Raw genomic sequence first — 55,259 nt, 5'->3', positions numbered from 1 at the left:
GGGCGTTCCAACGATTGGAGGTTCCCATGAACACGTTTGCCAGAACATTCGCCGCCGCCCTGATGGTCGTCAGCGCTGCCGGGATCGCGGCCCCGGCCATGGCCGCCGGACCGGCGGAGACCGAAACCCTGAAAATCGACCGGGCGGCGCTGGCCGATCCGGCCTATGCCGGGGCGGTGATCGAGAAGATCGAGCGCACGGCGCAGAAAGTCTGCCGCCAGGAGAACGCCCACGGCGCGATGAGCGACCGCGGGCTGCGCATCTGCATGGCCGACACGGTCGAGCGCACGGTCGCCGAAATCGGGTCGCCGGCGCTGGCGCGGGCCCTAGAGGGCCGTCCGGCCCCGATGCGTCTTGCCAGTCATGCGGCGGACGGCGCACGATAAGCGCCACCTTCCAGCGAGCGGCCCATGAGCGAGACCGACATTCTTGAAATCCTGCTGCGCGGGGCGGCGATGGGCATGACATTGCTGATCGCCGTCGCGTTCTTCAGGCTGTGCGGCCGGTCGCAGGCGGCGCGTTTCGGCGCGCTGTTCGCGTTGTCGGCGGCGGTCTATATCCCGCTCGCCTCGCCGCTGATCGCGGACAGTCTGGGGCTGGCCGCGCTTCCGCTGGGCTATTTCGCCAATCTGGAAGTGGTTTTCTTCTGGTGGTTCGCGCTGGCGCTGTTCTGCGACGATTTCCGCTGGAAGAGCTGGCGGCTGGCGCCCTTTGTCCTGGTCGCGGCCTTCCTGGCGCTGGAGAGGATGGCGGGCCTGCCGCCGGACATGCGCGTCGCCGCCGGGCTGGGCTGCCGCACGATCGCGCTGATCCTGATGATTCATGTCCTGATTATCGCGCTGAAGGACTGGGGCGATGATCTGGTCGAGCCGCGTCGCAAGTTCCGGGTACTGGCCAGCACCGTGATCGCCCTTGTTTCAGGCGTCACCGTGACGCTTGAGATGTGGGTGGTGTTCGCGCCCAAGCCGGACGGGCTGCACATGCTGCAGGCCGTGGCGTTCTTCGTGACGGCGGCCGGGGTTGGCGGATGGCTGCTGCTGGCGCGCCGCCATTTATTGCCCATGGAGAGCCGCCGGCCCGCCGTGGTCAGCGTGCAGACCGGCGCGCGCCCGGGCGTGGCGCCCGAGGACCGGGCGCTGCTGGACCGGCTGATCGCCTTCATGGAGGCGGGCGGGTTTGCCGAGAGCGGGCTGACGGTGCGCAATTTGGCCGAACGGCTGAACACGCAGGAACATCGCCTGCGCGCGGTGATCAATCAGGGGCTGGGTTACCGCAATTTCGCGGCCTTCCTGAACCGCTACCGCGTGGATGCCGCGAAAGCGGCGCTGTCCGACCCGGGACAGGCGCGGCGGCAGGTGCTGCAGATCGCGCTGGATCTGGGTTATGGCTCCATCGCGCCGTTCAACCGCGCCTTCCGCGACGCCACCGGGGAAACCCCGACCGGCTATCGCAAGGCGGCGCTGGCGGACGGCATGCCGTCAGAATCCAGCCGGCCGGAGCAGGCGGGGCCGGCCCACTAGCCTAATCCAGCGCCCTTGCGTGCCACTCCAGATGATCGTCGATGAAGGTCGAGATGAAGTAGTAGGAGTGGTCGTAGCCCGGTTGGCGGCGCAGGCTGAGGCTCTGGCCGGTTTCGCGGGCCGCGGCCTCGAAGATTTCCGGTTTCAGGTGTTCTTCCAGGAATTCGTCGTCCTCGCCCTGATCGATCAGGATGTGGGCGTCTGACGTGCGGCCGGACTGGATCAGGGCCGTGGCGTCCCATTCCGCCCACGCTTTCTCGTCGCCGCCCAGATAGCCGCCCAGCGCCTTCTGGCCCCAGGGAACCTGGCTGGGCGCGACGATGGGAGAGAAGGCGCTGCAGGTGCGGAACAGGTCGGGTTGGCGGAAATGATGGACCAGCGCGCCGTGCCCGCCCATGGAGTGGCCGAAAATGCCGGCGCGCATCTTGTCGACGGGGAAGTTGGAGAAGATGAAGTCCGGCAGTTCCTCGGCGATATAGGTCCCCATCTTGTAGTGCTTGGCCCAGGGGTCCTCTGTCGCGTCGAGATAGAAGCCCGCGCCCTTTCCGAAATCATAAGTGTCCTGGTCGGCGACATCGTCGCCGCGCGGAGAGGTGTCGGGCGCGACGATGACCATGCCGAGATCAGCGGCCTTGCCCTGCGCGCCGGCCTTGGTGATGAAATTCTGCTCCGTGCAGGTCAGGCCGGAAAGCCAGAACAGGACCGGGAACGGGCCGTCGCCGGGCGGTGTATAGACGCCAAACCGCATGGGACAGGAGAGGGCGTCGGACTGATGCTCGAACACGGCCTGCTCGCCGCCGAAGCATTTGTTCTCGCTGATCGTCTCCATGTCGTCTCCTGTGTGGATTGGTGGTCTGCTCGAAGGTCAGTCTAACGGCTGCGGCGGATGGCCTGAACCACCCGCTCCATGCCGTCGAGGAAGGAGGAACGGTCGCGCGGGGAAAAGGGTTTCCCGCCGCCGCCCATCTGTCCCGCCTCGCGCAGGGAGGCCATGAGGTCCCGCGTGGCCAACGCGGCGCCGATATTGTCCGGCGTGAACGCCTCGCCCCGGTGATTGATGGCCCGCGCCCCCGCCTCCAGACAGCGATGGGCCAGCGGGATGTCGCCTGTGACGCAGAGATCGCCCGGCGCGATGCGTTCCGCGATCCAGTCATCGGCGGCGTCAGCGCCTTCGGGCACGATCACCAGCTCCACAAGCGGATGATCCATGCGCCGCAGGCCGCCATCGCACACCATCAGGACCGGCGCGCCGTGGCGCTTGGCCACGCGCACCGTCTCGTCCTTCACCGGGCAGGCGTCGGCGTCGACATAGATTTTCAAGCGCGCAATCCCGTCATTGAACGACCGGCAGTTCGATCCATGAGGCGTGTTCGGCGCCGTGATGAACCGTGTTGGCCGCGCGCGCGCCTTCGCTCTCATTATAATTGTCGCCGCCGGTATTCAGGTTGCGGACGAATTTCGGGAAGTTGGAGGAGGTGACCTCCACCCGGATACGGTGGCCCGGCTGGAATTCCACGCTGGTCGTCATGGGGGTGAGGTCCAGGGTGTAGATCTCGCCGTCCTGCATCATGACTTCGGTATCGTAGCCCTCGCGGTAGCGGGCGCGCATGATGGTGTCGTCGATGATCCAGGCCGTGCCGTCGGGCGCCACATCGACCAGCTTGACCGCGAAATCGGTATCCGGCGCGTCGGAGGAGACCGCCAGCACCGCGTCCACGAAGCCGGTGACCTGCATCGGTTCGGTCAGCGGTTCGCTGGTATAGACCAGCACGTCCTCGCGCGCCTCGACCGGGCGCTGGTCGAAGGCGCCGGGGGTCACGATGCCGCCATTGCAGCAGTCTCCGCCGCCAATCGTGAGGACCGGAATCATCGGGTCATAGATGAAGCTGTCGGAGCCGTTGCCGGCGGGCGCTTCCCGCATCAGCGTGCCGTCGCCATAGAGGCTGTTCGCGCCCTCGTCGCTTTGCAGATAGAGGCGGACGGGTTCCGCCTCTTGTGGCGGCCAGACCTCCGCGCTCTGCCATTCATTCAGGCCCATCGTGTAGTAGCGGACATGCGGGGTGTCGGCGGCGAAGGCGGCCTTGTCGCCCTTCAGCCACTTGCCGAACCAGGCGAAGATTTCCTCGGTCGTGTCGAAGCTGGTGTCGCCCACATTGCGCGCGCCGACGACCGTATCGGGGCCAAGATCAAAGAACTGGCAATGCGGGGTGGGGGCGATGACGGCGTACTGGTTGTCACGCGCCTCCGCGTCGGAGGCGTTTTCGCGGACATGATTGAACAGCGCCATGTTCGGGCCGATGGAGACATCGTACCAGCTATTGAACCACAGGGCGGGGACGCCCCAGCCCTCGTTGTCGTGATAGAGGCCGCCCTCGAACCAGCCCTGATCGTCCGGCTTGCGCTGGATGAATGCGTCGAAGGTGGCCGGCGGCTCCCCCAGGCCCGACAGCATGTCGGACACGGGCAGGTGCGAGATGCGGCTTTTCCAGTCGACTTCCGGCTTGGAGGCGGCGAGGTCGTTATATTCGCCGATGCGGGCGCGCGTGGCCGGGTCGAGACCGGAGGGGAGCTGGGCGCGCAGCGGATTGTCGACATTATAGAGCCAGACGAAGAACAGGCTGCGGGGCACGCCGCCCGTGTACCAGTTGCCCTGTTCCTGAAACTCGCCGACGCGGCCGATCCCGGCGCCGGAGGCCATGGGGATCATGGCGGCGTGGGCCGGATGGTCCTGCGCGGCCAGCGCCAGCTGCCACTCGGCCGATGAGGAACAGCCCAGCGTGCCGACCTTGCCGTTGGACCAGTCCTGATCCTCGATCCAGTCCAGCGCGTCATAGCCGTCGGTGCGCGGATAGCCGAGAATCTCGAACTCGCCTTCGGAGAAATAGCGTCCGCGCTCGTTCTGGACGACGAAGGCATAGCCGCGATTGACCGACTCCGCGGCGAAGCGCAGGCGTCCGCCGGACAGCTCGTTATAATTATACGGGGTGCGCCAGAAGACGGTGGGCAGCGGGCCTTCGGCGCCTTTCGGGCGGTAGATGTCTGTGGAGAGGCCTACGCCGTCGCGCATCGGGACGAGGACTTTCTTCTCCACGTCCGCCTCTGCGGCGAGCATCGCGCGCAGCGCGTCCTCGCTGTATTTCGAGAAATCCTCCGCATTCGCGGCGGCGCCGGCCGCGGCCAGAGCAAAGCCCGCCAGTATCAGGCTCTTGAGCATAAACTGTCTCCCCGTCTTCATGACGGGGCGGATAGTGACGCGTGCGGCGGGCCGGGTAAACGCCCGCTCCGCCGCACCCGTTCAATACGGCGTCCTAGTACTCGATGACCGAGCGGATGCTGTCGCCGTCATGCATCAAGTCGAACGCCTTGTTGATGTCGTCCAGCGGCATCTTGTGGGTGATCATGTCGTCGATATTGATGCGGCCTTCCATATACATGTCGACGATCTTCGGGACGTCCGTGCGGCCCCTGGCGCCGCCGAAAGCCGAGCCCTTCCAGACGCGGCCCGTCACCAGCTGGAACGGGCGGGTGGAGATTTCCTGGCCCGCGCCCGCGACGCCGATGATGATGGACTGGCCCCAGCCCTTGTGGGCGCATTCCAGCGCCTGACGCATGACATTCACATTGCCGATGCATTCAAAGCTGTAATCGGCGCCGCCGCCGGTCAGCTCCACGAGATGGCCGACAAGATCGCCGTCCACCTCGTTCGGATTGACGAAATCGGTCATGCCGAACTTCTCGGCGATGGCGCGCTTTTCGGGGTTCAGGTCGACGCCGACAATCTGCCGCGCGCCGATCATCTTCAGGCCCTGAATGACATTCAGGCCGATGCCGCCGAGACCGAACACGACGGCCGTGCAGTTGGGCTCCGCCTTGGCGGTGAAGACCACCGCGCCGATGCCGGTGGTGACGCCGCAGCCGATGTAACAGACCTTGTCGAAGGGCGCGTCATTGCGGATCCGTGCCAGCGAGATTTCCGGCAGGACGGTGTGATTGGCGAAGGTGGACGTGCCCATGTAATGGCGGATCGTCTCGCCCTTGTATGAGAAACGGGAGGTGCCGTCCGGCATCACGCCCTGACCCTGCGTGGAGCGCACGGCCTGACAGAGATTGGTCTTCGGGTTCAGGCAATATTCGCATTCCCGGCACTCCGCGGTGTAGAGCGGGATGACGTGATCGCCCGGTTTCAGGGAGGTCACGCCCGGGCCGACTTCCTGCACCACGCCCGCGCCCTCATGGCCGAGGATGGCCGGGAAGGCGCCTTCGGGATCGTCGCCCGACAGGGTGAAGGCGTCGGTATGGCAGACGCCCGTCGCCTTGATCTCCACCAGCACTTCGCCGGCTTTGGGGCCTTCCAGATCCACTTCGTCGATGACCAGCGGCTCTCCGGCTTTCATGGCGATTGCGGCGCGGGTTTTCATGGGCGTCTCCTCTTTGAAATGACTGTCGGTCTAATGGCGTTAAATCGGGATCTAGTGGGCGCGGCCATCAATGGCGTGCGCCTTCAGCTGTTCCAGCGTGACCACAGATAACGTGGCTTCATGGGTTGCGGCCAGCACCACGCGCGGCGCTTTTCCAGCCTCATAGGCGTCTTTCCAGCGCGCCGCGCACAGGCACCAGCGGTCGCCGTCCTTCAGGCCGGGAAATTCGAATTCCGGACGCGGCGTGGACAGGTCATTCCCCTGCGCTTTCGAGAATTCCAGAAAATCATCGGTCAGTTCGGCGCAGACCGTGTGAACGCCCCGGTCCATAGGGCCGGTATTGCAACAGCCGTCGCGGAAGAAACCGGTGAGAGGATCGTGGCTGCAATCGTCCAGCGGGCCGCCCAGAACATTGCGGGCCTTGGTCTGTTGACGGTCCATCAGTTCAGAACGTCCTGCAATTCCTTGTGCTTTTCGATCGTCGCCTTGGCGAACGGGCAGAGCGGAATGATCTTCACGCCTTCCTTGCGCGCGTCCTCGACCCCGCGGCGGACCAGTTTTTCGCCCACGCCCATGCCGCGCATCGCGGTGGGGACGCCGGTGTGGTCAATGATGATGCGGCTGGTCCCGGCCCGGGAATAGGTCATTTCCGCCGTCTCGGCGATGCCCTCAACGCGGGCCACGTAGCGGCCCTTGGACTCGCCGTCCTCGCGCGTGATGGTTACGGCGGTGTCGCTGCTCACGCCAGAATCTCCCTGTGTTCTGGATGGTCCTCGAACCAGCGGGCGGCGTAGGAGCAGACCGGATCGACTTTCCAGCCCTCCGCGCGGGCGTCCCGGACGGCGCGCGCCACAAGGCGGTCCGCCAGGCCCTGGCCGCGCAGCTCCGGCGGCGTATAGGTGTGATCGATGACCATGACGTTCTCTTTCAGCCTGTAGGTCAGTTCGGCCTCGGCGCCTTCGACCTGCAGGCCGTAGCGGCCGCTTGCGCCGCTGCGGTCATGGCGGATGGAATCATCGGGCGTGTCGAGCATCACGGATTTCCGCTCCAGACTGATGAGGGGATTTCATAACAGTTTCGCGGCGCGCCGTCGCGTGCGCTCTTTGGGTGACAGTGCGGCATTCTTGCGCATGCGCGGTCTGGTTGCGTTTGACTTTTCGCGGCGCGGCCTATCATAGGTTAATCGAATTCATTCGGTGGCCTGCGGTTCCGCGGGCGGCGGCATACAAGAAACATGATTGATCTGAAGAACAAGACGGTGCTGATCACCGGCGCGTCCCGCGGCGTGGGCGCGGCGGCGGCGGAATCCTGCATGAAGGCCGGCGCGCGCGTGCTGATGCATTACGGACGCGACCGCAAGGCGGCGGAGGCCGTGGCGGAGAAGATCGGGGCGAAGAAAAGCGACCTGATCGAGGCGGATCTGAACGTGCCGGAACACCCGGCGGCGGTCTGGGCCGCGGCGCTGGACCGGGCGCACCGCATCGACGTGCTGGTCAATAATGCCGGCATCTTTCAGGCGACGCCGGTTGACGGGTCGGACCTGGAATGGGTCGAGGGCTGGCGGCGGACGCTGCAGGTGAATCTGCTGGCGCCGGCGCATCTGTGCCGGGCGGCCTGCGCGCATTTCTCCGGTCAGGGCGGGGGCATTATCATCAATGTCGCCAGCCGCGCCGGGCAGCGGGGCGACGATATCGACCATTCCGCCTATGCCGCGTCCAAGGGCGGCCTTCTGGCCCTGACCAAGACGATCGCGCGGGGCAGCGGCCACAAGAACGTGCTGGCCTACGGCATCGCACCGGGCTGGATCGAGACCCGCATGGGGCCGCAGGACATCGAGGCGCGCGCCAACGCGATCAAGGACATCCCGCTGGGCCGCGTGGCGAGCCCGGAAGAGATTGGCGATTTGATCGCCTATCTCTCCACCGGAACCGTCCCCTCCATGACGGGGGCGACGATTGACGTGAACGGGGCGTCCTACGTCCGCTAGTCAGGCCTAGCCGAACTTCGAGAAATCCGGTTCGCGGCGTTCGAAGAACGCGCCGGCGGCTTCCTTGAACTCGTCCGAGCCGAGGCGTTCATTGAACAGCTTGCCTTCGCGTTGCATGCGCGCGGCCAGATCCTCCGCCGGGGCGCGCAGCAGCGTCTTGGCGTCGGCGACCGCGCCGGGGGCGAGTTTCGCCAGCTTGCGGCAGCGGGCCGTCGCCTGCTCGATCAGCTCCTCATCGGCGAAGACCCGGGCGACCAGGCCTGCGCGCTCGGCTTCCTCGGCTGACAGTTTTTCGCCCAGCAGCAGCATCTCGGCCGCCTTGGCGCGGCCCATGACGGCCGGCATGGTGATGGAGGAGGCGAATTCCGGCGCCAGCGCCAGCTTCACGAACGGTGTGGAGAAGGTCGCCATGCGGGAGGCGTAGACCAGATCGCAATGCAGCAGCATGGTCACGCCAATGCCCACCGACAGGCCGCCTACCGCGGCGACAACCGGCTTTTTCGCTTCCATCAGCGCGGTCATGAAACGCTCGACCGGGGAGGGGCCGTCCTCGGAGAAGGGCGGGTGTTCCAGAAAGTCGTTGAGATCGTTGCCGGCGGTAAAGGAATCGCCCTCTCCCGCGAACAGGACGACGCGGATTTCGGGGTCGTTCTGCGCGCCGTTCAGGGCGTTGGCGGCGGCGTCATACATCTCGCGCGTCAGGGCGTTCTTCTTGTCGGCGCGGGAAAAGGCGATGGTGCGCACGCCTTCGGCGTCAGAAATTTTCACATATTCGGTCATTAGAGTTTCCCTTCGTAATCGCCGCGCGCAAGGCCGGTCAGGAAACGATAGACCGTTTCCATCTCTGCGTCCGTGAAGTCGTGCGCGATGGCGTCGTTAAATATCTTCAGTTCGTCGGCGACCGCGCCGGACAGGCCCCGCCCCTTTTCGGTCAAGTAGACGCGGCTGGCGCGGGCGTCGTCCTTCTCCGCCCCGCGGCGGACCAGGCCCGATTTCGCCATGCGGTCCACCAGCCCGGTGGCCGCCGGTGCGCCGAGGCCGATCCCGACCGCCAGATCGCCGATGCGGCAGCCGTCATGCCGGTTGAGAAAGAACAGCGCGCCGCCTTGCGAGACCGTCAGTCCGATGGAGGATTTCAGGTGATTATTGGCGTCGCGGAAGACGCGCGTATGGGCGCGTTCGAGAAGCAGGAAAAGGCGGCGGTCAACGGCGCGGGCGATAGCCATGGCACGGGATCTAGCATGTTATATTTTGTATGTGAATAATAATTGGCGGTTTTAGCGGTAACGCCACACCCGGGTGCGCCTGATATCCTGATCCTCTAGGCCCTCCGACCGCCGGGCTTCGTATTGGGCCAGTTGTTCGACGCGCTGGCGCGGCAGCCGGGCGCGGCCCGGGTCGCCGATGAAAACCTGACAACCTTGCGCGGCGCAATCGGATAACCAGCCGCCAATCGCCCCGGCCGTGTCGTCATAGAAAATATCGCCCGCCAGAATGACATCCCATTCGCAGGGCGCGCCCACAAGGTCGCCCAGACGCCCTTCAATGTCCGCCCCGTTGAGGTCTGCATTCAGGGCGATGGCGTCGATGGCGTAAGCGTCCAGTTCACTGGCCGTCACACTCGCGCCGGCGCGAGCGGCGGCGATGCCGGTGACGCCGCAGCCCGACGCGAAATCCAGAATATTTCGTTTATGAAATAAATTGGGATGATCCAGCACGTAACGCGCCAGCGCCTGCCCGCCCGCCCATGCAAACGCCCAGAAAGGCGGCGGCAGGCCGGCGGCCTCCAGCGATTCTTCCGAATGACGCCAGATGCTGAAGCCGGGATGGGCCAGATACAGGCGAAGCTCGGGAGCCAGAGGCGGCGACTGGATGCGGGTGACCGAGCGGATGAAAGCTTGGCGGGCGGCCGGATTTGCGTGATCAATGGGGCCCAGCGCAGCCGGTTCGCCCGAGAAGGAATCGCTCATGTTCACGACCCTACGCCTGACCATAGGCGATAAACACCTTTCATCCTGGTCGCTGCGGCCGTGGCTGGTGATGAAGACGTTCGGCCTGCCGTTCGAGGAAGATTCGATCAGGCTGGACCGACCCGACACCGCTGATGAGATCGCCAGGCGATCGGAGGCCGGCAAGGTGCCGGTTCTGACGGCGGGCGACCTGACCGTCTGGGACTCCCTGGCGATCATCGAATATCTGGCCGAGGCGTTTCCCGATCAGGCGGTGTGGCCGGCGGACCCTGCGGCGCGGGCCGTGGCGCGCAGCGTTTCGGCGGAAATGCATTCCGGGTTCGGCGCGTTGCGCAGGCTCTGGCCGATGAAGTTTGCGGATCTGGATATTGGCGGGGAGATCACGCCCGATCTGGAATCGGATCTGAACCGGATTGACGCCATCTGGCGCAGTTGCCGCCGGGATCATGGCGCGGACGGCCCGTTCCTGTTCGGCGCCTTTTCAGCCGCGGACGCAATGTATGCGCCTGTCGTGTCGCGGTTCATGACCTATCGCGGCAGGATCGGCGACAAGGTTCTCGACGCCTACTGCCAGACCATCTGGGCCCTGCCCGGCATGCGGGAATGGGGCGAAGGCGCGCGGGCGGAGCGCGCCTTCTAGGCTCAGGTCGGGATGAATTTCAGGGCGACGCCGTTATTGCAGTAGCGCAGCCCCGTGGGCACGTCCGGCCAGTCATCGAAGACATGGCCCTGATGCCCCAGACAGCGCGCGCAATGATATTCGCGCCGGGGCGTCCACAGGCGAAGATCCGTCTTTTCGCCCAGTGCGCCCTCGATGAAGGTGTAGAAGCTGGGCCAGCCCGTGCCGGAATCGAATTTCCATTCGGACTTGAAAAGCTCCAGCTCACAGCCCGCGCAGACAAACACGCCTTCGCGTTTCTCGTCGTTCAGCGGGCTGGTGAAGGCGCGTTCCGTGCCTTCCTTGCGAAGCACCTTGTAGGCCAGCGGATCAAGGCGCTCTTTCCACGCATCGGCGGAAAGATCGCGCCATTCGGAGTCCTTGAAAGCGTCCTCCGGATCGGAGGCGGCTTTAGCGCAGCCGGGAATGGCGAGGCCGGAGACCAGCCCGCCAATCACCAGGTTTCGTCGTGTCGTTTTCATGGCTTGCAATATAGGGCGGACGCGGACGATGTCCGTTCACAAGGCCATCACGATCGGGTTCCGGTTTTCGTGAAGCTGCGGGGCGCGCGCCGGGCGCACTTGAAAATCGTTTGGCGAACATCAATTCACATTCTTGAAGAATGACAATCGATGGAGTCCCGGACAATGACGAAGCTGCTTGTGCTGTACTATTCCAGCTACGGCCATATCGAAACCATGGCCAAGGCCATAGCCGAGGGCGCGCAAGGCGTTGACGGCGTTCAGGTCGATATCCGCCGCGTCCCCGAAACCGCCCCGGAAGCGGTTGTGAAGAATGCCGGTTTCAAGACCGACCAGGATGCGCCGGTTATCGAAGGCCCGGATGCGCTGGGCGATTATGACGGCGTGGTGATCGGCGTGCCGACGCGATACGGGAATATGTGTTCGCAGATGCAGGCCTTCTGGGATCAGACGGGGCCGCTCTGGCAGAAGGGCGCGCTGATCGGCAAGGCGGGCGGAGCGTTCACCTCGACCGCGTCCCAGCATGGCGGGCAGGAAACAACGCTGCGCGCGGTGCAGACGATGCAGCTGCACCACGGCATGGCGGTGATCGGCGTGCCCTATAGCTGCACCGGTCTGGTCGGCGTTGACGAGGTTTCGGGCGGCACGCCCTATGGCGCTTCCACTATCGCGGACGGCGACGGCAGCCGGCAGCCCTCGGATAACGAGCTGGGCATCGCCCGCTTCCAGGGCGAGCATTTCGCGAAAATGGCGAAGAAGCTGGCGGCCTAGGCCTTGCCGGTCGCGGCGGGGTCCGGCGTGTCGGCGGCGCGCCAGAGATAAAGCGCGGCATAGCTGCGCCACGGGCTGAAGGCCTCGCCAATTTCGCCGAGCTGTTTGGGGCTGGGGGCGTCCTCCAGCCCCGCCGCTTTCCGCCAGCCCTGCCGCACGCCCAGATCGCCGGTCGGCCAGATATCGGGCCGGGCGAGCGTGAAGAGCAGGAACATCTGCGCCGTCCATTCGCCAATCCCGCGCACCGCCGTCAGGCGCTGGATCACCGCGTCGCCATCCATGCTCTCGCAAAGCCGGCGCTCAGGCACTTCGCCCGCGTCGGTTTTCCGCGCCAGATCAATCAGGGCCAGCGCCTTGTTGCGGGACAGCCCGGCGCTGCGCAGATGCTCGATATCGGCTTCGGCCAGAATGGCGGGCGGCGGCGGACCCTCGCCGCCATACAGGGCGGCGAAACGGCCATAGATCGTGGCGGCGGCCTTTCCCGAAAGCTGCTGATAGACGATGTGCCGGGACAGCGCCTCATATGGCGTGTCGGGTTTTGCCTCCAGCGTAAGAACGCCGTGCTGTTCGATCAGCGCGCCGAAAGCGGGATGGGCGCGGGCCAGGCTGTCGGCGGCGTCCTTGCTCACTGCGCGTCCTGTTCGTTCTCCACCGGGGCGCCGGTCTCGTCACGAATGTCGAAGGTTGCGCCGGAAAGCCGGGGCAGGGATTCCAGCTGCGGCTTGATGGCGTCCAGATCGCCCACCACGACAAGGATCATGTTGTCCAGTTGCAGGCGCTGGGCGGCGGTCTGGCGCATGTCTTCGGCGGAGACGTCCAGAACGCGGGGGACATAATCCTCCAGCCAGTCGCCGGGCAGATCGTGGAAATCGGTGAAGGCGATCTGGTCGATCAGGCCCCAGGGGGAGGCGTTCTTCAGCACGAAAATACCGGCCATGTAGTTGCGCGTGCGCTCGGCCTCGTCCTTCGGCGGGGCCTCTGCGCCAAGGCGCTCTATTTCCTTGAAGACCTCCCCGAGCGCGGCCCCGGTCACGTCGGTCGTGACGTCGGCGCGGAAGCGCCAGTAACCGTCCTGGTAATTGTACAGGATCTGCGAGGTGGGGGAGTAGGTATAGCCCTTGTCCTCGCGGATATTCTGGGTGATGCGGGAGGAGAAAGACCCGCCGAGCAGGGCATTGGTCACTTCCAGCGGAATGGCGTCCTCATTCTCCGGTCCGAAAACGGGCAGGCCCAGATATATGGTGGATTGCGGCGCGCTGGCGCGCGGCACCAGAATGACTTCCGGCCCCATGCGCGGATCGGGCGGGGCGACCAGCGGCGCCGGGCCTTCGCGCCAGTCTCCGAAGCTCTCGCGTATTGCCGCTTCCGCGGCGTCGCGGTCGAACCGGCCGGCGATATAGATATGGGTGCGCTCCGCGCCAAAATTCTGCTCGTAATAGGCGCGCACGTCGTCAATCTCATAGGAGCGCAATTGCGCCTCTGTCGGGAAGACGCGGCCATAGGGGTGGTCGCCGTATAGCGCGCCGAGAAAGGCGGAGGCGGCCTGCCCGCGCGGCTGGCTGAGCGCGACGGAGAGATTGCGGATGAAGTTGGCCTTCACGCGCTCCATGTCGTCTTCGGGCAGGGCGGGACGTTGGATCACGTCGCCCATCAGGGCGATGGCGTCCGGCGCGTGGCCGGAGAGGACGGCCATGTCGAACGCGGTGACGTGGGGGTCGACGCCGACCTCCAAATCGCCGCCCATTTCGGCGGCCGCGATGGCGATTTCCTCGCCCGTCCGCTCGCCCGCGCCTTCACTCATCAGCTCCGCGGCGATATCGGCCAGCCAGGTATTCTCGCCCTCATTGACATTGCCGGTGCGGATACGCGCGCTGATCGTGGCTTTTGGCGCGAGGCCGAACGGGATGAAGGTGATCTCCAGGCCGTTATCCAGCTCGACCGTGTCGATCTCCGGCAAATCGAAATTCTTCGGCTCGCCGGCTTTTGGCCGTTCGGCCAGCCAGTCGCCGTCATTGCCGCCGGTTTGCGCGCCGGCGGGCAGCGCGATGAGCAGGGCGAAAAGCGTGATGAGGCGTGCCATGATCGTCCGCTCCTATTGCTGATCCTGCGCCGCGCCCGGCTCTATCCGCAGGACGGTGCGGTTGCCGGGGCGCAGATATTCTTCGGCGGTTTCCAGCATCAGGGCCGGGGTGACATTGTCGAAGCCGCCCTCGATGCGGTTGATCCGGGCCGGGTCGTCGTCGAACAGGGCGAACGAGGCCAGCAGGTCAACCAGGCCGAAACGGGTGGGCGAGTCCACCACGCCGTAGAATTCCGAAAGCAGCTTGGTTCTGGCGCGCGCCAGTTCCGCCTCTGTCACCGGCTCGGCGCGCAGGCCTTCAACCACCCCGTCCACCGTGGTCATGATCTCTTCCGGCGTGAATTCCTCGCCATGGATCATGGCGGCGGTCCACAGCATCGGCCCGTCATAATTGAACATATTGCCCAGCAGATTGATGCCGCCCTCGACGCCGGAGGCGTAGCCCTTGTCCTTCACCAGAGCCTGATAGAGACGGCTGTCCTCGCCCTGGATCAGGATCTGGTCCAGCAATGCCATGGCGTAATATTCGTCCGTGCCGCGTTCGGGCATGTGATAGGCGAAGGCCAGCGCCGGCCGCGGCGCCAGCGGATCGGTCTTGGCGGCGGTTTTCTCTTCTTCCTGACGCGGTTCGGAGATGTCGGGCAGGGTGATGGCGTCGCCCTGCGGGATAGGACCGAAATATTTTTCGACCCATCTGGTTGCTTTTGCGGGGTCGAAATCGCCCGCGATCACCAGCACGGCATTGTTCGGGGCGTAATATCTGTCGTGGAAGTCGCGCGCATCTTCCAGCGTGGCGGCCTCCAGATCGTCCAGCGCGCCATAGAAATTATGCGCGTTATACCAGTTCTCATTGGCGTATTGCGGCATGTCGAGCCACGGAAAACCGCCATAGGGCTGGTTCAGGACGTTCACCTTGACCTCATTGGCCACGACGCCTTGCTGGTTCGCCAGCTTTTCCTGGGTGATGTCGGGGAAGGCCATGCGGTCGGCCTCGATCCACAGCACAGGTTCGAGCGCGCTGGAGGGAACCACCTCGAAATAATTGGTGAAATCGAAGCGCGTGGAGCCGTTATTTACGCCCCCCGAACCATTGATGAGCTTGTCGAACTCGCCCTTTTCGGCATGGCGCGAGCCCTGAAACATCAGATGCTCGAATAAATGCGCAAAGCCGGTGCGGTCGCGCGGCTCGATCCTGAAGCCGATGCCGTAATAGACGCCGACCGTGACGGTGGGGATGGTCGAATCCGGCACCATGACAACGCGCAGGCCGTTATCCAGCGTCTGGTAGCTGACATCAATGCGGATGCCGGATTCAGCACTATCGGCCGGCGCCGCCGTTTCCGGCGGATCCTGCGCGTCCTCGCGCCCGGAATCGTCCGGGCCGCAAGCGGCGAGAAGGGAAAAGGCGGCGATGGCCGCAAAAAATCTTATAGACACCCTGGTCATCTCAATCCCCCCACGCATTTCAAGCCCCGCCGCGATTGCAGTCCGCGCGGGCCGTTCCGTCAAGAGCGCGAAACGCTCCGTGAAGCCAGTTTCACCCGGCGGACAGAAGACGGACATTCGCAGGACATATATCGCGCGCCGGATCAGGCCAGAAGGAACAACTGTACGCTGGCATAGCCGGCGGCCAGCAGCAGGCCCGCCTCCCGGTTCGATTTGAACAGGCCCAGACAAAGCGCCCCGTCATCGGGGCGGAAGCGCGCGGCCTGCCAGCCCAGATGGGCCGCGAAGGGCAGGGCCGCCAGCGCGGCAATCCATGAAAGACCGGCCGCGTAGCCCGCCGCCGCCGCGGCGATCGCGCAGACGGCGTAGAAAGCGGAGACCCAGAGCGGCGCATGGGCGCCGAACAGGCGGGCCGTGGATTTCACCCCGATCAGCGCGTCGTCTTCCTTGTCCTGACAGGCATAGATCGTGTCATAGCCGAGCGTCCAGAACACAAGGCCCGCATAGAGGATCAGTCCGGGCGCGCCGAGCGTTCCCGATGCGGCGGCAAAGCCGACCAGCGCCGCCCAGTTGAAGGTCAGGCCCAGCCAGGCCTGCGGCCACCAGGTCAGGCGCTTCATGAATGGATAGCCCGCGACGAGCGGGATGGAGCCAAGCGCCACGATCTGCGCCGGCAGGGGGAGCAGCAAGAGGACCGCCAGCCCGGCCAGACACTGGGCCAGAAGAAAAGCCCAGGCGGCGCGCAGCGTGACCGTCCCGGCCGCCAGCGGTCGGTCGGCGGTGCGGGCGACCTGCGCGTCCAGGTCGCGGTCCACGATGTCATTATAGGTGCAGCCCGCGCCGCGCATGGCGACCGCGCCAAGGGCGATCAGCAAGGCCCAGAGAAGGTCCGCCGCGCCATAGCCCCGGCCGATCCCGGCCAGCGCGATCCCGGCCCAGCCGGGCAGGCCCAGCAGCCAGAAACCGGCGGGACGGTCATAACGCGCCAGCCGCAGATAGGGACGGATGGCGCGCGGTGCGCGGTCGACCCAGCTTTGCGGCAGGCTGTCCTGAACGCGGCGGTCTTCGGAGCGCGTGATCATGGGAACCCGGAATAAGGACAAGGCGCGGTTCCGCCAAGGCGTCCGCGGCGCCTGGAAATGAAAACGGCCCCGTCTTCATGTGAAAACGGGACCGTCATTTCAATGTTGCAGCGGGCGCGTCAGGCGGCGCTGGCGCCCGGCGTCAGCCGCTCCACGGTTGTCTTGACGATTATCATCACGGACGCGGCGGCCAGAACCACGCCATAGCTGGACAGGATCGCGGTCAGATACTGGCCGAGTTCCGGAATCGGGCCCAGCGCGCCGGCGCCGCCGGCGATCAGGAAGATGGCGGCGACCAGAACGCCCCGGCGATGTTCAAGTGAAACGAACCATCCGCCGGCGAGTCCCAGAATAACCAGGATCAGGCCTGCGTATTCGAATGTTACGAATGCAAAGATGATTGCGGCCAGAACGGCGACCGCCCAGATAATTTTAGCCAAAGACATGCTTTGCCTCCCCATTTTTTTATCGCCCGCGAATCGATTTCTTCGCGTGGCGCGCGAATACGCTAAGTCCAACATGACGAAACGATCAAGCTTTTATTAAACGCAGCGCGCGGGCCGCCGGGCCGGGGCGGGGGCGTTTCACAGATGTGGTTGACAATCATTCGCATTTGCATGAAAGATACGGCCATGATCGTTTGTCTCTGCAATCGTCTGAACGACAAGAGCGTGCGTCAGGCCATCCAGACCGGCGCGCAGAAGGCCGAGGACGTTCATGCCAGCTGCGGCGTGGAAGTCAGCTGTGGCGGCTGCCTGAACCATATCGAGGGCATGCTGCGCGAGATCGAGACGGGCGATACGCTGCGCGAGACTGTCGCGGCCTGAAGATTGGCGTCTGGCCATGATCGCCGGCGGCGATTAGCATGCCTGCATGCAAGGCGATTCCAAAGTTATCCAGTATCTCAATGACGCGCTGACGCACGAGCTCACCGCGATCAACCAGTATTTCCTTCATTCCCGCATGCTCGGGAACTGGGGCATCTCTGTCCTGGCCAAGAAGGAGTACGAAGAATCGATCGATGAGATGAAGCATGCCGACACGCTCATCGAACGGGTCCTGTTCCTGGACGGGCTTCCCAATCTTCAGCGCCTGAACAAGCTGAAAATTGGCGAGGATGTCCTGGAAATCCTGGAATGCGACCTTGAGTTGGAGAAAGAGGCGCTGATCCTCTATCGCGACGCGGTGGAGCATTGCGAGGGCGTCCGCGACTATGGCAGCCGCGATCTGTTCGCCGATATCCTGCGCTCCGAAGAAGACCATGTCGATTATCTGGAAACCCAGATCGAACTGATCGGCCGCATCGGTATCGAGCGGTACATCCTGCTGCAGTCCGAGCCGAACGAGACCTGAGGCTTGCTCTGTCCACAGCATGTGGATTAACGCTTACTGCAATCAAGTCGCTGATATAGAAGCGGTTTAACCTGTCATTAAGGTTAATATCCCCACCCTGGCCACAGGGGAGGGCAGAATGCTCGAAGGACCCGCTATGAGCCGGACAGACTCAGACAATACCCAGTTTCGCGCCGTTGGCCGGCGCCTCGCCTCGCGTTACGCGCCATCCCTGCTGGAGCAGCCGGATGCGGCGCTGGAGCCCTTGATCCGTGAGATCGAGAGCCGCGACGCGGCGAACGACCATGAACCGCCAACCGGCAAGAAGGCGGTCTAGGCGGCGCCCGGTTCTAGTCCGCCGGGGCGGGCCATGATTCCAGTTCGTCCAGCAAGCGCGCATTAAATCGCTCCGGCGCCTGGATATGAGGCGAATGAGCGAGATCGGGGAATTCGATCAGGCGGGCTTGCGGAATACGGCCCGCCGCGTCCTCGCCCAGAACCGAATAATCGCCAAGGCGTGACTTTACGGCCTCTGGCGACCAGCCCTTGCCGATGGCGGTATTATCCTTCTCTCCGATAAAGAGAAGCGTGGGAGCCGTGATGGTTTCCAGCTCGTGGATCACGGGCTGGGTGAAGACCATGTCGGTGGTTCTGGCCTGGCTCCAGGCGACGATATCGCTCTCATCGCCGCGATACATTCCGGCCAGCATATCCACCCAGCGGTCATACTCGTCCCGCCATTCTCCCGCGTAATAGGTTGATTTCTGATAGGCTTTAATGCCCTCGGCGCTGGTCTGCTTCTGGCTTTCAAACCAGGCGTCGACGCCCAGATAGGGCACGCCTTTCGCTTTCCAGTCCTCCAGCCCGATCGGATTGACCAGAACCAGACCGGCGGTCGAATCCGGGAACTGCATCGCATAACGCATGGCCAGCATGCCGCCCATGGAATGGCCCATGACGATGACCGGACCGGCATTTTCAGAGTCCAGCAGGGCATGCGTGTTCGCCGCCAGCTGGTGCAGGGAATATTGATAGGCGGCGGGCTTGGAGGATTTGCAAAAGCCGATCTGGTCAGGCGCGATGACGCGATAACCGGCTTCCAGCAGCGGCCCCATCACCCCTTCCCAGGTCGCCGCGCAGAAATTCTTGCCATGCAGCAGGACAATCGTCTGGCCGTTCGCCGTCTCGGGCGTGACGTCCAGATAGGTCATCTGCACGTCCTCTCCCTGTGAGGAGAAATCGAACGTCTGCACGGGATAGGGGTAATCGAAGCCTTCCAGCATCGGCCCGTAAGCGGGCGGCGTCTCATCCGCTGCGGCCAGGACAGGCGCGGCGGCGAACAGCAGGAGCGAGGCGAGAACGGTTTTCAGGGTCACGATCAGCCCGCCGCCACGGTCTTGCGATTGACGAATTCGCGGATGCCGTCCTGAGCCAGCTCCCGGCCATAGCCGGACTTCTTGACGCCGCCAAAGGGCAGGCGCGGGTCGGAGGCCGTCATGTCATTGATGAAGGTGGCGCCGGCCTGCAGGCGTTCGATCGCCTGTTCCTGCTCCGCCTCATCCTTCGTCCAGATGACCGAGGACAGGCCATAGCGATGGTCATTGGCCAGCGCGATGGCGCGGTCCAGATTGACCGCGCGGAAGAATAGCGCGACGGGGGCGAAAATCTCGTCGTCATAGGCGGGGGAGCCGGGGGATATCTCCTCCAGAATGCCGGGCCGGTAGAAAGCGCCGGGCCCGTCCATCACCTCCGCGCCCCATGTGCGCACGGCGCCAGCCTCGATGGAATCGAACACCTGGGCGTGGATATCCTCGCGCGCCTTTTCGGAGACGAGCGGGCCGATATCGGTGTCCCCGTCCATCGGGTCGCCGACCTTCAGCGCCTGAAGTTTCTCAAGGAACAACGCCTTGTAATCCTCATAGACATCCTCGTGAACGATGAAGCGCTTGGAGGCGATGCAGGACTGGCCGTTATTGATCGTGCGCGCCTTCACGCCGATCTCGGCGGCTTTCTCCAGATCCGCGGAAGGCATGACGATGAAGGCGTCCGAACCGCCAAGCTCCAGCACGGTTTTCTTGATTTCGGCGCCGGCGGTTCCGGCGACGGCGGAGCCCGCGGGCTCGGACCCGGTCAGGGTGGCCGCCTTGATGCGGTCATCCTTCAGGACGCGCTCGACCCGGTCAGAGCCGATCAGAAGGGTGGTGAAGGCGCCGTCCTCGAAGCCGGCCTTTTTGAAAATTTCTTCGATCGCCAGCGCGCATCCGGAAACGTTAGAGGCGTGTTTCAGCACGCCGGCATTGCCCGCCATCAGGGCCGGCGCGGCAAACCGAATGACCTGCCAGAACGGGAAATTCCACGGCATCACCGCCAGAACCGGGCCAAGCGGCAGGTGGCGCACGAAGGATTTTGACTTGTCCGCCTCGATTGCCTCGTCGGCGAGGAAGCTTTCCGCGTTGTCGGCATAGAAGCGGCACGCCCAGGCGCACTTCTCAGCCTCGGCGCGGGCCGCCGTGATGGTCTTGCCCATCTCCGACGTCATCAGCTTGGCCCAGCGGTCCTTGTCCTGCTCCAGGATATCGGCCGCCTTGCGCATCTTTTCCGCGCGGCTTGCGAAGTCCGTTCGCCTGAGACTGGCGCAATAGGACTCCGCCTGCGTCAGCGCCTTGTCGATATCGGCGTCCGATGTGGGCTCATAGGTCTGGATGGTTTCGCCGGTGGCGGGATTGACCGATTTCAGGCTCATGGCGCGGACCTCTCTGAAGGGCGGAGCGTTGACGGGGCGTTCGCCCCTGATAAGACGCCAGATATGGCCGTTGTTCCACGACTTTTCATCGACGCCGCGCTGGGAAAAGGCGCGGAAATCGCGCTGGAGAAGGATCAGGCGCATTACCTGGTCAATGTCATGCGCCGCAAGGACGGCGATCCGGTGCGCGTGTTCAACGGAAAGGACGGCGAATGGCGCGCCGAAGTCGCGCAGGCGACCAAGCGCGCAGCCACGATAAAGCTGGCGGAACAGACGCGTCCGCAACATGCGCCGCCCGATCTGTGGCTGCTGTTCGCGCCGGTGAAAAAATCCCGCACGGACTTCATTGTCGAAAAGGCGACCGAGCTGGGCGCGGCGCGCATCGCGCCGGTCTTCACGCGCTATACCAACAGCGAGCGCGTGCGCATGGACCGCATGGAGGCGCTGGCGCGGGAGGCCGCCGAACAGACCGAACGGCTGGACCTGCCCGATATCGCGGAGGCGCGGACCCTGGATCAGACGCTGGACGGCTGGGACGCGGCGCGGCCGCTGATCTATTGCGATGAGGGCGGGGAGGTTCCGCCGATGCTGAAGGCGCTGGGCGGACTGGAGACCGGCAAACTCGCCGTTCTGATCGGGCCGGAGGGCGGGTTTTCCGAGGATGAGCGGGCGCGCCTGAAATCGCTGGATTTCGTGCGGCCGGTCAGCCTTGGCCCGCGCATTCTGCGCGCCGACACCGCCGCCGCCGCGGCGCTGGCGCTGATCCAGAGCGCATGGGGCGATTGGGACTAAGTTTGCGGTTGCGCGCTTGCGAAGTCCGGGGCCGCGTCCTAACTCCCGCTATTACTCACAAGCCGTCCGAGGCCGCATGTCCGCCAATTTCGAAAACAATCGGCCTATCGAGTCGAAATCCGACCTGATCGAGGCGCTGGCCCAGGGCGGCAAGCCTCAATCCGAATGGCGCATCGGCACAGAGCACGAGAAGTTCGGCTTCCGGCTCGCCGATCATGGACCGCTTCACTATGAGAGCGACGGTCCCAGCGTGCGCAAGATGCTGGAGGGCATGGCGCGATTCGACTGGGAAATTGTCGCCGAAGACGGCAAGCCGGTGGCGCTGAAACGCAATGGCGGCTCCGTCACGCTTGAGCCGGGCGGACAGTTCGAGTTGTCCGGCGCGCCGCTGGAAACCCTGCACCAGACCTGCGCGGAGGTGAATCGCCACCTGAAAGAGGTGCGTACGGTCGCCGACGAGATCGGCGCGGGGTTTCTGGGGCTCGGCTTCTCGCCGAAATGGAGCCTGGAAGACACGCCGCTCATGCCCAAGGCCCGCTACAAGATCATGCGGGACTACATGCCCAGGGTCGGCGCGCTGGGCCATCAGATGATGTTCCGCTCCTGCACCGTGCAGGCCAATCTGGATTTCGCGGACGAGGCGGACATGGTGAAGAAGCTGCGCGTGGCGCTGGCGCTGCAGCCGATTGCCACGGCGCTGTTCGCCAACTCGCCGTTCGCGGACGGCAAGCCGAACGGGTTCCTGTCCTACCGCTCCCATATCTGGACCGATACGGACGCGGCGCGCACCGGCACGCTGCCCTTTGCCTTCGAGGACGGTTTCGGGTTCGAGCAATATGTCGACTGGGCCCTGGACGCGCCGATGTATCTGGTGGTGCGCGATGGCCGGCTGATCAACGCGGCCGGGGAAAGCTTCCGCGATTTTCTGGACGGCAAGCTGCCGCAACTGCCCGGCCAGAGGCCCAATATCGGCGACTGGGAGACCCATCTTTCCACGCTGTTCCCGGAAGTGCGGCTGAAGACGTTCCTGGAAATGCGCGGCGCGGATTCCGGGCCGTGGTGCCGCCTTTGCGCCCTGCCGGCGTTCTGGGTGGGGCTTCTTTATGATTCCGCCAGCCTCGACGCGGCGTGGGATCTGGTGAAGGACTGGACGGCGGAAGAGCGCGAAACCATGCGCATGGAAGCCGCGCGCATCGCCCTGAAAACCCCGTTCCGCGGCCGTACGCTGCAGGATATCGCAAAACAGGCGCTGGATATTTCGCGCCAGGGCCTCAGCCGCCGTGAGCGCCTCAACGCGCATGGCGAGAATGAGTCGCTGTTCCTGGACGAAATACAGGAAATCGCGGACAGCGGCGTCACCCCGGCGGAGGCGCTTCTCGACTCCTACTATAATGAGTGGGGCGAGGACGTGGACCCGGTCTTCAAGACGCTGGCCTACTAGACTAGGCTCCGGCGAAAAGCCTAGCGCGCGGTTTCCTGTATCAGATTCTGGATGTCCCGGGCCGGGGGCGCGCCGAACATGCGGCTATATTCCCGGCTGAACTGCGTCGGGCTTTCATAGCCGACTTCGAACGCCGCGTCTGACGCGCCCAGATGTTCTGTAAACATCAGGCGGCGGGCCTCATTGAGGCGCATTTTCTTCTGATACTGAAGCGGGCTCATCGCCGTTAAGGCGCGGAAGTGATTGTGAAACGCCGAACTGCTCAATCCCGCCCTGTACGCGAGATCCCCGACCCTCAGCGGTTTGTCGAAATTGTCCTTCAGCCAGTCGATGGCGCGGGCAATACGGTAGCTATGACTTTCGGCGGATATAAGCTGATAAAGGCGGGGGCCCTGTTCGCCGATCAGCAGGCGGTAGGAAATTTCCTGCATGAGGAGGGGCGCCAGCGCGGGGATGTCCTCCGGGGACTCCAGAAGATCGATCAGGCGCTCGATCGCGTTAAGCAGCGGCGGTGACACCTCGCTGACGGCGATTCCGCCACGATTGACCGGTTGTTTCTGCGGCGGGCGTTCACGCTCCAGCATCATCCGGGCGATGCCCTTCAGATCGAGCTCCAGTGTGAGGCCGAGATAGGGCGCCCCCTTTGTCGCCTCGATGATCTGCGACACTACCGGCAGGTCGACCGACGTGATCAGGAATTGAGAGGCGTCATACACATAGGCGTTGTCGCCCAGGAAAAGCCGCTTCCGCCCCTGCCCGATGAGGCAGATGCTGGGGGCGAGCATGTAACTGGTCGGTTCGGTCGGATGCGGCCAGCGATGCAGGGTCAGCCCTGGGACCGGCGTGTCCGCTTGGTTCTTGCCGGCGGTCCATTTGGCAATTCGTTTTGCGAACGCGGCGGACCCCGCTGAAGGGTTTCGCTCGCTTTTTCCTGCGCTTGGTTTATTATAAGTCATTGCTATTTATAATTAATATCCATTTTTCTATTCCCGGAATGAAGCCAAACCTAGCATTTCGTTCCTCCGCGCTACAATCCGAAATTATCCATACAAATAGAAATAGGCAAGAATTGGAAAGGATCGCGCTAACGCTCTGCGAGCCGGCTGCGATACGTTCAGAGCGTTGCCGGGGCCGCTCAACGGCCCTGGGCCCGAACGATCCATTCTCAGCGAACGGAGCTCGAAATGCGCAAGCTGAAACTCACTGGCTCTATCGCCAGCGCGCTTGTCCTGATGTCGGTGGTCAGCTCCCCGGCCGTTTCCCAGGACCTGTCTGACGGGGCTGACAATTTCTACCGCAGCCAGGAGGTCGCCATGCAGAAGGTCGCCTTTGATAATCAGTACAAGATGCAAGTTGTCGGAAATCTGTTCACGCCGGAGGATTTCGACGAGACGAAGCAATACCCGGCCATCATCGTCGGTCACCCGATGGGGGCGGTGAAAGAACAGAGCGCCAATCTCTACGCCCAGAAAATGGCGGAGATGGGCTATGTGACCCTCTCCTTTGACCTCTCCTTCTGGGGCGAGAGCGCCGGCGAACCGCGCAATGCCGTGGCTCCTGACATTTATGTCGAGGACTTCAGCGCCGCGGTCGATTTCCTTGGAACCCAAGGCTTTGTTGACCGCGAACGCATCGGCGTGATCGGAATCTGCGGCAGCGGCGGCTTTTCGATCGCCGCGGCGAAGATCGATTCACGGCTGAAAGCTATCGCCACGGTCAGCATGTACGACATGGGCGGCGCGACCCGGAATGCCCTCAACAATTCGCAGACGCTTGAACAGCGTAAGGCGGTCATCGCGGACGCGGTGGAGCAACGCTATGTCGAATATGAAGGCGGCGAAATGGAATATACGGGCGGCACGGTCCACGAATTGACCGGGGATACGCATCCGATCCAGCGTGAATTCTATGATTTCTATCGCACGCCGCGGGGCGAATACACGCCGGAAAGTTCTTCGCCGGAGCTGACGACGCACCCGACCCTGTCGAGCAACGTCAAGTTCATGAACTTCTATCCGCTCAACGACATCCAGACGATCTCCCCGCGTCCGATGATGTTCATTACCGGAGACCAGGCGCACTCCATTGAATTCAGCCAAGACGCCTACGCGCGCGCGGCGGAGCCGAAGGAACTGGTCCTCGTCCCCGGCGCCGGACATGTCGACCTCTACGACCGTGTGGAACTCATCCCCTGGGATAAGCTCGAGACGTTCTTCGAGACGAACCTCTAGCGCGCGAGCCCGAGAAAAAACAAAGCCCGCCGCCGCTGACCGAATGGACGCGGCGGCGGGATCATCAAGCAAGGAGTTCGATAGGCATGGCCACGAACAGGAACAATCCGATCATATCCGCCGGCGTTTCCCGCCGATGGAGCGGCGCCGCCGCCCGGCTGGCTGCAGCGCTCACGCTGGGCGCTTTTCTCACAGGCTGCGCGGCGGCGTCCGCCGGCACAGAAGATTCAAACGGAGACACCCCCATGAAGATCCTACGGCACGCCGATCCCGCAACCATTGAGGGACCGGCCGAGTGGTTCACCGGCAAGGCCTGGATTGAGCCGATCGTGAACGATCCCGAGGCGCCGTCCAATGTCACGGCCGCTCGTGTTACGTTTGAACCGGGCGCCCGGACCAACTGGCACAAACACCCGCTTGGCCAGCTTCTGATCGTGACAAGCGGCGTTGGCTGGACCCAGGTCGAAGGCGGACCCAAGGTCGAGTTCCAAGCCGGGGACGTCATGGATTGCCCGCGGGACAAGAAACACTGGCACGGCGCAACGCCGGATGCGGAGATGACGCACATCGCTGTTCAGGAGAAGCTGGACGGGGAAAATGTCGAGTGGCTCGAACCGGTCACTGACGAAGAATACCTAAGGTAAAGCCGCTTAGGCGCCGCGCCTCCCGGGGCGGCATAAGGGCGGATGCTGGCCTTGCCGGCCTCTGCGACAGGTAACCGGCGCTACTGCGCATGAGCCCGTTATCCGCCTTGCCACCCCTGCTTTCCGTTCTGTTAAAAACCCCGTGAGGGATGCTTGGCGCTTTTCAATCGCCGTGCTCTAGTGCGCGCCGACACAAAAACGCCATAACGGAATAAGGGGAGACGGCGTGAGCGATACCAACGCGGCTGTTGAAAGGGTATGGAACGACCATAGTTTCTTTGGTCATCCAAAAGCCCTTCTGATCCTGTTTTTCACCGAGATGTGGGAGCGCTTTTCCTATTACGGGATGCGCGCCCTGCTCATCCTGTACCTGACACAACATTTCCTGTTCTCCGATCAGCGTTCGGCGATGATCTACGGCGCGTACACCGCGCTGGTTTACGTCATGCCGGTGATCGGGGGCACGCTGGCCGACCGCTATCTGGGGTCGCGCAAAGCGGTGACATTCGGCGCAATCCTTCTGGTGCTGGGCCATTTCGGCATGGCGTTCGAAGGGACGCGGGCCGAAGAAACCGTGAACTATGCCGGCTCCGAATACGAGCTGGTGGTTGAAGGGCGCGGCGACGAAACGATGAATTTCCTGGTCTCGGAAGCCGGCCGCACGCCGGTCTCCTTCGCCGAGGAAGGCATCGTGTTCGAGGACGCGGCCCCGGCCGGCCTTCCCGGCACGATTCCCGCGGACGAATACGAGATCACGGTTCAGAAGAACAATTTCTTCCTGAGCATCTTCTACCTGTCCCTGGCGCTGATCATTTCCGGCGTCGGCTTCTTGAAAGCCAATATCTCCACCATCGTGGGCGACCTCTACCGGCCTGACGATCCGCGGCGGGATGGCGGTTTCACCATCTTCTACATGGGCATCAATCTGGGCGCGGCCTCGTCATCGCTGCTTTGCGGCTGGCTGGGCGTCGCCTATGGCTGGAAATACGGCTTCGGCCTTGCCGGCATCGGCATGCTTCTGGGCCTGCTGGTATTCCTGTGGGGTCAGAAATTCCTCGCCGGGCTGGCCGAGCCGCCCAACCGGGAAGACCTCAAGTCCAAGGTGTTCGGACCGATCAACAAGGAATGGATGGTCTATCTGGGCGGCGTCGGCATGGTGCTGGTCTCCTGGATCCTGATCATGAACGAGGCGTTCGTCGGCGACCTGCTGAACGTGTTCGGCCTGTTCATGATGGCGGTGATTATCGGCCTGTCGCTATTTGTCTTCGGGCGGCCGGAGGACGGCAAGAATCCCAAGATGGAAATCGGGCTGTTCGTGCTGGGCTTCCTGATCATGGCCGTGCCGATCCTGTGGTCGGCCGGCGTGACGCTGGGCATTGCCGAGGCGGCCCCGCAGGCGCTGATTACCTGGCCGCTGGCCATCGGGGCGATCCTGGTGGCGGGCGTCGTGGTGCTGGACGTGATGAAGATTCCGTCCGTGGACCGCGACCGGATGCTGCTGGCGCTGTTCCTGATCATGCTGCAGCTGCCCTTCTGGGCGCTGTTCGAGCAGGCGGGTTCGTCCCTGAACCTGTTCACCGACCGCGTGGTCGACCGCAGCGTGTTCGGCCTGTTCACCGTGCCTGCGCCGGTGTTCCAGTCGCTGAACGCCATCTACATCTTCACCCTGGCGCCGCTGTTCGCCTGGCTCTGGGTGGCGCTGGCCAAGCGCGGGCTGGAGCCCAACACGGTGGCCAAGTTCGGCCTCGGCATCCTGCAGCTGGGTCTGGGCTTCATCGTGCTGGTGCAGGGCATCAACATGACCGCCGCGGCGGCGCTGGTGCCGGTGATCTGGATCTTCCTGATCTACCTGCTGCACACCACGGGCGAGCTTTGCCTCTCCCCGGTGGGCCTGTCGGCGGTGACCAAGCTGTCCGTGCCGAAGGTTGTCGGCATGATGATGGGCGCGTGGTTCCTGGCCTCGGGCTTCGGCAACTATCTGGCCGGCATCATCGCCGCCAGCACGGGCGCCGAGACCGTGGGCGGCCAGATCGTCAATATGGAAGCGGCCAAGGACCAGTACGCCAGCGTCTACATGAATGTGGGCATCGTGGCGGTGGTCATCGCGGTGATCGTGCTGGTGCTGTCGCCCTTCCTGAAGCGGCTGGGGCATGGCCGGGCCGAGTCCCTGAAGCCGCATCCGACTGAAACGGAAGCGGGCGGCCCGTCGCTGGACCGCACCTCGGGCGCGCCGTAAGCCTGGTCTGAGCCGTTGAATGAGAAAGGCCGCGGAGGATGATCCTCCGCGGCCTTTTCTTTTGCGCGATCGCACAGCAGAGCGGACTAGAAGGTGCCGCGGAAGGTCAGATAGCCGGTTACGCCGTTCTGTTTCTCGCGCGTTTCATAGGCGGCGAGCTGTCCGATATCGCGCGGGCCGTCGAAGAAATCCCGGCGGCGGGCGAAATCGACATTGCCGATATTCTCCAGCGACAGGCGCACGGTGACGCCCGGAACGCGGGTGGTCTCGACAAAAACGTCCAGATCGCCGGGCCCGTTCTCGAACCGGCGCACCTCGTCGATGAAATACAGCTCGACGTCGCCGCCCTGATAATAGTCGAAGCCGTAGGAAAATTTCCGGTCGGGGAAGTCCTGCCGGAACTCGACATACCATTCCTCGTGCCGCCGGTCGGAGAAGATGCGGGTGCGGCCCGTGACCGGATCGGTGACGCTGGAATCGCCGGTTTCCGCATAGGCTTCCAGCTGCGCATTGGTCAGGCCAAGGCGGTCCAGCGGCGCGGTCGCGCTGACCCGGGCGCGCCAGTAATCGCCGTCTCCCAGATTGCCCGGCGCGTCGAAACGCTTGCCCGGTTCGCCGATGGGAATGAGATCCTGAACCTCCTCGACATACCCGAACTCGCCCAGCAGCGTGATGACGCCCTCTGTCCAGAACCGCTTTTCCCATTCGCCGCGCAGCCGCCAGGTGCGCTGCGGCTTGAGGTCCGGATTGCCGACATTGGTCTGGTCATCGCTGAGCGAGGAAGAGGTAACAAAGTCGAAGAAGTTGAGCTGCGCCACCTCGCGTTCGGCCAGCAGGCGGATCTGGCGGTCGCTGGCGTAATCCCATGTCACGGCCAGGGACGGCTTGGGATAGATGAAGTCCCGTTCGGCCTGGGCGGAGCCGGACTGGGTGATGCGCGAAACCTCCACGGTCAGGCCCGGCTCGATGGTCAGGCGGTCGCTCGGCTCCCACACCCAGGAGGCAAACGCCTCGCCGCGATATTCCTCCACCTTGGCTTCGGTCACCGGCAGGGGAATAACCACGAAGCCATTGCCTTCATCGACGGTCAGATCGACATCGGATTCGAGGAAATTATAGGCGCCCTCGACCCCGAAATCGAAGGCGCTGCGCGGCGACTGAATCCATGTGACCACGCCGCGCAGGATGGATTCGCCCTCGTCATTGGCGATGGTCTGACGCGTTCGCTTGTTGAATCCCCCGGAGTCGAAGCGGCTGGAGGTCTGTTCGGATTGAAACTCCCGCAGTTTCTGCAGGCCGATCAGCTTGAAGGAAAGCGCCTCGCCGAAATCGCGCTCCACGTCGCCGCCGAAAGAGAAATTCTCGCTGCTGTCATCGATGAACAGTTCATCGAGCCGCAGGAATTCTCCGTCCGGACCGAAGGCGCGGCCCGGTTCGGGATATTCGTACCAGCGCCAGTCCGCGTCGGCGTTGGCGCGCACGGTCCAGGCCCCCAGCTCGATCTCCGTATTCCCGGCGATCTTGTAGTTGCGGAACGTGTCGCGGCCTTCCTCTTCACGCCGCTCGATCAGGGTCCCGTCAGGCCGGAACAGGAATTCCGGACCGTTCCAGGGCGCGCGGTAGCCGTCTGACTCGAAGCTGACCGTATAGTCGGCGCGCCCGGCCTGACCGGAATAGGAGGCCTCGCCGAACGGCACGACGGGTTCGCCTTCCTGAATCCGGAAATTGGCCTCCCAGGCGCCGCTGCCGCCGGATGCGCCCTCGGCGCGCACCACATTGACCACTTCGGTCTGGCCGCGCATGTCGATGCCGCTGACCGAGCCGCGAATATGCTCGACCCGCTCCACCTGGCTGGCCGGAATGCGCTGCAGGATGGAGCCGAGCGATTCCTTGGAGCTTGGCCGTTCGCCGTCGATCAGGACATTGCCGGCTGCGCCGCCAAAGCCGCGCACCGACTCGCCTTCATCCATGCTGAAGCCCGGAACCCTCTGAACCATGTCCAGCGCGGTCAGGGCGTTGAATGTCTCGAAAAAGACCGGCTGATAGGTCAGCACCGCTTCCGGTTTGGCGGGCTGAGCCGGCGTGTCGTCATCGGCAAAAGCGGCAAAAGGAAATATTGCCGCCGCGGCGCAAGCCGCGAGTAATGTGCGTTGCATGTTTGTCTGTCCCCACAAGAAAACGCCTCCCCGAGGGACAAGGTGACAGCGGAGAGGGCGTTTGACCCGTTAAGTTCGGGACACTGTTTTCACAACCCCGTGATAAGTCTATCCCGGAGGTAAGAATGTGAAATCATTGTAATAATGACCGGCGTGGAGGCGCGACCGGGGGGCTTTTAACCCGCGCCGCCCACCGTCAGTCCGGCGATCTTCAGGGTCGGCTGGCCCACGCCCACCGGAACGCCCTGACCGCCTTTGCCGCAGACCCCGATGCCCGGGTCCATCTTCATGTCGTTGCCGATCATTGAGATCCGGGTCAGCGCCGTCGGGCCGTCGCCGATCAGGGTCGCGCCCTTCACGGGGTGAAGGATCTTGCCGTTTTTCACGCGATAGGCCTCGGTGCACTGGAAAACGAATTTGCCGTTGGTGATGTCCACTTGGCCGCCGCCGAAATTCACCGCATAGACGCCGTCCTCCAGCGAGGCGACGATGTCGTCCGGGTCGTCCTGCCCGGCCAGCATGAAAGTATTGGTCATGCGCGGCATGGGCATGTGGGCGTAGGATTCGCGGCGGCCGTTGCCGGTCGCCTCCATGCCCATCAGGCGGGCGTTCAGGCGGTCCTGCATATAGCCGACCAGAATCCCGTCCTCGATCAGCACGGTGCGGTCGGTCGGCGTGCCTTCGTCGTCAATGGTCAGGGAGCCGCGGCGTTCGGCCATCGTGCCGTCATCGACGACGGTCACGCCCGGCGCGGCGACGCGCTGTCCCATGCGCCCGGAAAAGGCGGAGCTGCCCTTGCGGTTGAAGTCGCCTTCCAGTCCGTGGCCGACGGCTTCATGCAGCAGCACGCCGGGCCAGCCCGGACCGAGGACCACATCCATTTCGCCGGCCGGGGCGTTTTCGGCTTCCAGATTGACCAGCGCCTGACGCAGCGCCTCGTCGGCGGAGCCTTTCCAGGCGTTGGGCGTGATCCATTGTTCATAAGTGGTGCGCCCGCCCGCGCCGGCCGAACCGGCTTCGCGGCGGCCGTCTTTCTCGACAACGACGGAGACGTTCAGCCGCACCAGCGGCCGGGCGTCGCGGTAAAGCTCGCCGCCGGCGCGCAGGATTTCAATGTCGCGGCGCGAGCCGGCCAGTGAGGCGGTCACCTGAACCACGCGCGGATCTTTCGCGCGGGCATAGGCGTCGATTTCCTGCAGCAGCTTGACCTTGGCCTCGAAGGACGGGGCGGCGCTGGGGTCGACATCGGTATAGAGTTTGGCGTTGGTCCGCCGGGGCGGTTCGGCCATCCCGCCGGAGCGCCCGCGCTTGGCGCTCTCGGCGGCTTCGGCGGCCCGCTTCAGGGCGGGCACGCTCATCTCTGCCGAGTGGGCGTAGCCTGTGGACTCGCCCGCAACGCAGCGCAGGCCGAAGCCGCGCGTCAGGTCATAGGCGGCGGTTTTCAGCCGGCCATCGTCGAACACGAAGCTCTCTGATACGCCCCGCTCGATAAACAGCTCCCCGTCATCGGCGCCGGTCAGCGCCGCGTCGAGGATCGGCTCGGCGGCGTTCAGATCAAGATCGTCCTGCGGGGCGTCGAAGGGCATGGGAGCTCCTGAAGGTTTGGCTTTCCCTAGAGATAGCAGTCCAAGGGCCGGTTGCGAGTCCCCGCAAACAGTGGCGCCGGGCGCGTCAGCCCGTTTCGGTGACCGTGAATCTCTCCAGCTCCCGCCTTGGCATATCCCAGTCCGGGGCGAGTTCGGAGGCCTTCTTGTAATCGAAATAGGCCTCTTTCACGCGGCCGGTCTGTTCCAGGACAACGGCGCGGTTGAAATGGACAAGATGCGGCTCTTTCACCCCGAGGCTGAGCGCCTTGTCGAAATCGGCCAGCGCGGCGTCAAAGCGTTTCTGGGTTCTGAAGACCGTGCCCCGATTGGCGTAGCCCTCTCCGATCTCCGGCCGCATCCGGATGGCGGTCTGGTAGTCGGTCAGCGCGTCGTCGATCCGTCCGCCGCCCGCCGCGACGATGCCGCGATTGATGTGGGTGGCGGCCCGGTCGCGTCGCGACATGTCCTCGTCCAGCGCCTCGGTGCAGGTGCGCCAGGCGGACCGGGAGTAGTTTTGCGCCTCGGCCGCCTTGTAGCAGGCGGCCGCCGCGGTCTGGCCGATGACCAGTTGCCCGGCGCCCGCCGCGCCGGACATTCCGGCGGCGAGAAGGAAAACGGCAAAAATTGAATACGGCCTCATGGGAGCCTCCCGTCCTCTGGAGGCGCCGCGCGGCGGACCGTCAGTAAAACCGGCGCGTCGCGCGCGCCCTGATGACCTGTATCATACCACTTTTCGCCTGATGCGGGAAACATGAAGGGGGAATCCGGGCCGCGCCCTGCGACAGGATGCGCGCAGTTAAGACGCTGACTTGCATGTCGGGGGCTTCTATATTCGCGCGCACTTGGCTAAACGACGCCGTCAATTGACTCGTATTCCGAACAGGCGCCTTGATGGGCGGCTGTCTGCAGAGTGCTCGGGGATCCTATGATCGCATCCATTCTACACGCCGCCCTCGCGGCCGCTTCGCTTCCTGTCATGGGCGCGCCCGAAGACGGGCAGGTCGGTTTCCAGCAAGCCGCCACGCCGATCATGGAAATGCTGACCGGTTTTCACCTGTGGCTGCTGGTGATCATCACCGCCATCGTGCTGGTCGTTCTCGGCCTGATGCTGTGGGCCGTCATTCGCTACAACGCGAAGGTTCGCAAGGACCCGGCGAAATTCAGCCACAACACGCTGGTCGAGGTGATCTGGACCGCCGTGCCCGTGCTGATCCTGGTCGTGATCGCGGTGCCGAGCTTCAAACTGCTCTACTATCAGGATGTCGTTCCGGAAGCCGATCTGACGGTGAAGGCCACGGGCTATCAGTGGTACTGGGAGTATTCCTACCCGGATCAGGACATCTCCGTGACCTCGCTGATGCTGCCGGAAGAAGAGGCCGAGCGCCTTGACCGTCCGTATCTGCTGGCGACCTGGGACGGAACCGATTACGCGAATGCGGGCGCGCTGGTCGTGCCGGCGGGCGCGGTTGTGCGGGTCCAGACCACGGGCGCGGACGTGATCCATTCCTGGACCGTGCCGGCCTTCGGCGTAAAAACCGACGCCATTCCGGGCCGCCTGAACGAACTCTGGTTCCGGGTCGATGAGCCGGGGATCTATTTCGGTCAGTGTTCGGAGCTTTGCGGCAAGGACCACGCCTATATGCCGATCGAGGTTCACGTGCTGCCGACGGAGCAATTCACGGCCTGGGTCAACGAACAGACGGGCGGCGACACGCAACTCGCCGCCGCGGACACGCAGTAAGGAGCGTTTTTGGACATGGCGACCGCTGAAGCGCACGCGCACGACGATCACAAGCCGGGCTTTTTCACCCGCTGGTTCCTGTCGACGAACCATAAGGACATCGGAACGCTCTACCTGATTTTCGCGATCATGGCCGGCCTGGTCGGCGGCGCGATGTCATGGCTGATCCGCATGGAGCTGCAGGCGCCGGGCATCGGCGTGCTGACCGCCTTCACCGGCGGCGACCCCGAGGCGGCCAAGCATTTCTACAACATGCTGATCACCTATCACGGCCTGATCATGATCTTCTTCATGGTCATGCCCGCCCTGATCGGCGGTTTCGGGAACTGGATGGTGCCGCTGATGATCGGCGCGCCGGACATGGCCTTCCCGCGCATGAACAATATCTCGTTCTGGCTGCTGCCGTTCGCGTTCGCGCTGGCGGTGCTGTCCATGTTCGTGCCGGGCGTGGGCGCGTTCAACGGCTTCGCCGGGGGCTGGGTGCTCTACCCGCCGCTATCGACCATCGGACATCCGGGCGCGGCGATGGACTTGCTGATCCTGTCGCTGCATATCGCGGGCATCAGCTCCATTCTGGGCGCGATCAACTTCATCACGACCATCTTCAACATGCGCGCGCCGGGCATGACGCTGCACAAGATGCCGCTGTTCGCCTGGTCCGTTCTGGTCACCGCCTTCCTGCTGCTGCTGTCCCTGCCGGTTCTGGCGGGCGCCATCACCATGCTGCTGACCGACCGTAATTTCGGGACGACCTTCTTCGACCCGTCCGGCGGCGGCGACCCGGTGATGTTCCAGCACCTGTTCTGGTTCTTCGGCCACCCGGAAGTGTACATCCTGATCCTGCCGGGCTTCGGCATCATCAGCCACATCGTCTCGACCTTCTCCCGCAAGCCGATCTTCGGCTATCTGGGCATGGCCTACGCCATGGTCGCGATCGGCCTGATCGGCTTCATCGTGTGGGCGCACCACATGTACACGGTCGGCATGAACGTGAATCTGAAGGCCTATTTCGTGGCGGCGACAATGATTATCGCCGTGCCAACGGGCATCAAGATATTCTCATGGATCGCGACAATGTGGGGCGGATCGATATCGATCCGGACGCCCATGCTGTTCGCGCTGGGCTTCATCTTCCTGTTCACCGTTGGCGGCGTGACCGGCGTGGTTCTGGCCAATGCCGGCGTCGATCAGGCCCTGCACGACACCTATTACGTGGTGGCGCACTTCCATTACGTGCTGTCGCTGGGCGCGGTCTTCGCGATCTTCGCGGGCTGGTATTACTGGTTCCCGAAAATGTTCGGCTACATGTACAACCCGCTGATCGCGCGCATCCACTTCATCCTGACGTTTGTGGGCGTGAACATCATCTTCTTCCCGCAACACTTCCTGGGCCTGGCCGGCATGCCGCGCCGCTATATCGACTACCCGGAAGCGTTCGCGTTCTGGAACCACGTCTCCTCCATGGGCAACTATCTGTCGATGGCGGGCGTGCTGGTGTTCATGATCGGCATCGTGGAGGCGTTCCTGGTGCGCCGCCCCGCGGGCGCCAATCCGTGGGGCGAGGGCGCGACCACCCTGGAATGGTCGCTGCCGTCCCCGCCGCCGTTCCACCAGTATGAGGAGCTGCCGCGCATCCGCTAGAAGCGGGGCGCGGCCTCACCTCCCGCAAAGGGAGCCGGGCTGATCGAGATGAGCGATACAAGCGCAGCCATACCGGCGGGCGTCGCCAGCTGGCGTGATTTTGTCACGCTGATGAAGCCGCGCGTCATGTCGCTGGTGGTGTTCACCGCCGCGGCCGGGATTCTGGTCGCGCCGGGATCCATTCATCCGGTGCTGGCGGTGGCCTCCATCCTGTGCATTGCGTTGGGCGCGGGCGCGTCCGGGGCGCTGAACATGGGGCTGGAAGCGGTTCAGGATTCCCGCATGAGCCGCACGCGCGGACGCCCGACGGCCACGGGCCGGATCGCGGCGGCGGACGCGCTGGCCTTTGGCGGCGCGATCGCGATGTTTTCCGTGCTGGGCCTGGCGCTGGCCGCGAATTATGTCGCGGCGGGGCTTCTGGCCTTCACCATCTTCTTCTATGCGGTGGTCTATACGCTCTGGCTCAAGCCGCATACCGACCAGAATATCGTGATCGGCGGCGCTTCCGGCGCGCTTCCGCCCGTGGTGGCGTGGGCCGCGGCGACCGGCGCCGCGCCGCTGGAAGCCTGGATTCTGTTCGCCATCATCTTCATCTGGACGCCGCCGCATTTCTGGGCGCTGGCGCTGCTGGCCAAGGACGACTACGCCGCCGCGGGCTATCCCATGATGCCCAATGTGCGGGGCGATGACGCGACCCGCCGCCAGATCTGGATCTATGCGCTGCTGACCGCGGCGGTCGGGTTTGCCCCGCTGGCGGTGGCGCTGGGGGGCTGGGTCTATCTGGCAGCCGCCTCGGTCGCCACGGTCCTGTTCGTCGTTCCGGCCTGGCGCCTGCGCCGGGAGGGCTCGCCGAAGAACGCAAAGTCACTCTTCGCGGCCTCCATCCTGTACCTGTTCCTGCTGTTCGGCGCGCTGATCGCCGAACATGGCTTCGGTCTTTACGCGCCGCTGTTCGGGGCCGCGTGATGGCCGAAGAGGAAGACCGCACCGATCCGCTGACCGGCCGCCATGATCCGCAGGATCACCGGCCGCAGGGCTATCGCGCCCTGACGCCGGAAGAGATGAAGGCGCGCAAGCGGCGCAATCTGGCCATCGCGCTGGCGCTGGCGGGATTCGCCGTGTTCGTTTTCATCGTCACGGTGATCAATCTGAAGAACGGCATACCAGACAGGCCTCTCTGACATGTTCAAACTGTCCAACAAGATGATGCTGACCGGCGGCGTGGCTGTTGCGCTGGGCATGGTTGGCGCGGCTTACGCCGCGGTCCCGCTGTACAATCTGTTCTGCGCGGTGACCGGTTATGGCGGCACCACGCAGGTTGGCGGGGGCGAGGATGTCTCGGTCATCGACCGGACGGTGAATGTGCGCTTCGACGGCTCCGTCTCCCGCGGCATTCCGCTGAAATTCGAAGCGGCGGAGACGCGCGAGGGCCTAAAAGTAGGCGAACGCGCGCTGGCCTTCTACAAGGTGACGAACCAGGCCGATTACCCGGTCGACGTGACCGCCACCTATAATGTCACGCCCTACAAGGCGGGGCCGTATTTCGTGAAGCTGGAATGTTTCTGCTTCACCGCTCAGCGTTTCGAGCCGGGCCAGACGCAGGAGCTTGCGGTTCTGTATTACGTGGACCCGGAAATGGACGACGAAGGCACGCTCGACGACGTCCGGACCATCACCCTCAGCTACACTTTCTTCGAACAGAAAACGGACGGGGAAAGCGTGGCCGCTGCGGATGCGGCGGCAAGTCCCGCTTCCGGCGGCTAGCATCGGTTGCGGCGGCGTGATTTTTGAGGGTATAGCTCGCATCGACTTCTTTCCTGCGCCGGGGGTGGCGCGGGCCGTATGATTATAACCTAGCGGGGAACGCCATGGCGGATCACGCCGTCAAGCACGACTACCATCTTGTAAATCCCAGCCCGTGGCCGCTGGTCGGCTCCATCTTCGCCTTCGTCCTGGCGATCGGGCTGGTTGTCCTGATGAAGGGCTTTGTCAGCGACGCGGCGTCGCCGCTGCATTTCTTCTTCGGCGAAGGTCAGCCCTGGCTGCTGGGACTCGGCGCGCTGGGCATCATGTATGTGATGGTCGGCTGGTGGCGCGACGTGATCAAGGAATCGCGCAGCGGCGATCACACGCCCGTGGTCCAGATCGGTCTGCGCTATGGCATGATCCTGTTCATCGCCTCCGAGGTGATGTTCTTCGTCGCCTGGTTCTGGATATTCTTCGAAGGCGCGATCTTCCACGAAGCGCGCCTGACCGAGGGCTGGGGCCAGTTCCCGCCTGAAGGCATCGAGACCTTCGACCCGTTCCATATTCCGCTGATCAATACGCTGATCCTGCTGCTGTCGGGCACCACGGTTACCTGGGCGCACCATGCGCTGCAGATCGGCAATCGCCGGGACGCCAAGCTGGCCCTAGCGCTGACCGTGGTTCTGGGTCTGTGCTTCACCTCGCTTCAATTCTACGAATACGCCACGGCGCATTTCGCCTTCTCCGGCTCGCTCTATGGCGCGGCCTTCTTCATGGCGACCGGCTTCCACGGCGCGCACGTCATTATCGGGACCATCTTCCTGCTGGTGTGTCTGATCCGCCTGATGGCGGGCCATTTCACGCCCGAGAAGCATTTCGGTTTCGAGGCGGCGGCCTGGTACTGGCACTTCGTTGACGTGGTGTGGCTGTTCCTCTTCACCTTCGTCTACGTGGTCTATGGCTGATGAGGCGGCCGCGAACCCGATCGCGGCCGGGCTGAAGGGGCGTTGCCCGCGTTGCGGGGAAGGCTTTCTGTTCAGCGGTTTCCTGAAGATCGCCAATGAGTGCGACGCCTGCGGGCTGGACTTCGGCGGGGAGGATGTGGGCGACGGTCCCGTCGCCTTCATCGTCCTGATCGTCGGCTTTGCCGTGGTCATTCCGGCGCTGATCGTCGAGGTCGCCTATGGCTGGCCGTTCTGGCTGCACATGCTGGTCTGGCTGCCCCTGACCCTGATCGGCTGTCTGGCGCTGATGCGCCCGTTCCGCGGCCTGATGTACGCGCTGCAATACAAGAACCGGGCGGAAGAGGCCCGGCTGCGCGAAGACTGACCGCCCCGCCATGATTTTCCGCCCGCAACCCGTAATGACCGCCGCCGCGCTGATCGCGCTGGCCGTTCTGATCTGGCTGGGCGTCTGGCAGCTGGAGCGGCGGGAATGGAAACAGGACCTGATCGCCGAGTATGCGGCCGTGTCCGCCGGCGAGCCGGTGACGCTGGCCACGGCGATTTGCGGCGGCGGCGAGTTCCGCCAGCGCCCGGTCCTGCCGCCCGAACTGCGCGGCGAGCAGTCCGTTCGCATGTATGGCTTTGACAGCGAAGGCAATCCCGGTTGGCGTATCCTTCAGATCGCCGACGCGCCGGGTTGCCTGACGCAGGCGCGGGCCGTTCTGGTCCAGACCGGGTTCGAACATTTTGCCACCGGCGTGATGGATAGCGTGGAGCTGCTGCGCCTGGCCGCCACGCCGGAGCCCGGCCCGTTCACGCCGGAAAACATTCCCGGCTCCAATGAATGGCATCGTTTCGACCGCGCGGCGCTGGCGGTTGAGTTCGGCCTCGCCCCGGGTGCGCTGGCCGATGTCTGGGCGCGGCAGGACGCGCCGCCGGCGTCCCTGTCCAGCACGCCTCCGTCCCGTCATCTGGGTTATGCGCTGACCTGGTTCGGCCTCGCGCTTACGCTCATAGGGGTATATTTCGCGTACCACGTGCGCGAGGGACGTTTTCGACTGAAATAGAGTGGCCCGCCTCTTGCGGAGATCGCATCGGTAAAGAATTCTTTAACGGTGTTTTCTCAATGGCGAGCTTGATGACGCTCCTGCAGGACCCTGCCGATATGTTTGGCGCACTGAAGGAAAATGACGTCTTCCTGCGGCCGCCACAGCTGTCGGATTTCGAGGAGTGGGCGGAGCTTCGCGCCGAGAATCGCGGCTTCCTGACGCCTTGGGAGCCATCCTGGCCGACCGACGACCTGACCCGTCCCGCCTATAAGCGCCGCCTGCGCCGCTATGCGCAGGACATGCGCGATGAGGCCGCCTATCCGTTCCTGATCTTCCGCTCTTCCGACGGCGCCATGGTGGGCGGGGTGAATATTTCCGGCCTCAAGCGGGGGGTGCTTCAAACCGGGACAATCGGCTACTGGATTGGCGAGAAATTCGCGCGCCGCGGCTATGCCCGCAGCGCCGTGACCGCCGTGGTGCGCTTTGCGTTCGAGACGCTGAACCTGCACCGGGTGGAGGCCGCCTGCATCCCGACCAATGAAGGCTCCCGCCGGGTGCTGGAGCGCGTGGGCTTCCGGCTGGAGGGTTATGCCCGCAACTATCTGCGCATTAACGGCGAGTGGCAGGACCATCTTCTGTTCGGCATCGTGCGCGGTGACACCGTCAATGGCGGCGGCGTGAAGGACGAGGACGCGAACCTGCCGCTGGAGGCGGAACTGCCCGCCGCCATCGAGCAGGGTCGGATAGAGCCGCACTTCCAGCCTATCGTGTCGCTGAAGACCGGCGCGCCACTGGGGTTCGAGGCGCTGGCCCGCTGGAACCACCCCAAGAAGGGGCTGCTGACCGCGGAGACGTTCATGCCGGTCGTGGAGCGCGGCGGGCTGGGGCCGATTCTGGCCAAGCGCATGATGGCGGCCTCGTGCGGGGAGCTGCGCACCTGGCGCAATCTGAAAATCTCGCCGGCGGGGCTGTACGTGGCGGTGAATATCGCCGGCTCCGACATTGGCGCGTTCGATCTGCCGGACACCATCGCCCAGCTGCGCGCCAAGGCGCATTTGCCGGGGGGGACGCTGCGCCTCGAAATCACCGAGTCTGACGCCATTCAGGATATCCGCGCCGCGCGCGACATCCTGGAGGGCGCGCGAAAAGCGGGGGCTTCCATCGCGCTCGACGATTTCGGGGCGGGGCATTCCTCGCTCACCCGCCTGTCCCATCTGCCGCTGGACGCGGTGAAGACGGATCGCGATCTGTCCATCCGCGCGGTGAAAGATCCCGCCGCCCGCGCCGTCATGCGGGCCGTGGTCAGTATCGCCGAGGATCTGGGGATCGAGGCCGTGGCCGAGGGCGTGGAGACCGAAGCGGCCTTCCGTCTGGCCGCCGAGATGGGCTTTGACGGGGCGCAGGGGCTGGGCATCGGCGATGCGCGTCCGGGCGGCGATGTGGAAGCCAAGCTGAAAGGCTGAGTCCGCGACACGCTTGCGGCTGGAAGATGGGAACGGTCTTGCCTATGTTTCCGGGCGATGACTGATTTTCAAACCGCCCCGACCGACGATCCCGCCTTTCCCATTTTCGAACCGGACACCGAAATTCCGGCGAAAAAGACTTTTGGCGTGGACGCCGACATCAAGATTCCCGCCTTCTCCAAGGCGAACGAATATGTCCCCGATTTCGATGACGCCTACCGCTTCGACCCCCAGACGACCATGTCGATCCTGGCCGGGTTCAAGCACAATCGCCGCGTCATGGTTCAGGGCTATCACGGCACCGGCAAATCGACCCATATCGAACAGGTCGCGGCGCGCCTGAACTGGCCGTTGATCCGGGTGAACCTGGACAGCCATGTCAGCCGCATCGACCTGGTGGGGAAAGACGCCATCGTCCTGAAAGAGGGCAAGCAGGTCACTGAATTCCGCGAAGGCATCCTGCCCTGGGCGATCCAGCGCCCGGTCGCGCTGGTCTTCGACGAATATGACGCCGGCCGCCCGGACGTGATGTTCGTGATCCAGCGCGTGCTGGAGGCGCAGGGCCGCCTGACCTTGCTGGACCAGAACCGCGTGATCCGCCCGCACCCGTCCTTCCGCCTGTTCGCGACCACCAACACGGTGGGCCTTGGCGACACGACGGGCCTGTATCACGGCACCCAGCAGATCAACCAGGGCCAGATGGACCGCTGGTCGCTGGTCACCACGCTGAACTATCTCGACCATGAGGAAGAGGTGGAGATCGTGCTGGCGAAATCCCCCGATTATCAGAATGACGCGGGACGGGAGGCGATCAGCCGCATGGTCTCGGTCGCCGACATGACCCGCAACGCCTTCATGAATGGCGACATCTCCACGGTGATGAGCCCGCGCACGGTGATCAACTGGGCGGAGAACAACCAGATCTTCGGCGATCTGGGCCTGTCCTTCCGCCTCACCTTCCTGAACAAGTGTGACGAGCTGGAGCGCCCGACCATCGCCGAATTCTATCAACGCGCCTTCGGCGAAGACCTGCCCGAGGCGGCGACCCGGGTGAAGGTGGCTTGAGCGACAAGGACACCCCTCAAGACCTTTTCAAGCGCGCGCTGACGCATGCGGTCCGCTCCATTTCGGGCGCGCCGGAGCTGGAAGTGCGGTTTGGCGGCGACACGGCCGGGATTGTCGCCGGGCATGTGCGCCTGCCGTCTATCCCCAAGGATATGTCGGAGGGCAATACGCGGCGCCTACGCGGCAAGGCGGATTCGCTGGCGCTGCGGCTGGCCTATCACGACTCCGATACGCACGTGGCCAACCGGCCCGAGGGCGGGCAGGCGCGATCCATCTTCGAGGCGGCCGAGCAGGCGCGCGTGGAGTCGCTGGGCGCCAACCGCCTGCCGGGCGTGGCGGACAATCTCGAGGCGGCGCTGATCGAGCGTTGCGAGCGCAAGGGCTTCCAGCGGATCGAGGACCGGCAGGACGCGCCGCTGGCCGATGCGCTGAACCTGCTGATCCGCGAGCGCCTGACCGGACGCAAGGCGCCGGAGGCCGCCGCCGGCGTCATGGATATCTGGCGCGAAGAGCTGGAAGACAAGGCGGGCGCGGCGCTGGACGCGCTGGCCGGCATCGCCGGGGATCAGGCGAAATACGGCAAGGCGGCGCGCAAGCTGATCCGCGACCTGGAGCTGGGAGAAGACCGCGGCGGCGAGGAAACCGACGAGGACGACGATTCTGCCCCCGACGAGCCGCCGGACGAGGGCGACGAGGATCAGCCCGAAGACCAGGAAGGCGATGGCGACGATGATCCCGGCGAGGACGATCCGGACGCCATGGACGACGAATCCGACGGCGGCGACCGTCAGTCGCAACTGGGCCCGGAAGATTTCGAAGAAGACCACGAACAGCCCGGCGAGGACGGCGAGGCAAAGCCGACGCCCAAGCCTGTGCGCGCCGCTGACGGGCCGGACACCGAATACAAGGTCTTCACGACCGCGCATGACGAGACCATCGCCGCCGAAGACCTCTGCGAGGATGAGGAGCTGGCGCGCCTGCGCGCCTATCTGGACCAGCATTTGCGCCCGCTCTCCCATGTCGTGGCGCGTCTGGCCAACCGGCTGCAGCGACGCCTGATGGCGCAACAGCGGCGCTCCTGGATATTCGACCTGGAAGAGGGCGTGCTGGACACCGCGCGCCTGTCGCGGGTGGTGATGGACCCGTTCGCGCCGCTTTCCTTCAAACAGGAAACGGAGACCGAATTCCGCGACACCGTGGTGACGCTGCTGCTGGATAATTCCGGCTCCATGCGCGGGCGGCCCATCATGGTGGCGGCGCTGTGCGCCGACATCCTGGCGCGGACGCTGGAGCGATGCGGGGTGAAGACGGAGATTCTGGGCTTCACCACCAAGGCCTGGAAGGGCGGCCAGAGCCGTCAGGACTGGCTGGGCGATGACCGCCCGGAGAAACCGGGCCGCCTGAACGATTTGCGACATATCATCTACAAGAGCGCCGATGCCCCCTGGCGGCGCTCGCGCGACAATCTGGGCCTGATGATGCGCGAGGGCCTGCTGAAGGAAAATATCGACGGCGAGGCCCTGCTTTGGGCGCATCGCCGCCTGATGGCCCGGCCGGAAGCGCGGCGCGTGATGATGGTGATTTCCGATGGCGCGCCGGTGGACGACTCCACCCTGTCGGTCAATTCCGGGGCCTATCTGGAAAGCCATTTGCGGCAGGTCATCGACTGGATCGAGACGCGCTCGGACGTGGAGCTGGCCGCCATCGGCATCGGCCATGACGTGACGCGCTGGTACCGGAAATCGGCGACTATCGTGGACGTGGAACAGCTGGGCGGGGCCATGATCGAACAGATGGCGTCCCTGTTTGACGAGAACGGCCCGCATCCGCGCGCCATGTCGGTTCCGCCGCACTCCCGCGCAAAAAGCGCCTGATTGCCGAACCCTTTGGCGCGGAATCGCGTTATCATCGCTCCAGACAAGCGGAGGGACCGATGGCGATACGCGAAATTTTCCTGATCACGGCCTGCGCCGCGGCGCTCAGCGCCTGCGGCGACCGGGACACGACCGAACGGGCGGACACGGCGATTGAACCGCCGGCGGAGGATTCCGCGATGCAAAGCGCACAGGAAGACACGGACGCCCCGGCGCAGTCCTCTGAAACGGCGGCGGACCAGGCCGATACGGCCCTGGCCGATGCCGCGCCCGCGCCGCAGGCGCGCCCGGCGGACGGCGCCATGAACGCGCCCACCCTGCAGGGCAGCTATTCGGAAGGGGACCTCTCGGCCGAATGGGACGCCTGGTTCGTGGATGGACAGCTGGTTCGCGTGGTCGAGCGTCAGGATCTGGGCGAATATGGCGGCTCCGAAGTCCTGATCCAGTACGGCGCGGACGGGCAGCCGGTGAAGTTTACCGAGACCGGCGAGCGCGTGATCGTCGGCGAAGGTTCGGGCGAGCCGGAAACGCTGCCCTTCGCGAAGGAGCTGTATTTCGAGAATGGCGAATATACGCGCGGCCACTCCAACCAGGACGGCCGCGAAGGCCAGCCGGAGGACCGTGAAGTGTTCGCCGCCACGCAACTGGCGCTGGATGCGCGGGAACGCGCACTCGAAAAACACAACCCGGCGGAGTAAGAGAGCGGCCACGCTCAAGCGGCCGCACGGTCTGGACACGCCTTGAATTTTTTCCGGCTCTTATGGAAGGAGCCCGCCCTGATCGGGTTCGGGCTGTTGTTCTGCTTCGGCTCCAGCGTCGGACAGACCTTCTTCATTTCGCTGTTCGTGCCGTCATGGAGCGAGACATTCGGCCTGTCGGAAGCCGGGTTCGCCAATATCTATCTGGCGATCACCCTGTTCAGCGGATTCTCGCTTCCCTTTATCGGCCGGCTCATCGACCGCACCGACCTGATGACCTATTCGGCGGCGGTCTGCGTGTTCCTCAGCCTGGGCTGTTTCCTGATCGCCGGCGCGTGGAGTCTGGCGCCGCTGGCGGCCGGCATGGCCTTCGTGCGGCTGGGCGGGCAGGGGCTTATGTCTCATGTCGCCCTGACCTCCATCGCGCGTTTCTTCCATGGCGACCGGGGCAAGGCGCTGGCGCTGTCCACGCTTGGCTTTCCGCTGGGTGAATTCATGCTGCCCGCGCTGGCGGTGTTCGCCATCGGCGCGGCGGGCTGGCGCATGACCTACTCGATTTCCGGCGCCGCCGTGGCGCTGATCATTCCGCTGGCGATCATGCTGATCATGCGGCGGGAGGATTTCAGGCGGGCCGCCTCTGACGGCGCCGCCAATGCCGATGACGGGCCGCCGCCGCGCGTCTTCCGCACCGCTTATTTCCTGCTGGTCGCGCCGCTGTTCATGGCGGGCCCGCTTCTGGTCACCGCGCTGATTTTCCATCAGGGCCTGATCGCCGAGGCCAAGGGCATGACGCTGCAGATCTTCGCCGCCGCTTTCACGGTTTTCGCCGTGGCGCAGGTGGCCGGATCGCTGATCTCCGGCCCCCTGATTGACCGCTACACCGCGCATCGCCTGTTTCCCCTTCACCTGATCCCGTTCGCGCTGGGCCCGCTGGCCCTGATCGTCAGCGCCAGCCTGCCGGCGGTGATCCTTTATATGGCGTTGGCGGGCGCCACGGCAGGACTGGGCGGCACGATCCGCAACGCCATCATCGCCGAGCTGGTGCGCCCCGAACGGCTGGGCGCGGCGCGCAGCGCCATGACCGCCTTCATGGTGGTGTCCACGGCCATCGGTCCGGCGCTGTTTGGCTGGATGATGCTGGCCGGTGTCACGATTGACGGGCTTTTATGGTTTACCATCGCGGCCCTGCTGGTGATCAGCGTGATTGGCGCGCTGGCGGAATATCCGGGCTGGGTGCGCCGGCCTGAAGCGGAGTCACGCACATAATGCTTGCAATCTTTTTTGCCCTGACCGCCGCGCTGTCGCCGCTGGCCGAAGACCCGCCGAAAGATCCGGGCATTATTCGCGTCGATACCGCGCCGGTGCACATGAACCCGGAAGATCCGTCGCAATCGACGGTCGGACGCCTGACCTATCTGGGCGGGGTGGAGCTGCATTCCCAGGATTCCCGCTTTGGCGGGTTTTCGGCGCTGGAGCTGGAGCGCGCGGACCCGGACGCACTGTCCGGTGGGCTGATCAGCGATTCAGGCATGGCGGGCGAAATCGTCATCGGTCTGGATGAACGCGGCGGTCCGCAATCGGTCATGCTGCGCGGTTATCCGTTTCTGGACGATGCGGGCGCGCCTCTGAGCAAGACGCGCGGCGATTCCGAGGGCTTGGCCTCACATGGCGGGGTTATCGCGGTGTCGTTCGAGCGCGACCACCGCATCGAATATTACCACCCCGATACAAACACCCGCGCAGAGGGGCCGAAACTGATGGGGCTCGACCCGCTGGACAGCAATCACGGGATAGAGGCGCTGGCTTTTCTTTCCGACGGCCGCCTGCTGGCCGGCGAGGAAAGCATCAACGCCATTGGCGGCTGGCATCCTGTCTGGCGGTTCGAGGACCCGGCCGAACGCTCCGGCCCGGCCTTCGAGATTGCGGCGGCGGGTGGCGGCTTCGGACTGGTGGGCATGGATGTGACGCCGGCCGGAAATCTGGTCCTGCTGGAGCGTTTCTATCTACCGGGCGTGGGAAACCGCGCGGCGGTCAGCTGGCTGGACGGCGAAACCGCGGCGGAGGCGGAGGGGCGGGTTCAGCCGATACGGCTGGCCATCATCGAACCGCCCCTGACGCTGGATAATTTCGAAGGGATCGCGGCGACCGGGCAGTCTGACGGCTCGACGGCGCTGTGGCTGATCTCGGACGATAACTTCTCCAACAGCCAGCGCACCCTGCTGATGGGATTCACGTTCGACGAAGCCGCGCTGGCCAGAGAGGCGAAGGCCGAGTAGAGCCATGGCGTCATGCGCTTCCTGAGCCCGGTTTTCTATCCTCTTGGCCTGCTGCTTCTGGCGCTGGCCGGGGCGATGTTCCTGACGGCGTGGCTGGACGTCGCCAATGCGGGCTGGCGCTGGTCGGGCTTCTTCCTGTCGTCCTTTTTCACCGCCTTCGCCGGGGCGGCGCTGGCGCTGATGTTCCGCGGGACGCGCATCCGGCTGACGCTGCGGCAGGGATTCCTGCTGACGGTTGTGGCGTGGTTCACGGCGTCGATCTTCGGCGCGCTGCCCTTCGTCTTCGGTCCGCTGAAACTGACGCTGGCGGATGCGGTATTCGAAAGCGTCTCGGGCCTGACCACGACCGGATCCACCGTGTTGTCGGGCCTCAACGACATGCCGGCTTCCATCCTGCTCTGGCGGTCTTTCCTGCAATGGCTGGGCGGGATCGGGATTATCGGCATGTCCATCGCGCTGCTGCCCTTCCTGCAGGTCGGCGGGATGCAGCTGTTCGAGATCGAACGCTCCGACGGCCCGGACAAGGTGCTGCCGCGTCCCGGCCAGATCGCGGCGGGCATTCTGGGCATCTATGTCGCCATGACGGTCGCCTGCGGCGTGCTGTACGAGTTTTTCGGCATGTCGATGTTCGAGGCCGCAAACCACGCCATGACCACCATCGCCACGGGCGGCTATGCGGTTCTGGATTCCTCGTTCGGCGGTTATGGCGGCGCGATCCAGTGGACGGCGACGGTCTTCATGGCGCTCGCCGCGCTGCCTTTCCTGCTCTATCTGCGCCTTCTGGTCGGGGGCTCGGAATCGGCGCGTCTGTTCCTGGACAGCCAGGTTCGCCTGTTCCTGATACTGATCTCCGCGCTGACCGTGATCCTGTCTTTCTGGCTGATGTTTCACGGGCACGCGGTGGAATTCTCGCTGAGGCAGGCCGCGTTCAACATCGTCTCGGTCATTACCACGACCGGCTTTGCCTCCGCCGACTACACGCTATGGGGCGCGTTCCCGGTCGGGTTGTTCTTCGTGCTGACCTTCATTGGCGGGTGCACGGGCTCGACGGCGGGCGGCATCAAGATTTTCCGGTTCGAGATATTGAGCCGCCTTGTCGCCTGGCGGTTCAAGCGCCTGACCTCGCCCAACCGCATGATCCCGGAAACCTATGGCGGCAAACGCATCGACCAGCAGCTGAAGGACGACGTCACCACTTTTTTCGCGCTGTTCGTCCTGTGTTTTCTGGGCGTGGCGCTGGCGCTGGCGATGATCGGGCTGGATTTTGCGACGGCGTTTTCCGGCGCGGCGACGGCGCTGGCCAATGTCGGCCCGGGCATTGGCGACATCATCGGCCCGGCGGGCAATTTCCAGAGCCTGCCGGACGCGGCCAAATGGACTCTGGTCTTCGCCATGCTTCTGGGGCGGCTGGAGCTGTTTCCCATCCTCGTCTTCTTGAGCCCCGCCTACTGGCGGCGTTAGGGAGAACGCATGACGTTGCGCCTGTTTACCGCCATCGAGATTCCCGAAGAGGTAGCGGACCGCCTTGTGCCGCTGCAAAAGGGCGTGGGCGGGGCGAAATGGCGGCCGCGCGAGAATTTTCACATCACGCTCAGCTTCTTCGGCGAACTGGAGGAGCCGGACGCGGCGGAGCTGGACGCCAATCTGGCCCAGATCAACCAGCCGCCGTTCGAGGTGACGCTGAAAGGCGCGGGGTATTTCGGGAACAAGGATCCGCACGCGCTGTGGATCGGCGTGGAGGAGAATGAGTCGCTGACCCGGCTGGCGGCGGCCTGCAACAAGGCGGCGCGGCAAAGCGGTCTGGCGCCGGACAAGCGCCCCTTCACGCCGCATGTGACGATGGCCTATCTGAACGGCGCGGAGATCAAGCGCGTGATCAGCTTCGTGCAGCGCCTGACGCTGTTCGAGTTGCCCAGCTTCCCCGTCGACCGGTTCGAGCTATGGTCCTCGCGCCCCGCAAAATACGGCGCGAACCATTATATTTCGGAAGCGGAGTATCCGCTGAGGGGCTAGAGCCGCTCGGTCTTGATCGGCCGGTTCAGCAATTCCTCGATAGCGCCCTCGACGCTGACCCTGTCCTCCAGAATCGCCGCCACGGCCTGACAGATCGGCATTTCAATGCCGTGTTTTTCGGCCAGCGCCACTACGGCGGGCGCGGTCGCGACCCCTTCCGTCACCGCCTTGCGGCCGGACATGATGGCGTCCAGCGGCACGCCGCGGCCCAGCGCCATGCCGCAGCTCATATTGCGGGAATTGGTGGACGAACAGGTCAGAACCAGATCGCCGAGCCCGCACAGACCGGACAGCGTTTCCGCCTTCGCGCCCATGGCCACGCCCAGCCGCGCCATTTCCGCAAAGCCGCGCGTCATCAGCGCGGCATGGGCGGACGCGCCCAGATCCTTGCCCTCCGAAATCCCGCAGGCGATGGCCAGCACGTTCTTGATCGCGCCGCCGACTTCCGCCCCGATCAGATCGTCGGCCAGGTATGGACGGAAGGCGGGGATGGAGATGGTCTCGGCCAGCTTCATGCCCAGCGCTTCGTCCGCGCAGGCCAGCGTGACGGCGGTGGGCAGGCCGCGCGCGACATCGATGGCGAAGCTGGGACCGGACAGGACCGCTGCCGGCGCGCCGGGCAGGGTTTCGGCCAGCACGTCGGTCATCAGCTTGCCGGTGTCGCGCTCGATCCCCTTGGCGCACAGCACCACCGGCGCGCCCTTGGCGATATGCGGCGCGGCGCCTTCCAGAACGCTGCGCAGATGCTGCGCCGGCACCACGGCCAGCACGGCCTCGCAGTCGGCCAGATCCTCGTAATCGCCGGTGGCGGTGACGCCGTCTTCCACGTCCACGCCGGGCAGGTAAATCTCGTTCTCGCCTTCCTCGCGGATCGCCTCGACCACGCTCGGCTCATGCGCCCACAGGACGACGTCACGGCCTGCGCGGGCCAGCACCTGCGCCAGCGCCGTGCCCCACGCGCCCGCGCCCAGAACGGCGACTTTGGAGAAGGCTTCACTCATGCTTTGGGTCCTTTTCTGCCCGCGCCGGAGGCGGGGTCATCGGCGGCGGCGCGCTGGTCCAGCGGCCAGCGCGGGCGCGCCGGCGCGTCCAGATCACTGATTTCGCCGCGTTTCAGCCGCTCCGCCCCGGCAAGGGCGATCATCACGGCGTTGTCTGTGCACCATTTTGCGGGCGGGGCGCTGAGCGTAAAGCCGAAATCGGCGCAGGCCGTTTCCAGCGCGCTCTTCACCGCCTTGTTCGCAGCCACGCCCCCGGCCACCACGAAGCGGCGCTCCGCCTCGTCCGGGTGGCGCTCGATAAACATCGCCATCGCGTTGCGCGACCGGTCGGCCAGGCAGTCCGCGATGGCCGCCTGAACGGAAGCGGCCAGATCGTTACGGTCCTGTTCGTCCGGATTGTCCAGCGCGTCCCAGGCGCGGCGGGCGGCGGTCTTCAGCCCGGCGAACGAGAAATCGGCGTTGGGAGAGCGGGTCAGGGGACGCGGCAGGTCGAAGCGGGTTGCGTCGCCGCTCAGCGCCGCCTGCTCCATCGCCGGTCCGCCGGGATAGCCCAGCTGCATGATCTTGGCGGTCTTGTCGAACGCTTCGCCCGCGGCATCGTCGATGGTGGAGCCAAGCCGCGTCATCTCGGTCAGATCATCCACCGCCAGAAGCTGCGTATGCCCGCCGGAGATCAGAAGCAGAAGATAGGGGAACGGGCAGGCGCCGGTGAGGCGCGGGGAGAGGGCGTGCCCCTCCAGATGGTTCACCGCGATCAGCGGGATATCGGCGGCCAGCGAAATCGCCTTCGCCGTCATCAGCCCCACCATCACCCCGCCGACAAGGCCGGGGCCGGATGTCGCGGCGACCGCGTCCAGATCCGCGAACCCCATTTGCGCCTCGTCCAGCGCGCGCCGGATCAGCGCGTCCAGCGCGTCGACATGGGCGCGGGCGGCGATCTCCGGCACCACGCCCCCGAACGGGGTGTGTTCCTCGATCTGGCTATAGACGCAGTCGGCCAGCACCTCGGCGGACCCGTCCTCGCGCAGGCGCAGGACCGCCGCGGCGGTTTCGTCGCAGCTTGTTTCAAGCCCCAGCACGACAAGCCCGCTTGAAGCGGACGCGCCTTGCGGTTTGGATGGGTCGGCGGCAAAAGCCATGTCAGTCCAACCGATTAAGGCCCCGATCCCCTCCATGCAATCACCCCTTGTCATTGGAACGCGCGGCTCCCCCCTGGCGCTGGCCCAGACCAGACAGGTCCGCCGCGCGCTGGCCGTCGCGCTGGAAGTCCCGGTGGAAGAGGAAGAGCGCCTCTTCCCGATCGAGGTCATCAAGACCAGCGGCGACCGGATTCAGGACCGCCGCCTGATCGAGGCGGGCGGCAAGGGCCTGTTCACGAAAGAGATCGAGGAAGCGCTGCTGGAGGGCCGGATCGGTCTCGCCATTCACTCCATGAAGGATGTGCCGACGGAAAATCCGGACGGTCTGGTTCTGGCCGGCAGTCCGCCGCGCGAGGACCCGCGTGATGCCTTCATCTGCTATGACGCCGCCACGCTGGACGACCTGCCCGCGGGCACCCGTATCGGCACGGCCAGCCTGCGGCGGCAGGCGCAGACGCTGAACCGGCGCCCGGATCTGAAGATCGTCAATCTGCGCGGCAATGTCGGGACGCGGCTGGACAAGATCGCGGCGGGTGAGGCGGACGCCACCTATCTGGCCGTTTCCGGCCTGAAACGTCTCGGCCGTCCCGAACTGACGGAAAACCCCATGCCGGTGGAGGTCATGCTGCCCGCCGCCGCGCAGGGCGCGCTGGCCCTGCAAGTGCGGGAGGACGATGCGCGGGCGCTGGAGATCGCCGCCCATGTCGCGGACCGCCAGACGACCATCGCCATCGCCGCCGAACGCGCTTTTCTGGCTGCGCTCGACGGCTCCTGCCGCACGCCCATCGCCGCGCTGGCTGAGATCGCAGACGGCGATCTGCGGCTGCGGGGGGAGGCTCTGACCCCGGACGGCGCGCAGAAATGGGCGCGTGACGCCCGTGCGCCGCTATCGGGCGATTTCGTCGCCATCGCCCGCATGCTGGGCGAAACGATTGGCGGTGAAATCCGCGAGGAGGCGGGCGACGCCATCCGGTACGAACTTTGAAGAAAATCTGGATCACCCGCTCCGAACCGGGCGCGTCCAAGACGGCCGAACGTCTGCGCGAACGGGGTTATGAACCGCTGGTAGCGCCGCTGCTGACCATTGAACCTGCGCCCAAACTGGACCGGGACCCGTCGCAATATCAGGCGGTCCTGTTCACCAGCGCCAACGGCGTCCGCGCCTTTGCCGCGCTCAGCGATGCGCGCCTGCGGGCGCTGTGCGTCGGCGACGCCACGGCGGAAGCGGCGCGGGAGGCCGGCTTCACGGACGTGGAGAGCGCGGCGGGCGATGCGGACGATTTATTGGCTCTTTCGCAGCGGACGCTGGACCCGGCGGGCGGGCCGGTTCTGTTCGCTTCGGGCGAGCATATCGCCGCGAAAATCCATCAGTCGCTGGGGAAGGCCGGCTATTCGGTCGACCGCAGCATCGTCTATCGCGCCGCCGCCGCCGATTCGATTCCCGAGGCCGCGCAGGAGGCCATCGAAGCGGGCGGCATAGACGTGGTGCTGTTTCATTCCGCGCGCGCGGCGGAGGCCTTTACGCTTGTCGTCCCGGCCCGGATCGCCCGGCTTTTCCGCTATGTCACGATCAGCAGGAACGCCGCGGGGCCGCTTTTCATTCCCTATGAAACCGCGGCCAAACCGGATGAGGAATCTCTCCTCGCGACGCTGGATCGCATCTGCCGGCGGGCGCGCTGACTTGTTCGCCCGGTGGGCGGCATCCTACATAGAGACCGTCCGCACAGACACGAGGCTCCATGAGCGACGATCCCAAGAGCGACGACCCCGGCGCGGCGCCGCCCGAGTCAGAACCGATTGACGCCGAATTCGCTGAAGTCAGAGACACGCGCCAATCCGGCGGCGTCGGTTTCGGCGCGCTTGTCTTCTCGATCATCTTCGCCGCGCTTGTCGGCGGCGCGCTGGGCGGGTCCGCCGCGTGGTGGCTGGACCGCCGCGCGCCGGACGCCGCGCCGGCGCAGACTGTCGATCTCGGCCCGCTGGAAGCCCGCATCGCAAAGCTTGAGGAAGATCAGTCCGCGCTTGAACGCCGTCTGGCGAACGCGCCCGCGCCCTCGACCGAGGATTCACAGGCGCGCAACCAGCTGGCGGACATGGAAAGCCGCCTGACCACGCTGTCTGAAGAGGTGGAAGAGGTCAGAAGCGGCCAGAATGGCGAGCGTTTCGACCCCGCGCCGCTGCGGCAGCGGCTGGATACGCTGCTGGACCGTATTGCGGCGCTGGAATCGCGTCCCTCGGGACAGGATGAACGCGCGGGCGAGGCCTTGAACCGCGCTGATACGGCCAACCGCAACGCGCAACAGGCGCAGTCTCAGCTCCAGTCCCTGCAAACCCGCCTGACGGCGCTGGAGCAGAATGCGGGGAGCGACCGCAAGGCCCAGACGGCCTTCCAGTACGCCGCCCTGCGCGAGGCCGCCCTGCGCGGCGCGGCGTTCCAGCTGGAGCTGGCGGCGCTGGAGAATGAAACCGACGCCCGGGCGCTGGATGTTCTGCGCCCGCTGGCCGCAGCCCGCGTGGCGACGGAGGCCGAGCTTCTGGAGACCTTGCCCGTATCGGAGGTGCGCGCGGCGCGGCAGGGTGAGGCGAGTCTCGCCGAGCGCGCGCGCGGCGCTTTCTCCGGGCTTGGCACGCTCCGGCGCTCTGACGAGGAAGCCTCCGGCGATCCGCTGGATGTCGCCCGCGCCAGCCTGAAAGTCGGCGACCTCGAGGCCGCCATTGAAGCCATGGAAAGCCTGACCGGCGCGCCCGCCGACGCCGCCAGCGACTGGCTGGATGATGCCCGCGCCCGGCGTCAGGCGATTTCTGCCCTTGACGATTTACGTGATCAACTGATGGAGGCCGCCCCATGAGGCGCCTGGTCCCGATCCTGATTATCGCCGCCCTCGCGGCGGCCTTTGCGGCCTGGATCGCCGCTTCGCCCGGCGCGGCGACGCTGGAATTCCGCGGCTGGGTCTTCGAGACGACGGCCGGGGCGGCGCTGTTCATCCTGCTGACGCTGGGCGTGCTGATGGCGGTGCTGTGGCGCTCCATCGGCTGGTTGATGAACTTGCCCGAACGGCTGCGGGACTCGGCGGCGCGTTCGCGCCAGACACGCGGCTATGACGCGCTGGAAAAAGCGCTGATCGCTTCGGCCTCGGGCGAGGGCGGGGAGGCGCGCAAACAGGCGCAGAGCGCGGGCCGCCTTCTGGACCGTCCGGCCATTTCCCGCATTCTCACCGCCCGCGCGGCGGAAGCCGACGGGCTGATCGGCGAAGCGGAATCGCAATACCGCCTGCTGCTGGAATCGCCCGGCACGGAAGTGGTCGGCCGCCGGGGCCTTGCCGCCGCGGCGTTCGAGCGCGGAGATCTGGCCAGCGCCAGCGAACACGCCCGCGCGGCCTTCGAGGCGCGCCCGGCCAGCCGCTGGGCGTTCGAGACGCTGTTCGAGGCGCAGGTCCGTCAGGCCAAATGGAACGATGCGGCGGCCACCTTGAAGACCGGCGAGGCGGAAGCCCATGTGCCGCCCGACAACGCCCAGCGCCGCCGCGCCGTGCTGCTGACCGCGCAAGCGCGCCAGGCGGAGACGCAGGGCCAGATGGAGCGCGCGGGCCGCCTTTCAGAGACCGCCGCGCGGTTGTCGCCCGGTTTTGCGCCCGCCGTGGCGCTGGCCTCCCGCCTGTTGCTGGAGGGCGGCCATCCGCGCAAGGCCTCGCGCCTGATCGAGGATTCCTGGCGCGCCGCGCCGCATCCCGCGCTCGCGATTGCATGGCGGGATCTGAAACCGGACGAGCCCAATCTTGACCGCGCCGAGCGGCTGGAAAAGCTCGCCGCGCTCAATCCCGATCACCGCGAAAGCCGCATCCAGCGCGCCGAGGCGGCGCTGCTGCGCGACGACATGGTCAAGGCGCGGGACGAGTTGAAACCCCTGATCGACCGCGACGCGCCCAGCGCCCGGCTCTGCGGCCTGATGGCCCAGATCGAGCACAAGAGCGGCCATATCGAAGAGGCGCGCGACTGGATCGACCGTGCGGCCAGCGCGCCGGGCGAGGCCGACTGGTCGGACCTCGACCCCGACGGACCGGCCTTCGACTATCGTGACGAGGACTGGATGCGCATGGTGTTCAGCTATGGCGACGCCGCCAAGCTGATCCATCCGCGCCATGAGCGTTATGAGCGCGAGATTCAGCTTGCCCCGCCGCTGGCCGCGCTGCCAGCGCCGGAGCCGGAAAATCCCGAACCGGCCGTGGAGCCAGACTATGCCTCGGCCGCTGTCATCGCCCCGCCGGAAGAGACGCCGGAGCCGGAATCCGAACCGGAAAAACCCGAACCGGCGCTCAAGCCGCGGAAACCGCGCGCCGCCAGGCCGAAGGACAAGGACCGCGCGCCGGAGGCCAGCCCGCCCCCGCCGCCGCCCGATGACCCGGGCCCGGAAGGCGAGACATACGAGGAAGCGGGGGATGACGCCCTGACCCGTTCACGCAAGCTCAGCTGACGCTCTTTGCGTGAATGTCAGTGCAGCTTCATTGCGCGCTTGCCCCCGCGCGGCGGAGAGATTAGCTTCCGCGCGCTTCAAACGGGGCCGCTTTAGCTCAGCTGGTAGAGCACATCATTCGTAATGATGGGGTCAGGTGTTCGAGTCACCTAAGCGGCACCATTTTCTCCTTCCTCTCCTGGAAAACCCGATCCTTTATCCCGGCGGCGCGCCTGCGCCCGCGGGCAAAGCGTGTACGATCTCGTTAAGGTCTGGCCGGGAGATTTAAATTTTTAAGTTTCAGATCAACGCCTTGGTATCGGGTAAGGATTAATCTTCGCTGCGCAGGGCGGGGAATGGCCGCCGGTTTCGTGGACGGCAGGGGCAATGGCCTATTACGCGACGCGGCAGGTGCTGGACGATCTGGAGCAGATACGCGCGACGCTGCAGGAGGCGTCCGAGGTCATGGCCGACTTCCAGGACGTGCGTGAATTCGAGAACATGGTGCGCATTGCCGAGACCAAGCTCTCGCGCCTTGTGGAGCTGACGCTCGATACCGCTTGAATAACGCTGCAACGCGGATG

58 protein-coding genes and 1 tRNA gene are annotated in these 55,259 nt (G+C 64.9%); 35 read left to right on the top strand and 24 right to left on the bottom strand.

Annotated elements, in window-relative coordinates; genetic code table 11:
• The first annotated feature begins 26 nt into the window (after nucleotides 1-26).
• Together L338_RS11875 and L338_RS11870 are read left to right on the top strand one after the other, a co-directional pair.
• Nucleotides 27-386: a UrcA family protein gene (locus L338_RS11875; RefSeq protein WP_161624627.1), complete on the top strand. Its 360-nt coding sequence runs from the start codon at nucleotides 27-29 to the stop codon at nucleotides 384-386.
• 24 nt (nucleotides 387-410) lie between these two features.
• Complete coding sequence (locus L338_RS11870; protein WP_022698611.1) at nucleotides 411-1,520, top strand: helix-turn-helix domain-containing protein; 1,110 nt, start codon at nucleotides 411-413, stop codon at nucleotides 1,518-1,520.
• A gap of 1 nt (nucleotide 1,521) precedes the next feature.
• On the opposite strand, the gene fghA is transcribed toward L338_RS11870, so the two are convergent.
• The 7 genes from fghA to L338_RS11835 all read right to left on the bottom strand — a co-directional run bounded on the left by fghA (nucleotide 1,522) and on the right by L338_RS11835 (nucleotide 6,971).
• Nucleotides 1,522-2,349, bottom strand: coding sequence for an S-formylglutathione hydrolase (fghA, locus tag L338_RS11865; protein WP_022698610.1), 828 nt, complete (start codon nucleotides 2,347-2,349; stop codon nucleotides 1,522-1,524).
• 41 nt (nucleotides 2,350-2,390) lie between these two features.
• Entirely contained in the window at nucleotides 2,391-2,840 is a 450-nt protein-coding gene (locus L338_RS11860) for a YaiI/YqxD family protein (RefSeq protein ID WP_022698609.1), read from the bottom strand.
• Between the two features lie 13 nt (nucleotides 2,841-2,853).
• Nucleotides 2,854-4,734: a CocE/NonD family hydrolase gene (locus tag L338_RS11855; RefSeq protein WP_022698608.1), complete on the bottom strand. Its 1,881-nt coding sequence runs from the start codon at nucleotides 4,732-4,734 to the stop codon at nucleotides 2,854-2,856.
• 94 nt (nucleotides 4,735-4,828) lie between these two features.
• Nucleotides 4,829-5,938 (bottom strand): S-(hydroxymethyl)glutathione dehydrogenase/class III alcohol dehydrogenase, encoded by a 1,110-nt coding sequence (locus tag L338_RS11850; RefSeq protein WP_022698607.1) that lies wholly within the window; start codon nucleotides 5,936-5,938, stop codon nucleotides 4,829-4,831.
• Nucleotides 5,939-5,989: 51 nt separating this feature from the next.
• Complete coding sequence (locus tag L338_RS11845; protein ID WP_022698606.1) at nucleotides 5,990-6,379, bottom strand: DUF2237 family protein; 390 nt, start codon at nucleotides 6,377-6,379, stop codon at nucleotides 5,990-5,992.
• On the bottom strand, nucleotides 6,379-6,681 hold the full coding sequence (locus L338_RS17425) for a GNAT family N-acetyltransferase (protein WP_022698605.1): 303 nt from the start codon (nucleotides 6,679-6,681) through the stop codon (nucleotides 6,379-6,381). Before L338_RS17425 ends, L338_RS11845 begins: the two co-directional genes overlap by 1 nt.
• Nucleotides 6,678-6,971, bottom strand: coding sequence for a GNAT family N-acetyltransferase (locus L338_RS11835; RefSeq protein WP_022698604.1), 294 nt, complete (start codon nucleotides 6,969-6,971; stop codon nucleotides 6,678-6,680). The genes L338_RS17425 and L338_RS11835 overlap by 4 nt, the downstream gene beginning before the upstream one ends.
• Nucleotides 6,972-7,172: 201 nt before the next feature.
• On the opposite strand from L338_RS11835, the gene L338_RS11830 reads away from it, so the two are divergent.
• Nucleotides 7,173-7,925 carry an SDR family NAD(P)-dependent oxidoreductase gene (locus L338_RS11830; RefSeq protein WP_022698603.1) on the top strand — a complete coding sequence of 251 codons (753 nt, stop codon included), beginning with the start codon at nucleotides 7,173-7,175 and terminating at the stop codon, nucleotides 7,923-7,925.
• Between the two features lie 6 nt (nucleotides 7,926-7,931).
• On the opposite strand, the gene L338_RS11825 is transcribed toward L338_RS11830, so the two are convergent.
• Genes L338_RS11825 through L338_RS11815 form a run of 3 tightly spaced genes read right to left on the bottom strand, consistent with a single transcriptional unit; the run spans nucleotide 7,932 to nucleotide 9,895 of the window.
• Entirely contained in the window at nucleotides 7,932-8,705 is a 774-nt protein-coding gene (locus tag L338_RS11825; protein WP_022698602.1) for an enoyl-CoA hydratase, read from the bottom strand.
• Nucleotides 8,705-9,151 carry a MarR family winged helix-turn-helix transcriptional regulator gene (locus tag L338_RS11820; protein WP_022698601.1) on the bottom strand — a complete coding sequence of 149 codons (447 nt, stop codon included), beginning with the start codon at nucleotides 9,149-9,151 and terminating at the stop codon, nucleotides 8,705-8,707. Before L338_RS11820 ends, L338_RS11825 begins: the two co-directional genes overlap by 1 nt.
• 51 nt (nucleotides 9,152-9,202) lie before the next feature.
• On the bottom strand, nucleotides 9,203-9,895 hold the full coding sequence (locus tag L338_RS11815) for a class I SAM-dependent methyltransferase (RefSeq protein ID WP_022698600.1): 693 nt from the start codon (nucleotides 9,893-9,895) through the stop codon (nucleotides 9,203-9,205).
• On the opposite strand from L338_RS11815, the gene L338_RS11810 reads away from it, so the two are divergent.
• Nucleotides 9,894-10,535 carry a glutathione S-transferase family protein gene (locus tag L338_RS11810; RefSeq protein ID WP_022698599.1) on the top strand — a complete coding sequence of 214 codons (642 nt, stop codon included), beginning with the start codon at nucleotides 9,894-9,896 and terminating at the stop codon, nucleotides 10,533-10,535. The genes L338_RS11815 and L338_RS11810 overlap by 2 nt on opposite strands.
• A gap of 2 nt (nucleotides 10,536-10,537) precedes the next feature.
• On the opposite strand, the gene msrB is transcribed toward L338_RS11810, so the two are convergent.
• Nucleotides 10,538-11,035: a peptide-methionine (R)-S-oxide reductase MsrB gene (msrB, locus tag L338_RS11805; protein WP_033311253.1), complete on the bottom strand. Its 498-nt coding sequence runs from the start codon at nucleotides 11,033-11,035 to the stop codon at nucleotides 10,538-10,540.
• A 165-nt stretch (nucleotides 11,036-11,200) separates the two neighbouring features.
• Here msrB and wrbA point away from each other — a divergent pair, with 165 nt between their 5' ends.
• The gene (gene wrbA / locus L338_RS11800) at nucleotides 11,201-11,806 is read left to right on the top strand and encodes an NAD(P)H:quinone oxidoreductase (RefSeq protein ID WP_022698597.1); all 606 of its coding nucleotides are present in this window, start codon (nucleotides 11,201-11,203) and stop codon (nucleotides 11,804-11,806) included.
• Here wrbA and L338_RS11795 read toward each other — a convergent pair.
• The 5 genes from L338_RS11795 to L338_RS11775 form a co-directional block, all read right to left on the bottom strand.
• Entirely contained in the window at nucleotides 11,803-12,435 is a 633-nt protein-coding gene (locus L338_RS11795; protein ID WP_022698596.1) for a DNA-3-methyladenine glycosylase family protein, read from the bottom strand. The two genes, wrbA and L338_RS11795, sit on opposite strands and share 4 nt — an antisense overlap.
• The gene (locus tag L338_RS11790; RefSeq protein WP_022698595.1) at nucleotides 12,432-13,886 is read right to left on the bottom strand and encodes a M16 family metallopeptidase; all 1,455 of its coding nucleotides are present in this window, start codon (nucleotides 13,884-13,886) and stop codon (nucleotides 12,432-12,434) included. The genes L338_RS11795 and L338_RS11790 overlap by 4 nt, the downstream gene beginning before the upstream one ends.
• Nucleotides 13,887-13,898: 12 nt before the next feature.
• On the bottom strand, nucleotides 13,899-15,332 hold the full coding sequence (locus L338_RS11785) for a M16 family metallopeptidase (protein WP_027068496.1): 1,434 nt from the start codon (nucleotides 15,330-15,332) through the stop codon (nucleotides 13,899-13,901).
• A 143-nt stretch (nucleotides 15,333-15,475) separates the two neighbouring features.
• Nucleotides 15,476-16,414: a 4-hydroxybenzoate octaprenyltransferase gene (gene ubiA / locus L338_RS11780; protein ID WP_033311249.1), complete on the bottom strand. Its 939-nt coding sequence runs from the start codon at nucleotides 16,412-16,414 to the stop codon at nucleotides 15,476-15,478.
• Nucleotides 16,415-16,533: 119 nt separating this feature from the next.
• The gene (locus L338_RS11775) at nucleotides 16,534-16,860 is read right to left on the bottom strand and encodes a hypothetical protein (protein WP_022698592.1); all 327 of its coding nucleotides are present in this window, start codon (nucleotides 16,858-16,860) and stop codon (nucleotides 16,534-16,536) included.
• A 186-nt stretch (nucleotides 16,861-17,046) separates the two neighbouring features.
• On the opposite strand from L338_RS11775, the gene L338_RS11770 reads away from it, so the two are divergent.
• From L338_RS11770 to L338_RS11760, 3 genes are all read left to right on the top strand, one after another.
• A complete protein-coding gene (locus tag L338_RS11770; protein ID WP_161624626.1) occupies nucleotides 17,047-17,241 on the top strand; it encodes a (2Fe-2S)-binding protein in 195 nt (64 codons plus the stop codon).
• Between the two features lie 46 nt (nucleotides 17,242-17,287).
• Nucleotides 17,288-17,767, top strand: a complete 480-nt coding sequence (gene bfr / locus L338_RS11765; RefSeq protein WP_022698590.1) for a bacterioferritin — start codon at nucleotides 17,288-17,290, stop codon at nucleotides 17,765-17,767.
• Between the two features lie 136 nt (nucleotides 17,768-17,903).
• Nucleotides 17,904-18,083 (top strand): hypothetical protein, encoded by a 180-nt coding sequence (locus tag L338_RS11760; protein ID WP_022698589.1) that lies wholly within the window; start codon nucleotides 17,904-17,906, stop codon nucleotides 18,081-18,083.
• 13 nt (nucleotides 18,084-18,096) lie between these two features.
• On the opposite strand, the gene L338_RS11755 is transcribed toward L338_RS11760, so the two are convergent.
• Both L338_RS11755 and L338_RS11750 read right to left on the bottom strand, forming a co-directional pair.
• Nucleotides 18,097-19,122, bottom strand: a complete 1,026-nt coding sequence (locus tag L338_RS11755; protein WP_022698588.1) for an alpha/beta fold hydrolase — start codon at nucleotides 19,120-19,122, stop codon at nucleotides 18,097-18,099.
• Between the two features lie 2 nt (nucleotides 19,123-19,124).
• Entirely contained in the window at nucleotides 19,125-20,489 is a 1,365-nt protein-coding gene (locus L338_RS11750; protein WP_022698587.1) for an NAD-dependent succinate-semialdehyde dehydrogenase, read from the bottom strand.
• 63 nt (nucleotides 20,490-20,552) lie between these two features.
• Here L338_RS11750 and L338_RS11745 point away from each other — a divergent pair, with 63 nt between their 5' ends.
• Both L338_RS11745 and L338_RS11740 read left to right on the top strand, forming a co-directional pair.
• On the top strand, nucleotides 20,553-21,281 hold the full coding sequence (locus L338_RS11745; RefSeq protein WP_022698586.1) for a 16S rRNA (uracil(1498)-N(3))-methyltransferase: 729 nt from the start codon (nucleotides 20,553-20,555) through the stop codon (nucleotides 21,279-21,281).
• A gap of 76 nt (nucleotides 21,282-21,357) precedes the next feature.
• Complete coding sequence (locus L338_RS11740) at nucleotides 21,358-22,722, top strand: glutamate--cysteine ligase (protein WP_022698585.1); 1,365 nt, start codon at nucleotides 21,358-21,360, stop codon at nucleotides 22,720-22,722.
• A 20-nt stretch (nucleotides 22,723-22,742) separates the two neighbouring features.
• Here the strand turns inward: L338_RS11740 and L338_RS11735 are convergent, their stop codons facing one another.
• Entirely contained in the window at nucleotides 22,743-23,678 is a 936-nt protein-coding gene (locus L338_RS11735) for an AraC family transcriptional regulator (protein WP_022698584.1), read from the bottom strand.
• A gap of 276 nt (nucleotides 23,679-23,954) precedes the next feature.
• Here L338_RS11735 and L338_RS11730 point away from each other — a divergent pair, with 276 nt between their 5' ends.
• The 3 genes from L338_RS11730 (at nucleotide 23,955) to L338_RS11720 (ending at nucleotide 27,833) form a co-directional block, all read left to right on the top strand.
• Nucleotides 23,955-24,953: an alpha/beta hydrolase gene (locus L338_RS11730; protein WP_422110947.1), complete on the top strand. Its 999-nt coding sequence runs from the start codon at nucleotides 23,955-23,957 to the stop codon at nucleotides 24,951-24,953.
• A gap of 245 nt (nucleotides 24,954-25,198) precedes the next feature.
• A complete protein-coding gene (locus L338_RS11725) occupies nucleotides 25,199-25,597 on the top strand; it encodes a (R)-mandelonitrile lyase (protein WP_027068494.1) in 399 nt (132 codons plus the stop codon).
• Between the two features lie 226 nt (nucleotides 25,598-25,823).
• A complete protein-coding gene (locus tag L338_RS11720) occupies nucleotides 25,824-27,833 on the top strand; it encodes a peptide MFS transporter (RefSeq protein ID WP_022698581.1) in 2,010 nt (669 codons plus the stop codon).
• Between the two features lie 86 nt (nucleotides 27,834-27,919).
• Here L338_RS11720 and L338_RS11715 read toward each other — a convergent pair whose 3' ends face one another.
• The 3 genes from L338_RS11715 to L338_RS11705 all read right to left on the bottom strand — a co-directional run bounded on the left by L338_RS11715 (nucleotide 27,920) and on the right by L338_RS11705 (nucleotide 32,215).
• Nucleotides 27,920-29,989, bottom strand: a complete 2,070-nt coding sequence (locus tag L338_RS11715; RefSeq protein ID WP_022698580.1) for a TonB-dependent receptor plug domain-containing protein — start codon at nucleotides 29,987-29,989, stop codon at nucleotides 27,920-27,922.
• 176 nt (nucleotides 29,990-30,165) lie between these two features.
• Complete coding sequence (gene tldD / locus L338_RS11710) at nucleotides 30,166-31,575, bottom strand: metalloprotease TldD (protein ID WP_022698579.1); 1,410 nt, start codon at nucleotides 31,573-31,575, stop codon at nucleotides 30,166-30,168.
• Nucleotides 31,576-31,660: 85 nt separating this feature from the next.
• A complete protein-coding gene (locus tag L338_RS11705) occupies nucleotides 31,661-32,215 on the bottom strand; it encodes a tetratricopeptide repeat protein (RefSeq protein WP_022698578.1) in 555 nt (184 codons plus the stop codon).
• A gap of 285 nt (nucleotides 32,216-32,500) precedes the next feature.
• Here L338_RS11705 and coxB point away from each other — a divergent pair, with 285 nt between their 5' ends.
• From coxB to thpR, 16 genes are all read left to right on the top strand, one after another.
• Nucleotides 32,501-33,316 (top strand): cytochrome c oxidase subunit II, encoded by an 816-nt coding sequence (coxB, locus tag L338_RS11700; RefSeq protein WP_022698577.1) that lies wholly within the window; start codon nucleotides 32,501-32,503, stop codon nucleotides 33,314-33,316.
• 15 nt (nucleotides 33,317-33,331) lie between these two features.
• Nucleotides 33,332-34,957, top strand: coding sequence for a cytochrome c oxidase subunit I (ctaD, locus tag L338_RS11695; protein ID WP_022698576.1), 1,626 nt, complete (start codon nucleotides 33,332-33,334; stop codon nucleotides 34,955-34,957).
• Between the two features lie 48 nt (nucleotides 34,958-35,005).
• Nucleotides 35,006-35,923: a heme o synthase gene (locus tag L338_RS11690; RefSeq protein ID WP_022698575.1), complete on the top strand. Its 918-nt coding sequence runs from the start codon at nucleotides 35,006-35,008 to the stop codon at nucleotides 35,921-35,923.
• Complete coding sequence (locus L338_RS17705; protein ID WP_022698574.1) at nucleotides 35,923-36,138, top strand: hypothetical protein; 216 nt, start codon at nucleotides 35,923-35,925, stop codon at nucleotides 36,136-36,138. Before L338_RS11690 ends, L338_RS17705 begins: the two co-directional genes overlap by 1 nt.
• A 1-nt stretch (nucleotide 36,139) precedes the next feature.
• Nucleotides 36,140-36,721, top strand: a complete 582-nt coding sequence (locus L338_RS11680; RefSeq protein ID WP_022698573.1) for a cytochrome c oxidase assembly protein — start codon at nucleotides 36,140-36,142, stop codon at nucleotides 36,719-36,721.
• Between the two features lie 104 nt (nucleotides 36,722-36,825).
• The gene (locus L338_RS11675; RefSeq protein ID WP_022698572.1) at nucleotides 36,826-37,668 is read left to right on the top strand and encodes a cytochrome c oxidase subunit 3; all 843 of its coding nucleotides are present in this window, start codon (nucleotides 36,826-36,828) and stop codon (nucleotides 37,666-37,668) included.
• Nucleotides 37,661-38,032, top strand: a complete 372-nt coding sequence (locus L338_RS11670) for a DUF983 domain-containing protein (protein ID WP_022698571.1) — start codon at nucleotides 37,661-37,663, stop codon at nucleotides 38,030-38,032. Before L338_RS11675 ends, L338_RS11670 begins: the two co-directional genes overlap by 8 nt.
• A gap of 10 nt (nucleotides 38,033-38,042) precedes the next feature.
• Nucleotides 38,043-38,714, top strand: coding sequence for an SURF1 family protein (locus L338_RS11665; protein ID WP_022698570.1), 672 nt, complete (start codon nucleotides 38,043-38,045; stop codon nucleotides 38,712-38,714).
• Between the two features lie 71 nt (nucleotides 38,715-38,785).
• Nucleotides 38,786-40,159 carry a GNAT family N-acetyltransferase gene (locus L338_RS17100; RefSeq protein WP_022698569.1) on the top strand — a complete coding sequence of 458 codons (1,374 nt, stop codon included), beginning with the start codon at nucleotides 38,786-38,788 and terminating at the stop codon, nucleotides 40,157-40,159.
• Nucleotides 40,160-40,216: 57 nt separating this feature from the next.
• A complete protein-coding gene (gene cobS, locus L338_RS11655; protein ID WP_022698568.1) occupies nucleotides 40,217-41,224 on the top strand; it encodes a cobaltochelatase subunit CobS in 1,008 nt (335 codons plus the stop codon).
• Nucleotides 41,221-43,098: a cobaltochelatase subunit CobT gene (gene cobT, locus L338_RS11650; protein WP_022698567.1), complete on the top strand. Its 1,878-nt coding sequence runs from the start codon at nucleotides 41,221-41,223 to the stop codon at nucleotides 43,096-43,098. Before cobS ends, cobT begins: the two co-directional genes overlap by 4 nt.
• Before the next feature lie 59 nt (nucleotides 43,099-43,157).
• Entirely contained in the window at nucleotides 43,158-43,796 is a 639-nt protein-coding gene (locus tag L338_RS17615) for a hypothetical protein (RefSeq protein ID WP_022698566.1), read from the top strand.
• Between the two features lie 42 nt (nucleotides 43,797-43,838).
• Complete coding sequence (locus tag L338_RS11640) at nucleotides 43,839-45,062, top strand: MFS transporter (protein ID WP_022698565.1); 1,224 nt, start codon at nucleotides 43,839-43,841, stop codon at nucleotides 45,060-45,062.
• Nucleotides 45,062-46,072, top strand: a complete 1,011-nt coding sequence (locus L338_RS11635) for an esterase-like activity of phytase family protein (protein ID WP_022698564.1) — start codon at nucleotides 45,062-45,064, stop codon at nucleotides 46,070-46,072. The genes L338_RS11640 and L338_RS11635 overlap by 1 nt, the downstream gene beginning before the upstream one ends.
• Nucleotides 46,073-46,084: 12 nt before the next feature.
• The gene (locus L338_RS11630) at nucleotides 46,085-47,533 is read left to right on the top strand and encodes a TrkH family potassium uptake protein (protein WP_022698563.1); all 1,449 of its coding nucleotides are present in this window, start codon (nucleotides 46,085-46,087) and stop codon (nucleotides 47,531-47,533) included.
• A 9-nt stretch (nucleotides 47,534-47,542) separates the two neighbouring features.
• Entirely contained in the window at nucleotides 47,543-48,085 is a 543-nt protein-coding gene (gene thpR, locus L338_RS11625) for an RNA 2',3'-cyclic phosphodiesterase (protein WP_022698562.1), read from the top strand.
• Here the strand turns inward: thpR and L338_RS11620 are convergent.
• Complete coding sequence (locus L338_RS11620; RefSeq protein ID WP_022698561.1) at nucleotides 48,082-49,086, bottom strand: NAD(P)H-dependent glycerol-3-phosphate dehydrogenase; 1,005 nt, start codon at nucleotides 49,084-49,086, stop codon at nucleotides 48,082-48,084. The genes thpR and L338_RS11620 overlap by 4 nt on opposite strands.
• Entirely contained in the window at nucleotides 49,083-50,225 is a 1,143-nt protein-coding gene (gene tsaD, locus L338_RS11615) for a tRNA (adenosine(37)-N6)-threonylcarbamoyltransferase complex transferase subunit TsaD (RefSeq protein WP_022698560.1), read from the bottom strand. Before tsaD ends, L338_RS11620 begins: the two co-directional genes overlap by 4 nt.
• A gap of 34 nt (nucleotides 50,226-50,259) precedes the next feature.
• Here tsaD and hemC point away from each other — a divergent pair, with 34 nt between their 5' ends.
• The 6 genes from hemC to L338_RS17610 all read left to right on the top strand — a co-directional run bounded on the left by hemC (nucleotide 50,260) and on the right by L338_RS17610 (nucleotide 55,239).
• On the top strand, nucleotides 50,260-51,210 hold the full coding sequence (hemC, locus tag L338_RS11610) for a hydroxymethylbilane synthase (protein WP_022698559.1): 951 nt from the start codon (nucleotides 50,260-50,262) through the stop codon (nucleotides 51,208-51,210).
• Nucleotides 51,207-51,905 carry a uroporphyrinogen-III synthase gene (locus L338_RS11605; protein WP_022698558.1) on the top strand — a complete coding sequence of 233 codons (699 nt, stop codon included), beginning with the start codon at nucleotides 51,207-51,209 and terminating at the stop codon, nucleotides 51,903-51,905. Before hemC ends, L338_RS11605 begins: the two co-directional genes overlap by 4 nt.
• Before the next feature lie 59 nt (nucleotides 51,906-51,964).
• Nucleotides 51,965-53,074 carry a mitofilin family membrane protein gene (locus L338_RS11600; protein ID WP_022698557.1) on the top strand — a complete coding sequence of 370 codons (1,110 nt, stop codon included), beginning with the start codon at nucleotides 51,965-51,967 and terminating at the stop codon, nucleotides 53,072-53,074.
• Nucleotides 53,071-54,696 carry a heme biosynthesis protein HemY gene (locus tag L338_RS11595; RefSeq protein WP_022698556.1) on the top strand — a complete coding sequence of 542 codons (1,626 nt, stop codon included), beginning with the start codon at nucleotides 53,071-53,073 and terminating at the stop codon, nucleotides 54,694-54,696. The genes L338_RS11600 and L338_RS11595 overlap by 4 nt, the downstream gene beginning before the upstream one ends.
• 86 nt (nucleotides 54,697-54,782) lie before the next feature.
• Nucleotides 54,783-54,858 (top strand) — tRNA-Thr (locus L338_RS11590).
• Between the two features lie 204 nt (nucleotides 54,859-55,062).
• Entirely contained in the window at nucleotides 55,063-55,239 is a 177-nt protein-coding gene (locus L338_RS17610) for a hypothetical protein (RefSeq protein WP_022698555.1), read from the top strand.
• Nucleotides 55,240-55,259: the final 20 nt, after the last annotated feature.

It is taken from the genome of Euryhalocaulis caribicus (assembly GCF_000412185.1).
Classification (GTDB): Bacteria; Pseudomonadota; Alphaproteobacteria; order Caulobacterales; family Maricaulaceae; genus Euryhalocaulis; species Euryhalocaulis caribicus.
Note: the sequence above shows the minus strand (reverse complement) of the source record. Positions and strands in the feature narration are given on the sequence as shown.

Coding starts and splice junctions, on each gene's coding strand:
- L338_RS17610 (WP_022698555.1), top strand. CDS start 55,063: ATGGCCTATTACGCGACGCGGCAGGTGCTGGACGATCTGGAGCAGATA.
- L338_RS11725 (WP_027068494.1), top strand. CDS start 25,199: ATGAAGATCCTACGGCACGCCGATCCCGCAACCATTGAGGGACCGGCC.
- L338_RS17100 (WP_022698569.1), top strand. CDS start 38,786: ATGACGCTCCTGCAGGACCCTGCCGATATGTTTGGCGCACTGAAGGAA.
- L338_RS17615 (WP_022698566.1), top strand. CDS start 43,158: ATGGCGATACGCGAAATTTTCCTGATCACGGCCTGCGCCGCGGCGCTC.
- L338_RS11850 (WP_022698607.1), bottom strand. CDS start 5,938: ATGAAAACCCGCGCCGCAATCGCCATGAAAGCCGGAGAGCCGCTGGTC.
- tldD (WP_022698579.1), bottom strand. CDS start 31,575: ATGCCCTTCGACGCCCCGCAGGACGATCTTGATCTGAACGCCGCCGAG.
- L338_RS11675 (WP_022698572.1), top strand. CDS start 36,826: ATGGCGGATCACGCCGTCAAGCACGACTACCATCTTGTAAATCCCAGC.
- wrbA (WP_022698597.1), top strand. CDS start 11,201: ATGACGAAGCTGCTTGTGCTGTACTATTCCAGCTACGGCCATATCGAA.
- L338_RS11835 (WP_022698604.1), bottom strand. CDS start 6,971: ATGCTCGACACGCCCGATGATTCCATCCGCCATGACCGCAGCGGCGCA.
- L338_RS11680 (WP_022698573.1), top strand. CDS start 36,140: ATGTTCAAACTGTCCAACAAGATGATGCTGACCGGCGGCGTGGCTGTT.
- L338_RS11635 (WP_022698564.1), top strand. CDS start 45,062: ATGCTTGCAATCTTTTTTGCCCTGACCGCCGCGCTGTCGCCGCTGGCC.
- L338_RS11745 (WP_022698586.1), top strand. CDS start 20,553: ATGGCCGTTGTTCCACGACTTTTCATCGACGCCGCGCTGGGAAAAGGC.
- L338_RS17705 (WP_022698574.1), top strand. CDS start 35,923: ATGGCCGAAGAGGAAGACCGCACCGATCCGCTGACCGGCCGCCATGAT.
- L338_RS11855 (WP_022698608.1), bottom strand. CDS start 4,734: ATGCTCAAGAGCCTGATACTGGCGGGCTTTGCTCTGGCCGCGGCCGGC.
- L338_RS11810 (WP_022698599.1), top strand. CDS start 9,894: ATGTTCACGACCCTACGCCTGACCATAGGCGATAAACACCTTTCATCC.
- cobS (WP_022698568.1), top strand. CDS start 40,217: ATGACTGATTTTCAAACCGCCCCGACCGACGATCCCGCCTTTCCCATT.
- coxB (WP_022698577.1), top strand. CDS start 32,501: ATGATCGCATCCATTCTACACGCCGCCCTCGCGGCCGCTTCGCTTCCT.
- L338_RS11820 (WP_022698601.1), bottom strand. CDS start 9,151: ATGGCTATCGCCCGCGCCGTTGACCGCCGCCTTTTCCTGCTTCTCGAA.
- L338_RS11630 (WP_022698563.1), top strand. CDS start 46,085: ATGCGCTTCCTGAGCCCGGTTTTCTATCCTCTTGGCCTGCTGCTTCTG.
- L338_RS11830 (WP_022698603.1), top strand. CDS start 7,173: ATGATTGATCTGAAGAACAAGACGGTGCTGATCACCGGCGCGTCCCGC.
- L338_RS11875 (WP_161624627.1), top strand. CDS start 27: ATGAACACGTTTGCCAGAACATTCGCCGCCGCCCTGATGGTCGTCAGC.
- L338_RS11690 (WP_022698575.1), top strand. CDS start 35,006: ATGAGCGATACAAGCGCAGCCATACCGGCGGGCGTCGCCAGCTGGCGT.
- L338_RS11595 (WP_022698556.1), top strand. CDS start 53,071: ATGAGGCGCCTGGTCCCGATCCTGATTATCGCCGCCCTCGCGGCGGCC.
- ubiA (WP_033311249.1), bottom strand. CDS start 16,414: ATGATCACGCGCTCCGAAGACCGCCGCGTTCAGGACAGCCTGCCGCAA.
- L338_RS11740 (WP_022698585.1), top strand. CDS start 21,358: ATGTCCGCCAATTTCGAAAACAATCGGCCTATCGAGTCGAAATCCGAC.
- msrB (WP_033311253.1), bottom strand. CDS start 11,035: ATGAAAACGACACGACGAAACCTGGTGATTGGCGGGCTGGTCTCCGGC.
- L338_RS11715 (WP_022698580.1), bottom strand. CDS start 29,989: ATGCAACGCACATTACTCGCGGCTTGCGCCGCGGCGGCAATATTTCCT.
- L338_RS11620 (WP_022698561.1), bottom strand. CDS start 49,086: ATGAGTGAAGCCTTCTCCAAAGTCGCCGTTCTGGGCGCGGGCGCGTGG.
- bfr (WP_022698590.1), top strand. CDS start 17,288: ATGCAAGGCGATTCCAAAGTTATCCAGTATCTCAATGACGCGCTGACG.
- L338_RS11845 (WP_022698606.1), bottom strand. CDS start 6,379: ATGGACCGTCAACAGACCAAGGCCCGCAATGTTCTGGGCGGCCCGCTG.
- L338_RS11705 (WP_022698578.1), bottom strand. CDS start 32,215: ATGAGGCCGTATTCAATTTTTGCCGTTTTCCTTCTCGCCGCCGGAATG.
- L338_RS11775 (WP_022698592.1), bottom strand. CDS start 16,860: ATGTCTTTGGCTAAAATTATCTGGGCGGTCGCCGTTCTGGCCGCAATC.
- L338_RS11785 (WP_027068496.1), bottom strand. CDS start 15,332: ATGACCAGGGTGTCTATAAGATTTTTTGCGGCCATCGCCGCCTTTTCC.
- ctaD (WP_022698576.1), top strand. CDS start 33,332: ATGGCGACCGCTGAAGCGCACGCGCACGACGATCACAAGCCGGGCTTT.
- L338_RS11735 (WP_022698584.1), bottom strand. CDS start 23,678: ATGACTTATAATAAACCAAGCGCAGGAAAAAGCGAGCGAAACCCTTCA.
- fghA (WP_022698610.1), bottom strand. CDS start 2,349: ATGGAGACGATCAGCGAGAACAAATGCTTCGGCGGCGAGCAGGCCGTG.
- L338_RS11815 (WP_022698600.1), bottom strand. CDS start 9,895: ATGAGCGATTCCTTCTCGGGCGAACCGGCTGCGCTGGGCCCCATTGAT.
- hemC (WP_022698559.1), top strand. CDS start 50,260: ATGCAATCACCCCTTGTCATTGGAACGCGCGGCTCCCCCCTGGCGCTG.
- L338_RS11870 (WP_022698611.1), top strand. CDS start 411: ATGAGCGAGACCGACATTCTTGAAATCCTGCTGCGCGGGGCGGCGATG.
- L338_RS11750 (WP_022698587.1), bottom strand. CDS start 20,489: ATGAGCCTGAAATCGGTCAATCCCGCCACCGGCGAAACCATCCAGACC.
- L338_RS11770 (WP_161624626.1), top strand. CDS start 17,047: ATGATCGTTTGTCTCTGCAATCGTCTGAACGACAAGAGCGTGCGTCAG.
- L338_RS11760 (WP_022698589.1), top strand. CDS start 17,904: ATGAGCCGGACAGACTCAGACAATACCCAGTTTCGCGCCGTTGGCCGG.
- L338_RS11790 (WP_022698595.1), bottom strand. CDS start 13,886: ATGGCACGCCTCATCACGCTTTTCGCCCTGCTCATCGCGCTGCCCGCC.
- L338_RS11670 (WP_022698571.1), top strand. CDS start 37,661: ATGGCTGATGAGGCGGCCGCGAACCCGATCGCGGCCGGGCTGAAGGGG.
- L338_RS11600 (WP_022698557.1), top strand. CDS start 51,965: ATGAGCGACGATCCCAAGAGCGACGACCCCGGCGCGGCGCCGCCCGAG.
- L338_RS11665 (WP_022698570.1), top strand. CDS start 38,043: ATGATTTTCCGCCCGCAACCCGTAATGACCGCCGCCGCGCTGATCGCG.
- L338_RS11730 (WP_422110947.1), top strand. CDS start 23,955: ATGTCGGTGGTCAGCTCCCCGGCCGTTTCCCAGGACCTGTCTGACGGG.
- L338_RS11825 (WP_022698602.1), bottom strand. CDS start 8,705: ATGACCGAATATGTGAAAATTTCTGACGCCGAAGGCGTGCGCACCATC.
- tsaD (WP_022698560.1), bottom strand. CDS start 50,225: ATGGCTTTTGCCGCCGACCCATCCAAACCGCAAGGCGCGTCCGCTTCA.
- thpR (WP_022698562.1), top strand. CDS start 47,543: ATGACGTTGCGCCTGTTTACCGCCATCGAGATTCCCGAAGAGGTAGCG.